This is a genomic window from Amycolatopsis albidoflavus (genome assembly GCF_039525725.1).
GTDB classification, from domain to species: Bacteria; Actinomycetota; Actinomycetes; order Mycobacteriales; family Pseudonocardiaceae; genus Amycolatopsis; species Amycolatopsis albidoflava.
In genome coordinates this window covers 845598-889050 of sequence record NZ_BAAAHV010000022.1, presented here as the reverse complement: position 1 = coordinate 889050, position 43453 = coordinate 845598, and the positions used below count along the sequence as shown (strand labels likewise).

The following is a 43453-nucleotide window of genomic DNA, read 5'->3' as shown; positions in this document are numbered from 1 at the left end:
ACCGTCAATCCCACCTGACCAGCACCAACAGGATGAAAAATCCCCATTGGGGCGCAAGCCCCCCACCCCCCACCAAACCGCAGCCACTGCACCCAAATCGAGGCACCCACACCTCCCCCGCCCCCGATACGAAGCCAAAAACACGGCGCGGGGGTGCTTGTCAAGGCATCTTTCCCGCCTTGACAAGCACCCCCGCGCCGTAGTCACACTCAAGCTTCGGGGTGCCCCCACCGCACAAGCCGACCCGAAACGAAACCGCAGCCTAAAGACGCTCAAGAACAGTCACGTTAGCCTGCCCACCACCCTCACACATCACCTGCAACCCGTACCGCCCACCAGTCCGCTCCAGTTCATGCAACAGGGTAGTCATCAACCGAGCCCCAGTAGCCCCAATCGGATGCCCCAAAGCAATCCCGCCGCCATTAACATTGACCTTCTCATGCGGCACACCAATCTCCTGCATCCATGCCAGCACGACCGGAGCAAAGGCTTCATTGCACTCGAACAGATCAATGTCATCCACGGACAGCCCAGTCTTCTCCAACGCCCGCTGAGTAGCCGGAATAGGCGCAGTCAACATCCACACCGGATCCGCCCCATACACGCTGATGTGATGCACCCGAGCCCGAGGCGTCAACCCATGCTCCGACACCGCCCGCTCGGAGGCGATCAGCAAAGCCCCAGCCCCATCACTGATCTGCGACGCCACCGCAGCAGTAAGCGGACTACCCTCCTCAAGAGGCTTAAGCCCAGCCATCTTCTCCAGAGAAGTATCCCGACGCGGACCTTCATCCACCGAGAACTCGCCAACCGGCGAAATCTCCCGCGAGAACCGGCCAGCATCGATAGCCGCCAACGCCCGCCGGTGACTCTCGAACGCGAACTCCTCCAAAGAGGACCGAGAAAGCCCCCACTTCTCAGCAATCATCCGCGCAGAACGAAACTGCGAAACCTCTTGATCCCCATACCGAGCCACCCACCCAGGCGACTCCGCGAACGGCGTACTGAACCCGAACTGCTGTCCCACCACCATCGCCGAAGAAATCGGAATAGCAGACATATTCTGCACTCCCCCGGCAACAATCAAATCAGCAGTCCCAGACATCACCCCCTGCGCCGCGAAATGCACCGCCTGCTGACTGGACCCGCACTGCCGATCGATAGTCACCCCAGGCACATGATCCGGCAACCCAGCCACCAGCCAAGCAGTCCGAGCAACATCCCCAGCCTGCGACCCAATCGTGTCGCAACACCCGAACACGACGTCGTCAACAGCCCCAGGATCAACCCCAGTCCGCTGCACCAGCGCGCGAATCGCATGCGCGCCCAAGTCAGCGGAATGCATCCCCGCGAGCGAACCGCCACGACGGCCGACCGGAGTGCGAACCGCGTCCACCACATATGCCTCAGGCACGAAATCCTCCAGCCGGATCAGGGATGCTGACTGCTCACCGAGACAACTTCCCCAGTGAGATAAGACGAATAGGCACTAGCGAGAAACACCATCACATTGGCGACTTCCCAAGGCTCAGCAGCCCGCCCGAACGCCTCGCGCCCCTTCAGTTCGGTCAACAGCTCGGCACTGGTGACCTTCTCCAGGAACGGATGCATCGCCAGGCTGGGCGACACCGCGTTGACCCGAATCCCCGAAGGGGCCAAGTCCATCGCCGCAGACCGGGTCAACGCCATCACCCCAGCCTTGGCCGCCGCGTAATGCGCCTGCCCCTCCTGCGCCCGCCAGCCGATCACCGAAGCGTTGTTGACGATCACCCCCCGAGTACCGCGAGCGATCATCCGCCGGGAAGCCGCCCGAATACAGCGGAAAGTCCCGGTCAAAGTCACGTCGAGCACCAACGACCACTGCTCGTCGGTCATCTCGGTGATCGAAGCCGTGCCGCCAAGACCCGCGTTGTTGACCATGACCTCAACCCCGCCGAACGGCTCAGCGGCATCGAGCAGAGCAGCGACCTGCTCCTCCTTGGTCACATCGCACACCACCGAAACAACCCGCTCGGCACCGAACTCCGCCCCCAGTTTGGAAGCCGACTCGCCAAGCCGCCGCTCATGCGTATCCCCGATGACGACCGCCCGCGCACCCTCCTCGAGGCACCGCCGGGCAACAGCCGCCCCGATCCCCGCACCGGCAGCCGCGGTCACCACGACCACGCGCTCAGCGAGCAACCCATGCCCCGGCACGTAATCCGGCGCTGGCTGTTCCGGTTTAACACTCACGGTCGCGGCTCCTTGGGCAAGCCAAGCACCCGCTCGGCAATGATGTTTCGCTGAATTTCGTCCGAACCGCCGTAAATCGTGTCGGCCCGGCTGAACAAGAAAAGCGTCTGCTGAGCATCGAGATCGTAAGCACCGGCGGCGGTCAACGCAGAACCTCCGCGGACCTCCATCGCCAGTTCGCCTAACTCCCGATGCCACCGAGCCCACAACAGCTTCGACACCGAAGCCTCCGGCCCCTGCGACCCGGCCTCATACGCACTGAGCGTCCGCAGCGCGTGCACGCGCAACACCTCGAGGCCCACAGCAGCCTGCGCCAACCGATCCCGCACAACCGGATCGTCATAACGCCCATTCGACTTGGCGGTAGCCACAATCCCCGCCAATTCCCGGGCAAAACCGACCTGCTGTCCGATAGTCGACACCCCGCGCTCGAACCCGAGCGTCGCCATTGCGACCCGCCACCCGTCTCCGGGCGCGCCCACCACCAGGGACTCCGATGTCCGAGCCCCGTCGAAGAAGACCTCGTTGAACTCGCTGGTTCCGGTCAACTGCCGGATCGGCCGCACCTCGACCCCGGGCTGATCCATCGGCACCAGCAGATACGACAACCCAGCGTGCCGCCGGGACCCAGCCTCGGTCCGCACCACCGCGAAGCACCACTGCGCGTGCTGAGCGAGCGACGTCCAGATCTTCTGCCCGTCGATCACCCACTCGCCGCCGTCCAGCCGCGCCCGCGTGCGCACCCCGGCCAGGTCAGACCCCGCCCCAGGCTCGGAATAGCCCTGACACCAGAGCTCAGTAACCCCGACGATCCCCGGCAGGAACCGCCGCCGCTGCTCGTCCGTACCGTGCGCGATCAATGTCGGCCCGAGCAGTTCCTCGCCAAGGTGGTTGACCCGCGCGGGCGCGTCCGACCGGGCGTACTCCTCGTGGAAGATCACCTGCTGCAACAGGCTCAGCCCGCGCCCGCCGTACTCGACCGGCCAGCCGAGGCACGTCCAGCCGTGCGCCGCCAGGTGCTGGTTCCACGCCTGCCGCTCCTCCGGCGCCTCGTGCTCACGCCCGGATCCGCCGAGGCCCTTCAACGCGGCGAAGTCGCCGGTGAGGTGGTCGCCGAGCCACGCGCGCACGTCGGCGCGGAACTGCTCGTCCTCGGGGGTGTAGCGAAGATCCACCCGTCCTCCTGGTCCGCCGGTGTCCGGTCCCGCCACGCTACCAAACCAAGCACTTGTTTGGTAGCATCGCCGCCGAACCGAGAAGGAGTGATGCGCGTTGAGCGGAACCGAAGAAAGCACCGACGAGCAGGTCGTGACGTACGAGGTGCGCGGTCCGGTCGCGGTCGTCACGCTGAACCGGCCGCAGTACCGCAACGCCCAGAACTCGAAGATGACCTACGCGCTGGACGCCGCGTTCACCAAGGCCGTGGACGACCCGGACGTCAAGGCGATCGTGCTGGCGGGCAACGGCAAGCACTTCTGCGCCGGGCACGACATCGGCACCCCCGGGCGCGACATCGACCAGAGTTTCGAGCGCAAAGCGGTCATCTGGTGGGACCACACCGACCGGGCGGGCGTCGATTCGCGCTTCGCCCGCGAGTCGGAGGTCTACCTCGGCATGTGCCGGCGCTGGCGGGAGATCCCGAAGCCGGTGATCGCGATGGTGCAGGGCGCGTGCATCGCGGGCGGCCTGATGCTCGCGTGGTCGTGCGACTTCATCGTGGCCTCCGACGACGCGTTCTTCTCCGACCCGGTCGTGCGGATGGGCATCCCGGGCGTCGAGTACTTCGCGCACCCGTGGGTGATGAACCCGCGCGCGGCGAAGGAGTTCCTCTACACCGGCGACCGGTTCGGCGCGGACCGCGCGCAGGCGCTCGGCATGGTCAACCACGTCGTGCCGCGCGCCGAGCTCGAAGAGGCGACATTCGCGATCGCCGAGCGGATCGCGCAGATGCCGCAGCTCGGCCTGGCGCTCACGAAGAAGGCCGTCAACCAGGCCGAGGACCTGATGGGCATGCGGTCCGGAATGGACTCGGTGTTCGGCCTGCACCATGCTGCGCACGCGCACAACGCCGAACTGGACACCGATTCGCTCGCCGGGCTCGACGCGCGGTCGATGGCGAAGGCCAACAAGAAAGCCGCGGGAGAGTCATGAGCCCGGAATTCACCGCCGCGGAAGAGGAGTTCCGTGCGGAGGCGCGCGGCTGGCTAAAGGAAAACAGCCCCGGCCCGCTGCCGTCGATGGACACCGAAGACGGCGCCCGCGCGCACCGCGAGTGGGAAGCGAAGCTGGCCGAGGGCCGGTGGTCGGTGGTCACCTGGCCGGCCGAGTACGGCGGCCGCGACGCGACGCTGACCGAGTGGGTGCTGTTCGAGGAGGAGTACTACCTCAGCGGCGCGCCGACCCGGATCGCGCAGAACGGCATCTCGCTGCTGGCCCCGATCATCTTCGAGCACGGCACCGACGACCAGCGCCAGCGGCACCTGCCACTGACCGCCAACGGCACCCGGATCTGGGCCCAGGCCTGGTCCGAGCCGGAGGCGGGCAGCGACCTCGCCGGGATCCGCAGCACCGCCGTCCGCGACGACGAACGCGGCGGCTGGGTCCTGAATGGGCAGAAGATCTGGAGCTCCCGCGCCCCGTTCGCGGACTGGGGTTTCGGCCTGTTCCGCTCCGATCCCGAAGCCGAACGGCACCGCGGCCTCACGTACTTCCTGTTCCCGCTCGATTCCGACGGCGTCACCGTCCGGCCGATCGCGCAACTCGACGGCGACTGCGGCTTCGCCGAGATCTTCTTCGACGACGTCTTCGTGCCTGATCAGGACGTCCTCGGCGGAGTCGGCGACGGCTGGCGCGTCGCGATGAGCACCGCGGGCAACGAACGCGGCCTGTCGCTGCGTTCGCCGGGCCGGTTCCTCGCGGCGGCGGACCGGCTGCTCGACCTCTGGGCCGAGCGCGGCGCCGAAGCCCCGCACCTGCGCGACCCGGTGGCCGACGCCTGGATCAAGGCCGAGTCCTACCGGCTCTACACCTGGGACACCGTCGACCACGTCCAGAACGGCGGCGACGTCGGCGCGGCGGGCAGCGTCAACAAGCTCTTCTGGACCGGGCTCGACCTCGGCATCCAGGAAACAGCGCTGGACCTGCTCGGCCCGGACCAGGAGCTGCTCGGCCCCGGAGCGACGGCGGGCGGGCGCTGGATGGAGGACTACCTGTTCGCCCTCGGCGGCCCGATCTACGCCGGCACCAACGAAATCCAGCGCAACATCGTCGCGGAACGGCTGCTCGGCCTCCCCCGCGGCGACCGCAGGAAGGCACAAGCATGAAGTTCCGGCTGTCCGCCGAACAGCGCGCGTTCGCCGAAGCGCTGGACGCCCTGCTGGGCGCGGCCGACGTCCCCGGCGTCAACCGGTCCTGGGCGGCCAAGCGGCCGGAATCCGGGCTGAAGCTGTGGAAGCAGCTGGCCGAACTGGGCGTCACCGCGCTCGGCGTGCCCGAGGAACCCGGCGGCGTCGGCGGGACCCCGGTCGATCTGGTCGTGGCCTTCGAACGCCTCGGGTATCACGGCGTGCCGGGTCCGGTGATCGAGTCCATCGCCGCCGCGCCCGCGCTGCTCACGGACGCTTCGTTGCTGTCCTCCCTGGCCTCCGGGGACGCGGTGGTGACCTTCGCGAGCGCGCCGGACACTCCGTACGCGCTGGATGCTGACGTCGCTACCGACGTGTTCGTGGTCGGCGATTCGCTGGCACGGGCGGAAATCGGCCGCTCGCTGCAGTCGGTTGATCCGTCTCGGCACTTGTTCGAGGTGACCGCCGGTGCCGAGATTCAGCCGCTCGCCCCGGAGAAGCGCGCAGAGGCACTCGATCTCGCCAGCCTCGCCTGCGCGGCGGAACTGCTGGGCTGCGGCGAGCGAATGCTGGCCGACACCGTGGCATATCTCGGCCAACGACGCCAGTTCGGCCGCGTGATCGGCGAGTACCAAGCGCTCAAGCACGCCGCCGCAGACGTCCGCGTGGCGCTCGATTTCGCCCGTCCCCTGCTGCTCGGCGCGGCCCGCGAGCCCAGTGCCCGGGCGATCTCGGCGGCGAAGGTCGCGACGTCGGACGCGGCCCAGCTCGCCGCGCGCACCGGACTGCAACTGCACGGCGCGATCGGCTACACGCTCGAATGCGACCTGAGCCTGTGGCTGCTGCGCGTCCGGGCGCTCGTGGGCTGCTGGGGCACGCCGTCCGTGCACCGCGCGCGGGTGCTGGAGAGCCTGATGAGGGGCCGCTGATGCACTTCGCGCTGACCGATGAGCAGCGGGAACTCGCCGCCGCCGTCCGCGGGCTGGTCCAGCGACGAGCCGCGAAGACCGATCTGCGGGCGGCGATCGACTCGCCGGCCGGATACGACACCGAGCTGTGGTCCGCGCTGTGCGAGCAGATCGGCGTCGCCGCGCTGGCCATCCCCGAGGAGTACGGCGGGGCCGGGTTCAGCCTGTTCGAAACGCATGTGGTGCTGGAGGAGCTGGGCGCGAGCCTGACGCCGTCGCCGCTGCTGGGATCCGGAGTGCTTGCCGCGCAAGCATTACTGGCCGCCGACGCACCGGCGCTGCTCCCCGAGATCGCGGCCGGTGAGGTCGTCGCGCTGGCCTGGGCGGATCGTGCCGGACGGCATCGAACCGACGGTTCGGACGTGGTCGCTTCGGACGGAACCCTCAACGGCACCGCGACGTTGGTGCTGGACGGCGCGCAGGCGTCGCACCTGCTGGTGGTCGCGATGGCCGACGGACGCCCCGCACTGTTCCAAACCTCCGCGACGGCTGAGGCAACCCCAGCCGTCGACCAAACACTGAGGTTCGCCCAGGTCGAATTCCGCGACACCCCGGCGACGTTGCTCGCGGAGGACTTCACCGAAGCACTCCCCCGGCTGCACGCCATCGCCGCGATCGCTTGCACCGCACTGCAAGTCGGCGGCGCACAGTCCTGTTTGGACCGAACCGTCGCGCACCTCAAGGAACGCGAGCAGTTCGGCCGTCCGCTCGGTTCGTTCCAAGCGTTGAAACACCGGGTCGCCGACATGCTGGTCCAGGTCGAAACCGCGCGCTCGATCTCGTGGGCGGCCGGGTTCGCGGCCAGCAACGGCGACGACGTCGTCCAGCAGGCGGCGTACGCGAAATCCTGGTGCAGCGAAGCATTCACCGCGGTAGCGGCCGAAACCGTCCAGCTACACGGCGGAATCGCGATCACCTGGGAGCACGACGCGCAGCTGTACTTCAAACGAGCGCACGCGCTGGCGCACCTCTTCGGCGACGCTCGCGAACACCGGGCGCGACTCCGGAGCGGCGCATGATCCACCACGTCGGAATCACCGTGCACGACCTCGCCGCGTCGACCGAGTTCTACCGCGATCTGCTCGGCGGCAGCGTCGAAGGCCCGTTCGAGCGCAGCGGTCCGCGGATCGACGAAGTCACCGGATATCCCGGTGTGATCGTGCGCCAGAGCTTCGTGTCGGCCGACGACGGCGACACGGTGGTCGAGCTGCTGCAGTACGAAAACGGGTCGCCGACGCGGATCGACCCGGACCACGGGCAAGCGGGTGCCGCGCACGTCGCGATCACCGTCGACGACCTGGACGCGACGCTGGCGCGGCTGCGCGAACGCGGCGTCGCGGCGGTGTCCGAGCCGATCGTCACGAGCCATCCGATGGCGGGCTGCCGCGCGGTGTACGTGCTCGATCCGGACCGGGTCCGCGTCGAACTGGTGCAACTGCCCGCCTGAGCAAGGAAAAACAGCGTTTATCAGAGGCTGGAGGAACGAATGGGCGGCAAGTCCATGACCCTGGACGGCGTCACCGAGTACGTCCGATCCGGGATGACCGTCGGGATCGGCGGCTGGGGGTCGCGGCGCAAGCCGATGGCGATGGTGCGCGAACTGCTGCGCAGCGACGTCGAGGACCTCACGCTGGTCACCTTCGGCGGGCCCGAGGTCGGGCTGCTGTGCGCGGCGGGCAAGGTGCGCCGGGTGATCTACGGGTTCGTCACGCTCGACACGATCCCGCTCGACCCGCATTTCCGCGCCGCGCGCGAGGGCGGCCGGGTCGAGATCACGGAGTACGACGAGGGCATGTTCGTCGCCTCGCTGCGGGCCGGCGCCAACCGGCTGTCGTTCCTGCCGACGCGCTCCGGGCTCGAGAGCGACGTGCTGCTGATGAACCCGGAGCTGAAGACCGTCGCGTCGCCGTATGACGATGACGTCTACATCGCAGTGCCCGCGGTGCGCCCGGACGTCTCGTTGCTGCACCTCAACCGCAGCGACACCCTCGGCAACGGCCAGTTCCTCGGCCCGGATCCGTACTTCGACGACCTCTTCGCGATGGCGTCGGACAAAACGCTGCTGAGCGTCGAGAAGATCGTGGACACCGAGGACCTCACCGCGACCGAGCGGTCGACGTCGCTGCTGATCAGCCGGATGTTCGTCAACGGCGTGATCGAGGCCCCGAACGGCGCGCACTTCACCTCGTGCGACCCGGATTACGGCCGCGACGAGGCGTTCCAGCGGCATTACGCGCAGTCCGCGCAGGACGAGGTCTCGTGGAAGCAGTTCCGGGAGACCTTCCTGACCGGCGACGAGGCCAGCTACCACGAAGCAGTGCGCGCCTTCCACCGCGCGACCGAGAAGGAGTCCGCATGAGTGCCCCCGCAACCCGCGCCGAGGTCTGCATCGCCGCGTGCTCCGACGCGTGGCGCGGCTCCGGCGAGGTGCTGGCCCACGCGGTCGGCACGGTCCCGGCGATCAGCGCGCGGCTGGCGCGGCTCACCCACTCCCCCGAACTGGTGCTGTCCGACGGCGAATGCCACTTCATGGCCGACCCGCCGCCGCTGGGCAAAACCGCCGCGGCCGGCGGCACCGTCGAGGCCTGGGCGCCGTTCGGCCGGATCTTCGACATCCTCAACACCGGGCGGCGGCATTCGATGATGGGCGCGAGCCAGATCGACCGGTTCGGCAACCAGAACATCTCGCTGATCGGCGACTGGCGGAAGCCGAAACGCCAGCTCATCGGCATGCGCGGCGCGCCGGGCAACACGGTCAACCACCGCACCGACTACTGGGTCAGCCGGCATTCGAGCCGGGTGTTCGTGGACCGGGTCGACATCGTGTCCGGCGTCGGCAACGACCGGGCCCGCGCGCACGCTTCGACGGCGCTGCGGTTCCACGACCTCGGCGTGGTGGTGACCGACCTGGCGGTGCTCGACTACGACGAGGACGGACGGCTGAAGGTGCGTTCGCTGCACCCGGGCGTCACCGAGGACGAGGTCCGCGAGAACACCGGCTTCGAGCTGGACTTCAGCGGGGCCGGAGTGTCCCGGGAGCCGGACGAGCACGAGCTGGACTTGATCCGCACCGTGCTCGATCCGAAGGGCGCCCGGGACCGGGAGGTCAAGGTGTCCCGGCCCTGAACCGCTCAGCCGGCGAGCAACCCGCCGTACAGCATCGCGAGGTACTGCTCCGCCACGACGTCGTGGCGGAGCTTTCCGCGCGGGTTGTACCAGCGGACCGACGACCAGACGGTGTCCCGGATGAACCGGTACACCAGGCTCACCTCGAGGTCGTCGCGGAATTCGCCGGTCTCGCGGCCCGCCTGGAGCACGCTGAGCCACAGTTTTTCGATCTTCAGCGACGTCTTCCCGACGAATTCGAAATCGGCGAGGCTGCCGACGACGGCCGATTCGTTCTGGTAGAGCGCCACCGCGAACGGCCGCTCGTGAATGGTCGCGAAGGCGGTGTACACCAGCGCGTCGAACTGCTCGCGCGGCGTACCGTCCTTCCCGGCGATCTCGGTGAACGCGGCCAGCAGGTCGTCCATGAACTCCTTGAGGATTTCGCGGAGCATGTCCTCTTTGGACGCGAAATGGTGGTACAGGCTCCCGGAAAGGATGCCCGCCTCGTCGGCGATGTCGCGGACGGTGGTCTGGGAGTAGCCCCGGGTCGCGAACAGCTGCGCGGCGATGCCCAGCAGCTCTCCGCGCCGGGTGCCGCCGTTTTTCGCCGGAGCCCGGCCGGTTCGCGGAGTCATCGCATGGATCCCTTCCTGCCCGCTGCTTTCCCCTATGCTACCGAACAAGCACTTGTTCAGTGAGGAGACCCGCGTGTCGACACCTCGCACGATTCCCGCGCTGCTCGACGAAGCCGCCCGCCGCCACGGCGACGCACCCGCTGTGGTCGACGGTACGACACAGCTGTCCTGGACCGGATTGCGGGAGCGGGTACGCACCGTTTCCCGCGCGCTGGCCGCGGTCGGCGTCCAATCCGGCGACCGGGTCGCGGTGTGGTCGCCGAACCGCGTCGAGTTCATTCTGACGTTCCTGGGCGCGCAGTGCCTCGGCGCGGCGCTGGTGCCGATCAACACGCGGTATCGCGGCGAAGAAGCCCGGGTGGTGCTGGAGCGGTCCGGTGCTTCGGTGCTGGTGCTGTGCAACGGGTTTCTCGGCAACGACTACCTCGGGATGCTGACCGAGGCCGCTGCCGGTTCGGGTTCCTCGGGCGCGGTACCTGGACTTCCGCAGCTGCACACCGTGATCGATCTCGGATCGGACGGCGTTGCTTTGCCGTGGAACGAATTCCTCGTTGGCGCGGAGTCAGTTTCGGCCGTCGACGAATCGTCGGTGACGCCTTCCACGGTGGCGGACATTCTGTACACCTCGGGCACGACGGGGGTGCCGAAGGGCGTGATGAGCACGCACGCGCAGACGATCGGCGTCGCGGACGTCTGGGCGAAGGGCGCGTCGCTCACCCCGGCGGACAATTACGCGATCGTGAATCCGTTCTTTCACTCCTTCGGCTACAAAGCCGGGGTGGTCGCGGCGATCACCCCGGGCACGACCATCTACCCGGTGCTGACCTTCGACCCGGTCGCGTTGATGGAACTGGTCCAGCGAGTGGGCATCTCAGTGCTGCCCGGTGCGCCGACCATCTTCACCACGCTGATCAACCACCCTCGGCGTGGCGAATTCGACCTGTCGTCGCTGCGCTTCGCGATCGCCGGCGCGGCTTCGGTGCCGGAGAACCTGTTCTCGGACATGCTGGAAATCCTCGGCTTCGAGCAGGTCGCACAGGCGTACGGGCTCACCGAATGCGTCGTGGCGACCCAGTCGCGGCCGAACGAGGACCCGCTGCACGTCGCGCACACGACCGGTCCCGCGGTGCCCGGGCTGGAGATCCGCGCGGTCGACGGCGACGGCAAGGACGTGCCGGTCGACGCCGACGGCGAAATCCTCATCCGCGGCGAGTTCGTGATGCTCGGCTACTTCGACGACCCGGACGCGACCGCGGCGGCGATCGACGCCGACGGCTGGCTGCACACCGGCGACGTCGGGCAACTGGACGAGCACGGCTGCGTCAAGATCACCGGGCGGCTCAAGGACATGTTCACCGTCGGCGGGTTCAACGTGTACCCAGCCGAGGTGGAGAACGTGCTGAGCACGCACCCGGACGTCGTCGAGGCCGCGGTGATCGGCGTGGACGACGAGCGGATGGGCTCGGTGGGCCGCGCTTACGTGACGCTGTGGTCGGGGGTCGAACTGGACTCGGCGGCGCTGCGGGAGTACTGCCGGGAGCGGCTGGCGAACTTCAAGGTGCCGCGCGAGTTCGTGGCGATCAAGGAACTGCCGAGGAATGCCAGCGGGAAGATCGTGAAGCGGGAACTGGCCTGACGCTCTCCGCAGTGGTTCACCGGGGGCTCAGCGAAGCGGACTCAGCCGTCGTGGCGCGGAAAGTCCGGCCAAGCTCAGGCCCCCGGCCCACGTAATGCCGAAAGACATAGAACAACGGCTCCCACGCCGCGACGCGAATATGCCGGAGATCCGGTTCCGCCAGCGCCGGATGGACGTGCACCCGGAGCACCTCAACCTCGACGATCCCGACAGCGGGATCCCCGGGATGGCGCGCGGCAGTCACCCGGCATTCGACCTGGAGCGGGCACTCCGCGACCCGGTCGACCGCGACGAGGTCAGCCGGGACCGGAGTGAGTCGGGCGGCACCGAATTTGTCCCGCTCGGTCCGGAACTGGCCCGCCTTGTGCTCCGGAACGACGGGAGCGCCGGTCAGCCCGGCCAAGCGTTCGACGGCGGGCCACAGGTCGGCGCTCGGATAGTTCAGCACGCAGTCCGGCCGCTCGCGCAGGTTGGAGAAGGTGTGGCCGGTGCTGCCGAAGCCGAGCACGGCGGTGCGGCCGAGCACCCAGGCCGACGACATCGGGGCCAGGTTGGTCGTCCCGTCGGCGTTCGCGCTGGACAGCAGCACGACGGGGGTGCCGGGGTAAAGCACCGGCGGGTCGATCACGACGGAATCCATGACCGCATCCTGGCGGCGGGACGGTTCGGTGCGCGCCGAACCGTCCCGCGTCCGGCGGTCAGGCGAGCCGCTCCAGCACCATCGCCATGCCCTGTCCGCCCGCCGCGCACATCGTCTCCAGGCCGAAGGTCGCGTCCCGCTCCTGGAGGCCGTGCAGCAGCGTCGTCGCCATCCGCGCGCCGGTCGAGCCGAACGGGTGGCCCAGCGCGATCGCCCCGCCGTGCACGTTGACGCGGTCGAGGTCCAGGCCCAGCTGGTCGACGCACGGCAGCACCTGCGCGGCGAAGGCTTCGTTCATCTCGACCAGGTCGATGTCCTTAACGGACAGTCCGGCCCGGCCTAGTGCCTGCTGGCTCGCCTCGACCGGGCCGAGACCCATGATCTCCGGGCTCAACGCGGACACCCCGGTGGCGACGATCCGCGCCAGCGGCTGGATGCCCAGCTCGCGCGCCCGGACATCGCTCATCACGACGAGCGCGGCCGCACCGTCGTTGAGCGGACAGCAGTTCGCCGCAGTGACCGTCCCATCCGGACGGAACACCGGCTTGAGCTGAGATACCTTCTCCAGCGTCACGCCCGCCCGCGGACCGTCGTCAGTGGACACCACGGTGCCGTCCGGCAAGGTCACCGGCGTGATGTCCTTCTGCCAGAACTCCCCCGCCGCTTCGGCGAGATTCTGGCTGCGCACGGCGAACGCGTCCTGGTCCTTTCGCGACACTCCACAATGGTCAGCGACATTCTCCGCGGTCTCGCCCATCGCGATGTAGACGTCCGGCAGCGCGCCGTCCTTTCGAGGGTCCGTCCACTGCAGACCACCGCCCGCACGCTTCTCGGTCACCGCCATCGCGTCGGCGTACAACGGGTTCTTCGTGTCCGGCATGCCGTCGGCTTTGCCTTGGGAGAACCGCGAAACGCACTCGACCCCCGCGGACACGAACACGTCGCCCTCGCCGGCGCGGATAGCGTGCATCGCCATCCGCGTGGTCTGCAGCGAGGACGCGCAGTACCGGTGCACAGTCGTGCCGGGCACCGTGTCGAGACCGAGCCGCAGCGCGACCATCCGGCCCAGGTTGTACGCCTGTTCCCCGGCCGGTTGCGCGCAGCCGAGCATCAGGTCGTCGATCTGGCCGACCTCCGGGACCGCCGCCAGTGCGGCTTCGACCATCTGCGCGGCGAGGTCGTCCGGCCGCAGGTCCTTGAGCGAGCCCTTGTACGCCCGCCCGATCGGCGAGCGGGCGGCGGAGACGATCACGGCTTCGGGCACAGCAAGGTCCTCCTCAGGCGTTCGGGGTGTGCTGGAGGAAAGCGGGCCATTCGCCGCCTCCGTCCACATTGAGCACCGCTCCGCTGACATGGCTCGCGAGCGGTGAAGCAAGCAGCAAACAGGCTTGGCCGACCTCGGCCGGCGACGCGAACTGTCCACGCGGGATCGTCCGGGCAACCGCGTCGCGCTGCGCCGGATCGCCGTAGTGGTCCTCCGAACCCGGCGTCTCGACCAATCCGCAGCTGACCGCGTTGACCCGCACCCGCGGCGCCCACTCCACGGCCAAACTGGTCGTAAGACTTTCCAGCGCCGCCTTCGCCGCGCCGTAGATCGCGGTGCCCGGGCTGGGCCGCCGCGCCGAGATCGACGTGACGTTCACCGCCGAAGCGCCGGGCGTCTCGCGCAGGAGCGGATGCGCCGCGTGGAGCACGTACGCCGCCGCGAGGAAGTTGAGATCGTTGATCTTGCGGTGGAATCGCGGCGAGGCCTCGGCGAACTGCGCGAACGGCGCGCCGCCCGCGTTGTTGACGACGACGTCGAGCCGGCCGTGCCGCTCGCCGATCTCCTCCAGCCACTTCTGGACCTGCTCCGGCTCTCGCACGTCGACCTGGCTGAACCGCGGCTGCCGGCCGTCGACCTCGCGCAGCTTCTCGGGTTCGGTGCGCCCGCAGATCTCGACCTCGGCCCCCGCTTCGAGGAACGTCGCCACGATGCCGTCGCCGACTCCGCGCGCTCCGCCGGTGACGAGGACGACGCGATCGGTCAGGTCGAAGCTGACAGGCATGCTGCTCCTTCTCGCCGGGAGCGCTCAGCCTACCAAACAAATGCTAGGTTGAGGACGAGGAGGTTTTCCATGCCACAGGAAGCAATCCGGCGAGTCAGCATCGTCACCGGGGGCGCGCTGGGGATCGGCGGGGCGACCAGCCGCCGCCTCGCCGCGCGCGGAGACCTGGTCGTGCTGAACGACCTCGATCCCACTGCCGCCGCCGACACGCGTGCCGCGATCGAGGCGGCCGGCGGGGTGTGCGAAACGGTCATCGGAGACATCGTCGCGGACGAGGTGGTCGAGGCTGTCGCCGCTGCCGCTCTGCGGTTGGGCGACGGCCGGATCGACGTCCTGGTCAACAATGTCGGCGATTTCCGTCCCGCTTCCCGGGATTTCCTGCACAGCACACCAGAACAGTGGACGCGGTTGCATGAACTGAACCTGCTGCACGTCTTCAAGCTCACCCACCGGGTGCTGCCGCAGTTGATCTCGCAGGGCTCAGGCGTGATCGTGAACAACTCGACGGTGGAAGCCTTTCGCGGAATTCCCGGACATGCGGTGTATTCCGCTTACAACGCCGGGGTTTCGGCGTTCACGAAGAGCCTGGCCGTCGAGGTAGGCCGGTATGGCGTCCGAGTAAACGCGATCGCGCCGGATCTCGCGGACAGCCAGCAGACTCCGGCGGCGGCGATGCTGCGCGACAACGATCCGTCGAAGATCGAGACGTGGGTGCCGCTGGGGCGGTTCGGGCACGTGGACGAATACGCGAAGGTGATCGAATTTCTGACCACGGACGCGGCTTCTTACGTCACCGGCCACACGATTCCGGTGGACGGCGGGACGCTCGCGGCTTCGGGATGGTATTTGCGGAGCAATCGGAAGGGGTTCACGAACTTCCCGAGGGAAACGTGAGACGGGGGGGCTCGTGAGTGCTTATTCCGGTTAGAACCGGCAGCGCCACTCACAAGCCCCCACTCTCAGCCAGGCGCGATGGCCCGCTCAACACTTTCGCGGAGCAAAGCCCGGCGCTGCTCGTGCAGTTCCGGAGCTTCCTGGTCGCTGGCGGCGTAGACGTTGCTGACCGGCGACCAGGCCATCGACATCGCGATCACCATGGCCATCAGGTCGAACGGGTCTCCCTCCCGGACGATGCCCGCGGCTTGCGCTTCGGCGATGGCGCGCAGTTTGGCGTCGTCGAGGCGATTGCTGTCGTCGACGAGGTGCCCGGTTGGACGCCGCTCCAGGCGCTCCCAGGTGGCCAGCCGGATGAGGTCGGGGCGACGGAGATACTCGTCGTAGAGGCGGACCGCCCAGCCGGCGAGGTCGGTCGCGTCGATCGGCACGACGGTCATGATCCGCTCCAGCGAGGCGGCGAAAATGGCGTCGAACAGCCCCTCCTTGTTGCCGAAGTAGCCGTAGAGCTGCGCCTTGTTGGTGCGGGCGGCGGCCACGATGCGTTCGACCCGGGCTCCGGCGATCCCGTGCTCGGCGAACTCCTGGGTCGCCGCGTCCAGGATGCGCTGCCGAGTGGCGGCTCCGCGCGAGGTCAGGGGCTTGTCGGCCATGCCGGGCACAATAACAACAGACCAGTCTGTTTGCTGAATCGGCCTGCACCCGCTACCGTGACAATAGACCGAACAGTCTGTTTGTTGAGGGGCGAGCATGCGGAGCACTCTGGGCTGGCAATCCGACCGCGCCGGGTTGCGGCGGACCGTCCTGCGGCGTCGAGAACTGCGGGCCGACGACGTCGCCGTTCGCGTGGATTACTGCGGTGTCTGCCACACCGATCTCCACGCCGTCCACACCCACACCGACGAAGCGCTTTTGGTGCCCGGCCACGAGTTCACCGGCGTGGTCACCGAGATCGGGCACGCGGTCACCCGGTTCGCGCTCGGCGACCAGGTCGCGGTCGGCAACATCGTCGATTCCTGCGGCGCGTGCGCGATGTGCGAGGCAGGACAGGAAAACTTCTGCTACGAGTTCCCGACGCTGACCTACGGCGGCACCGACCGCCGCGACGGAACCACCACGCTGGGCGCCTTCTCCCGCGAGTACGTCGTCCGCGACGAGTTCGCCTACCCGCTCCCCGCCGGACTCGACCCGGCGGCCGCCGCTCCCCTGCTGTGCGCGGGAATCACCGTCTGGGAACCGCTGCGCGCTCTCGGCATCGGGCCCGGCAGCCGGGTCGCCGTGGCCGGGCTCGGCGGACTCGGGCACCTCGCGGTCAAACTCGCCGTCGCGCTCGGGGCTGACACCACGGTCATCAGCCGCTCAGCCGACAAGGCCGACGACGCCCGGCGACTGGGTGCCCGCGATCTGATCGTCTCCGCGGACGAACGCCAGATGGCCGCGGCCCGGGACCGGTTCGACGTCGTCATCGACACCATCGCCGTCCCGCACGACGTTGCTGCCTACCTCAAGCTCGTCGCCCTCGACGGAACCCTGAGCCACGTCGGGCACCTCGGCTCGGTCACCGTGCAGGCCACCGATCTGTTGGTAGGACGCAAGAAACTGAGCTCCGCGGGCAGCGGCGGGCGTCCCGCGACCGCCGCCATGCTGGAGTTCTGCGCCCGGCACGGCATCACCGCGGACATCGAACTCCTCCCGTCCGCCCGCGTCAACGAAGCCCTCGACCGGCTGGAACGCAACGACGTCCGGTACCGGTTCGTGCTGGACCTGTCGGATCTGGCGCAGAGCCACTGACGGTGCGGTCAGCCCACGTAACCCGCGGGCTGACCCCACTCCGCACCCCGAGTCGTAGTCCGGTCCACCAGCACACACCGCGTCCCGGTGAAGTTCGTCGGCATGCATTTGTTGCAGTGAATGCACAACGACGGCGTCTCCGGCTCGGCCGCGATCCGGTTCACCAAATCCGGCTCGCGCAGCAAAGCACGGCCCATCGCGACGTACTGGAATCCCTCCCGCATCGCCAAATCCATCGACGCGCGGTCGGTGATCCCGCCGAGCAGCACCATCGGCAGCTTCACCGCGGCCCGGATCTGCCGTGCGTCCTCGAGCAGAAAGGCGTCGCGGTAAGGGTATTCGCGGATGAAGTGCTTCCCGACCGCCTGCACGCCGAGCTTCAACGGTTGCGGCATCACGGCGGCGAACTCGCGGACCGGTGCGTCGCCCTTGAAGAGATACATCGGGTTGAGCAGCGAGGAACCGGCAGTCATTTCGAGAGCGTCGCAGGTGCCGTCGGCTTCGAGCCATTGCGTCACCGGGATCGCCTCGTCGAGCCAAAAGCCGCCGGGCGCGCCGTCGTCCATGTTCATTTTCACGATCACCGCGATCCGGTCGCCGACGGCGTCGCGTACCGCGCGCATCGTGTCGCGCGCGAGCCGGGCGCGGTTTTCCAGCGAGCCACCGTATTCGTCGGTGCGGTGGTTGAGTTTCGGGCTCAGGAAAGAACTGATCAGATAGTTGTGTCCTAAGTGGACTTCGATGGCGTCGAACCCGCATTCGATGGCGCGCAGGGCGGCTTCGGCGTGCGCGCGTTTGACGCGTTCGATGCCGGCGTGGTCGATTTCCTGGGCGAAACTGAGCGTCGTCTTGTGGAAATAGCGGCTCGGCGCGAGCGCGGGAAGCCCGTTGCCCTTCGGATTCGCGACCGGCCCGCCGTGCCCGATCTGCGCCGAGATCGCCGCGCCCTCGGCGTGCACCGCGTCGGTGAGCACGCGCAGTCCCGGCAGGGCTTCGTCGGCCCAGTAGATCTGATGCCGGTCGGTGCGGCCTTCCTTGGCGACCGCGCAATAGGCGACCGTCGTCATCCCGACGCCGCCCTTCGCGTAGCCGACGTGGAAATCGACCAGATCCCGCGTGACCCGGCCGTGGTGGCTGAGGCCCTCGTAGGTAGCCGCCTTGACGACGCGGTTGCGCAACTGCACCGGCCCGAGCCGCGCGGGAGCGAGCGGGTCGGGCGGGGTGGGGGTCGTGGAAGTCACCTTGTCACGGTAGGAAACGGAGGGGACGGGCTGCTCTCGCGATCTCGGTGACCGGGAGGCTTGGCACCCGGCGGCGCGGTAACGCCACGGCTGGGCTCGACGATTCCCGTGCGTCTATCCGCTGCTTAGCCTGAGGAGAAACAACTGTGCCCGAACTCAAGCCCCGTCCTCGCTATCACGCGAACGCATTTACGAGTCCCGACGCAGTCGCCGCGCGGCTCAAAGCAGCGTCCGAGACGGACGGGCCGACGGACTACGCCAACAGGATCAACCTGGAAATCCTCGGCCAGCTCGCAGCTATCCGGCGGCACGCGTTGATCGTGACCACCGTGGTCGTGATGTGGGCGATCCTGACCTTGATCGGGGTCCTGGTCATCATGTCCAACCTGTCGAGCAGCGGATCGGCCATCGTCCGCAACTGACGAACGGTCAGTTGGCCCAGGGTGCCGCTTCCTCCAACTGCGCCGCCAACGACAACAGCAACCCCTCCTGCCCCAGATCCGCGGCGAACTGCACCCCCAGCGGCAGTCCGTCGTCGTCCTTGCCGAGCGGGAGCGAGATCGCCGGCATGCCGGTCACGTTGAAAACACTGGTCCACGCCGAATACGCGCCCGCATGCTCGTAGATCGACGCGGGATCCGTCGTGTCCAGCAGGCCCAGCGGCGGAGTCGGGAGCGGCAAGGTCGGCGTGAGCAGCACGTCATAGGAGGTGAAGACCTGGCCGACTTCCCACCCGATCTCCTGCGCCCGGCGCAGTGCGCGGTGGAGCTGGTTAGCAGTCAAACCCCGGTAGTGGTCGAGCAGCAGTTCGGTGAACGGCTCGACGTCGCCCGGCTGGAGTTCTCGGCCCAAAGCGGCCAGTTGGTCTTCGACGATCACCACCAGATCCGCGCCCATCAGCAGCCCGCCGGTCGTGCGGACGTCCGGGAAGTCAAACGGCGCAACGGTTTCCTCGACGTGATGGCCGAGTTCCTCGCACAGTTTCGCCGTCTGCCGAACGGCGGCCACGCAGGCGGGGTGCGGGTCGACGCCGGTTCGGGCCTGGGTGGCCAGGCCGATGCGGAGACTGCCGGGGGCACGGCGGGTCGCGTCGAGGAAAGTGCCAGTCGGGGTCGGGGCGGCGAAGGCTTCACCTGGGAGTGGTCCGGCGATCGCGTCCAGCAGGGCCGCGCTGTCACGGACCGTCGTGGTGACCGCGTGGGCGACGGAGACCGGGGCGGCGAGCGTGCCTGCGTCGGGGGCGCCGGTGGTACGGCCGCGGCTGGGTTTCAGGCCGACCAGACCGCACATGGCCGACGGGATGCGGATCGAACCGCCGCCGTCGGTGGCGTGGGCGGCGGGGACCAGGCCCGCAGCGACGGCGGCCGCGGAACCGCCGCTGGAGCCGCCGGGCGAGCGGGACAGGTCGTGCGGGTTGTGCGTGGGGCCGTGCAACTGCGGCTCGGTGCTTGCGTTGAGGCCGAATTCGGGGGTGTTGGTGGTGCCTAGGATGACCAAACCGGCGCGTTTGTACCGGCGGATCAGTTCACTGTCCACTGTGGACACCGTTGGGGCGAATAGCGCGCTTCCCTGGGTGGCGGGGAGACCGGCGACTTCGGTGCCGAGATCCTTGACCAGGAACGGGACTCCGGTGAGCGGGCCGTCCGGGAGGCCGGCGTCGATTTCCGCGAGCGCGGCCTCGAAGCGGCGGCCGACGACGGCGTTGAGCCGCGGATTCGCCTCCTCGATGCGGGCGATCGCCTGTTCGGCGGCCTCCCGGGCGGACAGGTCGCCCCGGCGGATGGCGGCGGCGGTGTCGAGGGCAGAAAGCACAGCGATGTCTCCTCAGAAGGGCTCAGCCGAAGAAAGCTTGACCGCCGTCGAGCGGCACGGTGGCGCCGGTCAGATAGCGCAGATCGGAACCGACCAGCGCGACGACAGCGCGGCCGATGTCCTCCTCGCATTCCCCGATCCGGCCCATCGGAATGGTCGCGACGAATTCGGCGGCCTCTTCGGGATTGTGTTCGGTCCACCATTTCAAGCCCGGCGACAACGCGTGCGGCGCGATCGCGTTGACCCGGATTCCGTCACGCGCCCACTCCACGGCGGCGGTGCGCGACAGCGAGCGCAACGCTTGTTTCGCTGCGGCGTAAGCACCATAGGTGGTGGGATCCCAGCGCACCATCGCTGAGGTGACCAGGTTGACGATCGAACCGTCGCCCGTCGCCTTCAAATGCGGGTGGGCGGCTTTCATGAACGCGAACGCGGCAAACGGTCCAGTCGAGAAACCGCGAGTGAAATCCTCGTCGCTCATCTTCAGCAACGGCCCGAAAGCGCCGGAGTACGCGTTGTTGACCAGAATGTCCAGTCGGCCGAATCGCGAAACGACCTCGTCGACGACGCCGGGAATCGACGCCGTGTCCGCGACATCGCACTCGAACGCTTCCGCAGCGGCACCCCGCTCCCGCAAGAGGCGGCAGGTCTCGTCCAGCTTGCCGCGCGTACGCCCGAGTACCGCGACCGACGCCCCCTCCCCCGCCAGCGCCAGCGCGATTCCTTGCCCGACGCCTTGTCCGGCGCCGGTCACCAGGGCCACCCGGCCCGCGAGCGTGTTCATCGGCCTCCTTCGTCCTGGGCGACTGGTCGCGCGACGTGTTTCGCCACGAAAATCCCGTCCGCGGAAACGCAGACCTGACCGTCGGCGAGAATTTCGCCGGTCGTGTGGATCCGGCGGCCCTCGCTGGATTGCTGCCGCGCGCGAATCGTCAGCTCCTCGAACAGCGGGGTCGTCCGGTGGTAGCGGACGCTGAGCGTGCCGGTCATCCCGTCCGGACCGGGACCCCAGCTGTTGGCGACGCCGAGTGCGTGATCCAGCAGCAGTGCGGAAATCCCGCCGTGCACGCAGCCGGGCGGGCCCTGGTAAGGCAGGCCGAGCGTCACCGTTCCGGTCACCGAACCGTCCGGCAGGCCGTGCAGGTGCAAGGGCGGGGCGAGCGCGTTTTCGGGGCCGGTGACGGGATCGTGCCGCGGTCGCCCGGCCCACATGCCGACGAATCGCTCCTGCCGCTCCGGCGCGTGCTCTTCGAGCTGGGCGGCGATCCGGTTGAGGTCGCGGGCGAGGTCCGTCATCGGCGCGGCGCTGTCCGCGCCGGCGTGCAGGAGTGCGTTGACGACCCGGCGGGCCGCCGCGACGGCAGCGTCGATGCCGTCGTCATTCGGGACGGGCGACAGCGGGACGCTTTCGGCGTAAGTCGTCATCAGTAGTGCGCCGCCGGGCGGAGGGTCGCCTCGGCACCGCCGTCGACGTAGACGACCTGGCCGGTGATGTGCGTCGTCGCGGCGTCGGCGAAGTACGCCAGAACTCGCGCGACGTCTTCCGCGGCCGCGTAACCGTGCAGCGGCATCGGAACTGCCTTGTCCATCACGGCTTTCATCTGCGGGTTGGCGAAAAGCTCGTCAGTCATCGGCGTCAGGACCACGCCGGGTGCGACCACGTTGACCGCGATTCCCGCGTCGGCCCAGCCTGCCGAGACGGACGTCCGGCGCGCCCATTGCGCGACCGCGGACTTCGACGACGGGTACAGCTGGACCGCCCGGTTGTCCGCGATCGCCTCGCGGGCGGCGGTCAGTGCAGCTTGCTCGTCGCCGCGCAGGCAGGCCTCGACCACTGCGGGGTCGTTCGGCTGGGTCCCGGAGATCGAGCCGACCAGGACGACGCGCGGCGCTTCGGATTTCGCGAGCAACGGCTGAAGGGCTTCGATGAAACTGGTGCAGCCGAAGTAGTTCACCGTGACCATCGCTTCGCCGGGGTTCGACGTCCCGGCGCAGGTGATCACCGCGTCGACGTGCCCAGTGCGCTTGCCGACCTCCTCGGCCGCAGCGGTGCGGCCGTGCGGGGTCGAAAGGTCCGCGTCGATGTCGCTGCCCGACAGGTCCACGCCGACGACTTGGTCGCCGCGCTCGGCGAGGAGGCTGCTGAGCGCCGCACCGATCCCCGAACTCGCTCCGGTGATGACGACGGTGCGCGGCATGACGGCCTCCTGCGGTGGGGTTCCGGGAACGGCCGCGACGCTACGGGGACTCCGCTCCGCGCGGCGGGCTCATCCCGGTCACCGGGAGAAGCCGGTCAGCGGCCCAGTTCGGCCAGCAGCAACCGGCACGCCAGCACCGTGTCCGCCTCTGCTTCCTCCGCCGTGATGTGCCCGTTCAGCTGCGAGGTCAGCACGCCGTACCACGTCTGTTCGATCAACCGGACCAAGCGGCGGTCGTGCTCGTTGGCCTCCGCCACCCCCGCGACGCGCAGGATCAGGTCGGCGAACTCGACCGTCGCGGCCATGTTCGGCGACTCCCCCGAGACCGTCGCGTTGTTCGACTGCAGCATCGCCTGGGCGAGCCGCGGGCGTTCCAGCAGGCGGCGGGCGGCGTCGACCAGCACGCGCGCGACTGCCTCGGCCGGTTCCTGACCGGGTACGACCGGGACGCTGTTGCGGTCCAGCTGCTCGACCTGGCTGTGCAGCAGCGCGGTGAACAGGATCGTCTTCGACGGGAAGTACCGGTAGAGCGTGGCGATGGCGACGCCGGCGTCGCGGGCGACGTCGAGCATCTGGATCCGGTCGAGGCCGTGCTCGGCGCCGTGGTCCGCGGCCGCTCGCAGGATCCGCCGGTAGCGCTCCTGCTGCGCGGGCGAACTCGGCGTGGCCGGCGCCCGGTTTTCGGCGACTCTCGGCACCTCGGCTCCTCCGCTCGTGATCAGGCCATTCTCGCGCACGATCCTCCCATCGGGCGCCTCCGCTACCGGTGAGTGGGATGACCGCGCCCCGGCGCGCCGGCGATGCGGTTGGCTCGCCGGGTCGCGACGACTTGGAGGACTCATGGCTTTCGACGACCAGTTCGACGTGGTAGTAGTCGGGTCCGGCGCGGGCGCGCTGACCGGCGCGTACCTCGCCGCCCGGGCGGGACTGCGCACCGCGGTGGTCGAGGGCGCCGGCCGGCTCGGCGGGACGTCGGCGTACTCCGGCGCGGCCTGCTGGCTGCCGGGCACGCAGGTCCAGGAGCGGTTCGGCGTCGCGGATTCCACCGCCGCCGCGCGCGAGTACCTGCGCGCGTTGCTCGGCGAGGACCGGACCGGGCGGCAGGAGGCGTTTCTGGCGAAGGCGCCGGAGCTGGTCGCCGCGCTGGAGACGGACCCGGCGCTCGAGTTCGAATGGCGGGCGTTCCCGGATTACTTCGACCGTCCGGGCCGCGTCCCCGGCGGACGCTCGTTCGTGCCGGTCGACCTGCCGCTGTCCGAGCTGGGAGAACGCGCGGAGCTGGTGCGTCCGCCGGTGGACCGCGACCGCGCCGGGCGCGGGCACCGGGACGCGCCGTTAGACGGCGGACGCGCGCTGATCGGACGGCTGCTGCTGGCCTTCGACGCGACCGGCAACGGCGCTGTGTTCACCGGGACGCCGGTCGACGAGCTGGTGGTCGAGGACGGCCGGGTGGTCGGCGTCGGCGTCGGCGTCGGCTCGCGGCGGATCGGGGCGACTCACGGCGTGCTCATCGGCGCGGGCGGGTTCGAGCGGAACGCGGACCTGCGGGAACAGTCCGGGGTGCCGGGATCGGCGGCCTGGTCGATGGCCCCCGCGGAAACGAACCGCGGCCAGGTCCTGGAGGCGGCGATCGCACTCGGCGCGGCCGTCGACCTGATGGACGAGGGCTGGTGGTGCCCGGGAATCGCGATGCCGGACGGCGGCGCGTCGTTCACGCTCGGCTTCCGCGGCGGGATCGTCGTCGACCGCGACGGGCGGCGGTATGCGAACGAGTCGCTGCCCTATGACCAGATGGGCCGTGAGATGGCAGCGGACCCCGCACGGCGGGTCCCGTCGCACATCGTGTTCGACAGCCGCGAGGGCGGTCGGTTGCCCGCCATCGCGTTGCCGGGCGGTCCGCCGGACGAGCACCTGGCGGCTGGTACGTGGGTGGAGGCGGAGACGCTCGCGGAACTGGCGAAACTGATCGACGCGCCGGAGCTGCCGGAGACGGTGGCCCGGTTCAACTCGTTCGCAGAAGCCGGGCATGACGCTGATTTCGGCCGCGGTGAGGATGAATACGCGCGGCATTTCGCTAATCCGGTGTTGGTGCCGGTGGACCAGCCGCCGTTCCGCGCCGCGCGGTTGGTGTTGTCGGATCTGGGCACAAAGGGCGGGTTGGTGACCGATCCGGACGCGCGGGTGCTGCGTGACGACGGTTCGGCGGTGGAAGGTCTTTACGCGGTCGGCAATTCGGCGGCGTCGATGACCGGGGGTTACTACCCGGGTCCGGGAATTCCGTTGGGCACGGCGATGGCTTTTGCCGCCCGGGCGGTCGACGATCTGGTGGCACGGGCCGGAAAATGACCTGCGCTCCGCCCCGGTGCCGGTTACCGTCGCCGGGGTGGAGGACTACTTCGGGGAAAGTGTCGCTGCCAGGTACGACGAATCGTCGGCCGAAATGTTCTCACCGGAGGCGGTGAACCCAGCGGTCGACGTCCTGGCCGGGCTTGCCGGAGACGGTCGCGCGCTGGAGCTCGGCATCGGCACCGGACGGATCGCGTTGCCGCTCGCCGCGCGGGGTGTGCCGGTCTCGGGGATCGACCTGTCGTCGGCGATGGCTGCGCGATTGCGCGCCAAACCGGGCGGTGACGCGATCGAAGTGGCGATCGGCGACTTCGCGACGACCCGGGTCGACGGAACCTTCTCGGTGGCATACCTGGTGTACAACACCATCGGCAACCTGACCTCGCAGGACGCGCAGGTGGCCTGTTTCCGCAACGCCGCGGCGCATCTCGAGCCAGGCGGGTGCTTCGTGATCGAGGTCGGGGTGCCGGACCTGCGGAAGCTGCCGCCCGGGCAGACCGTCGTTCCGTTCGATCTGAGCGCGACGCATTGGGGATTCGATCTCTACGACGTCTCCACGCAGTCGATGAGTTCGTACCACGCGCGGGTGGCCGACGGCCGCGGCGAGTTCCGGGCGATTCCGTTCCGGTATGTGTGGCCCGCCGAACTGGACCTGATGGCGCGGCTGGCGGGGCTGCGGCTGCGGTCGCGGTGGGAAAGCTGGGACGGGAAGCCGTTCGCGCACGAGAGCGAGCAGCACATCTCGATCTGGGAAAAAGCCGCGTGAGCTTCCACTCCGGTCGGCAACCCGCGCCAGGGACCTAAGGCACCGCTACGGATCCGTCGGCCCGGGTCGACGGGCTCGGCTCTGGCCGGGGTGTTGTCGTACGTGAGGGGAACCCTGAGGGAATCAGAGTCCCTCAGGGTTCCCCTCACGTACTCGCAGAACGGTCGAGCAGGGCAGCCGCACAGCTCTCGGGGCGGTTCAGGGGTACCGCGGCCCGGGGTCGTGCGTGGCTATGCCGGTTAGAACCGGCATAGCCACGCACGAGCTACCCCTTCGGCGGGGTGAACGCGGCCAACTGCTCCGACCCGGACCAGTCGTGCCCCCAGTAACTGTCCCGGGTGATCTCCTCCGCGGTGTAGAACCGCTCGTCCACCAGCATTCCCTCGGTCCCGTACTCCAAGTCCCAGCCGCCAGGCGCGCGGACGTAGAACGACACCATCTTGTCGTTCGTGTGCCGGCCCAGCGTCGACGACACCGAGAAGCCGCGCTTGCCGACCTCGTCCAGGGCGCGGCCGACGGCGTCCAGGGAATCGACCTCGACCATCAGGTGCACCAGGCCCGGCGGTTCGCCGTGCGGGGCCGGGCAGATCGCCAGGCTGTGGTGGCGCTCGTTGACGCCCATGAACCGCACCCGGCGCGGTTTCTGGTCCGGGGCCGCGCCGCTCATCGAGACCGCGCCGCGCGGGAGGAAGCCCAGCACCTCGGTGTAGAACGTCTCGACCTCGGCGAAGTTCGTCGTCGGCAGCACGACGTGGCCCATGCCCTGCGCGCCGGTCACGAACTGCTGCGTCCACTTCGTCCGCACCGGGTCGTGGTCAAGGACCGGGCCGAAGAAGACCTCGACCGGGGTGCCGGACGGGTCGTCGAAGGTGATCGCCGAATCGACGCGGCGTTCCCGGCATTGCTGCTCAGACAACACTTTCACCGCGGTTCCGGACGCTTCAACCGCACGCCCGACCGCGGCCAGCGCGAATTGGTCGCGCACCTCCCAGCCGACCGCGAGCACCCGGTCGTCGTCGCCGGGCAGCACGATCAGCCGCGCCTCGCGTTCGTCCATCCGCAGGTACAGGCCGTCGGGAACCGGGCCGGACGTTTCGGCGAAGCCGAGCGCCTCCACGGTCAGCTCCCGCCAGCGCGGCAGGTCCCGGCTCTGGACCCGGAGGTATCCGAGCCCTCGGATGTCGGTCATAGCGAAACTCCTTGCGGGATAAGAGAGTTCAGATCATCGAGAGCATCGGGCCGGGCGGCGGCTCGACGTCGAGGTCGGTCAGCGCGGACGCGTGGAACACCGAGCCGGGCACGTGGATCGCGTGCGCGAGGCCCATGTGGCCGTCGCGCCAGAAGCGCTGGATCGGGTTGTCCATCCGCAGCCCGTTGCCGCCGCTGCGGGCGACCACCTCGTCCATCGCGCGCACCGCCCGCCACGCCGCAGCGACCTGGGTGCGGCGCGACGCGGCTCGGTCGGCGAGCGTTACCGGCTCCCCGGCCGCCGCCTTGTCGTAGAACCGGGAAACGTTGTCCAGCATGGCAATCCGCGACGCTTTGATCTCCTCGGCAGCGGCGCTGATCGCGAACAGCACATACGGATCATCCTTCACCCGAGTGCCAGTGATTTGCACGCGCGTGCGTTGATAGGTCAGATGCGCGGCCAGCGCACCCTCGGCGATGCCGATCACCGCAGAGGTGATGCCGAGAGGGAAAATCGTCGTGAACGGGACGCCGTACGTCGGGTTGGCGCGGCCGGATTCGCGCAGCGCGCTGCCGTCGGTCATCCGGCTGAACGGGACCGCTCGGTATTCCGGAATGAACGCGTCCTTGACGACGATGTCCTTGCTGCCGGTGCCGCGCAGGCCGACGACGTCCCAGGTGTCCTCCACGATTTCGTAGTCCGCACGAGGCAGGATCACGTGGTAATTCCGGGGCGGCTGCACGACATTGCCGTCCGCGTCGCCGAGGAAGCCGCCGAGGAAAATCCAGTCGCAGTGGTCGGTTCCGGACGAGAACTGCCACCGTCCATTGAAGACATAACCGCCGTCGACCGGCTTCAGCACACCCATCGGCGCATAGGGCGAAGCGATCCAGGTGTCGTCGTCAGCGCCCCAGATCTCCTCTTGCACGCGACGGTCGCAGAGCGCCATTTCCCACGGGTGCACGCCGACGATCCCGGCGACCCAGCCGGTCGACCCGTCGAGCGACGCCAGCCGCATCACCGTTTCCGCGAATTCGCGCGGATGGGCTTCCGCGCCGCCGTAATCGGCGGGCTGGAGCATTTTGATCGCGCCGGTTTCCCGGAGTACTTTGGCCGCTTCGTCGGCGAGCCGGCCGAGCCGCTCGTTTTCCGGTCCGAGCGCGGCGATCTCGTCCGCGCGGTGTTCGATCGCGGCAAGAGCGGGATGGGTCATGGCGCTTCCCTTTCTCCGGTCCGATTGCGATGCGGCCCCGGCTTCCCCGAGCCTCCCAGCGGAGCGCCCGAGCGCGCGGACCCGCTCCCGGTCAACGGGATCAGGGGCGCGGCACCCGGCTTCGCACCACCTTGCCGGTCACGTTGCGCGGCAACGGTTCCGTCCCGATCCGCCACCGCGACGGGACCTTGAAATACGCCAGCCGCTCCGCCGCGAACGCCCGCAACTCCTCCTCGCCGACCGACGCCGACACAACCACCACCGCGGCCACTTCCTGGCCAAGGTCAACGTGCGGCACGCCCAACACGATGCATTCCCGCACCGCCGGGTGTTCGGCCAGCACGTTCTCGACCTCGGCCGGATAAACGTTCTCCCCGCCGTGCAAGATCAAATCCGACCGGCGCGCGGTGAGCCGCAGCTGGCCGCCGGAAAGAACCCCGATGTCCCCCGTGTGCAGCCATCGCTCGCCGTCGATAGCGGCGGCTGTGGCTTCGGGATCTTCCCAATAACCGAGCATCGTGAACGGGCTGCGCACACAGATCTCCCCCGCGCTGCCGTCGGGCACCAACTCGCCGAAAGCGTCCCGGATCTCGAGCTCCACCGTCGCGATCGGATGTCCGACAGTACCCGGCGAGGCGGCGAGATCAGCCGATGTGGCAACGGAAATCGCTGTGGATGATTCCGTCAGGCCGTAGCTGTCCACCAATCCGTGTTCCGCCACCGGAAGCTCCGCGCGCAGCCGTTGCTGGAAAGCCGGAGAGGAAGGCGCAGCACCGAGAGTAAAAGCGGTCAGCGAGGAAAGGTCGTATCGGTCAAGATTGCCGTGTTCCAGCAGACGGTGCGCCATGGTCGGCACGACGCCCCAGTTCGTCACGCGCTCAGCCTCGACCAGCCGCAACACTCGCTCCGCGTCGAAACCGCCCTGGTGCAACACCACCGCGCTGCCGTCGGCCAGCCGAGGCACGATCAGGTTGTGCAGTCCGGCGATGTGGAACAACGGCACGCCGAGCAGATAACGCCGCGCGGACGGATTCGTCGGGTCGCCGAGCACGCGGGCGACTTCGCTGTTCAAGCGGTGAAACTCGATCACCGACGTCAGGTTCCGGTGCGTGTGCACCGCGCCTTTCGGCCGTCCGGTGGTGCCGCTGGTGTAGAGAATGACCGCCGGATCGTCCTCATCGACCGCGCAGGAAGGCAGCAGTGCATCCGAGCGGCGCGCTAGCCGAGGAATGTCCTCCTCGACGGTCAGCACCGGAACGCCGTCCAGCAACGCGGCCCGCTTCGCGTCGGCGACCACCAGAGACGGTCGCGTGTGGCCGAGCGCGTATTCCAGTTCCGGCCGCGACCACCACGCGTTGTAGCCGACCGCGATCGCGCCCAGTGACACCGTCGCCCAGAACGCGACCACCCACTCCGGACTGTTCGCCGCCGCGATCGCGACCCGGTCGCCCTTGCCGATCCCGTACTCCTCGCGGAGCGCGCAAGCCACCGACGCCACCTGCCGGACATGGTCGGCGAAGGTGATCCGGCGGTCGGCTGTCACCAGATACTCGTGTTCGCCGTGCCGCGCCGAGCCGGCCAGCACCTCCCCCAGCGACCGTGCGCGATGCGTGAACACCGTCATCGGCACGCCGAGCACAGTCTCCGTGCGCAGCTCACAAGGCCCACCGGGCGCGGTCAGCGCCTGCCGAGGATCAGCGGAGAGGCTCATCAAAGGTCTCCCTCCTCGCGCACCGGTGCGGCGTGATTGTGCCTGCTCACCACCGTAAGCGCCGGGCCGATTCCAGTGACCGGGACCGGCTCAGAGGAACGCTGGCTCGCCGTACGCGCCCTGTCGCAGCAGTCCGGGCGACTCGGCCCGGCCGTCGAGAACCCGGTTGGTGCGCCGGGTGACCTTCCATCCTTCCTCGGTGCGGGCGAGCGCCCAATGGTTCGCCGTCGCGCGCCGGACGACAAAGCGGTCGTCCTGATGCACCACCATCAGCGAGTGACAGACCGCGATCGCCGTGTCGCCGTCGACGGTCACGTGCGGCGGGCCGACGAAATGCGCGCAACCGCCGGAAATCCAGCCTTGATGGGCGCTCGACCGGACCATCCGGGCCAGTTGCTCGCGGCCTTCGAGGTAGATCTCATCGACGTCGTACACGCCGTCCTCGGTCCACAGCGCGGCGACGTCCTCGGCCGCGCCGGCGTCCGCCAGCGGGCCGTACGCGGCGATCAGCCTGCTGATCTCGCGTTCGTCCTCCAGCCGCGCGAGCCGCGCCTCCAACTGGGCGATCCGGTCCACTTCAGACCTCGCTTCCTAGCTCGGCGAGCGCTTCGAGCTGCTCGCGGTAATGGTCGGCCGATTTGGCGGCGATCCGCGCGCTGACTGTCGTCGCCCCGGCTTCGAGCACCCGGGCCAGCCGATCCCGGCAGGCGGCCGTACCCGGGTCCAGCGGCCTTCCGGGCGACAGCACGACCTGGAAGCCGTCTGGCAGCTCAACGGTGTCGAGCATCCGGCGCAGCTCCTCCAGCGACAGCCCGAACGGGACCCAGCCGTCGGCCAGTTCCACCGCCCGCCGGAGCGAGCGCTTGGTTCGGCCGCCGATCCACAGCGGGACTTTCGCCTGCACGGCATGCGGTTCGACGATCATCCCGGCGAAGTCGTAGTGCGGTCCGTGATACTCCGGCAACCGCCGCGACAACGCCGCCCGCAGCGCCCGCAGCGCGTCGTCGGCCCGCTCGCCGCGGTGCTCGAACGGCGCGCCCAGCAGGTCGAACTCCTCCCGCAGCGACCCGACGCCCAGGCCGAGCACGAGCCGTCCGCCGCTGACCGTGTCGAGGGTTCCGTAGCGCTTCGCGATCTCCAGCGGGTGGTGATACCCCAGCACGAGCACCTGCGTGACCAACCGGATCCGGCTGGTGCGAGCGGCGAGGAAACCGAAGGTCGCGAGCGGATCCCAGTACGTCGAGCCGCGCTGTTCCGCGACCGCGACCGGCACCGCGACGTGCTCGCTGCAGGTCAGGTGGTCGAAGCCGAGTCGGTCCGCGGTCTCCGCGATCCGCGCCAGGTCTTCGATGCCCGCGGTGTCCTCCCAGGCGTTCGGGTCCCCCGGCAGCCGGGTCACCACGGGGCTCACGAGGCCGATGTCCATGCCGCCATGCCTACCGGCCGCCGGGCCGGCGCGAGCGGATTCTCCCGCTGATCGGGAGCCGTGCCGCAGTCGTGACCCGCCGCGTGTTGACGCTCCGGGAGGCCGCCGTGTTACCTTCAAAACTAGAAATGATTTCAATTCGTCCGCGAGGAGCACAGCATGACGGTTGTCGCGATCGAAACGGACTCCCTCGGCACGGATGTCGCACAGAACCGCGCCTTGCCGCCGTCGATGGTCGAGCGGATGACGCTGATCCTCGATGCCTTCGACGCGCCGAGCACGCGGCTCACCCTCGAGCAGGTCGCGCGCACGACCCACCTCCCCCGTTCGACCGCGCACCGCATCCTCGACCAGCTCGTGCGGCTGCAGTGGCTGTCGCATTCGTCGTTCGGGTACGCGCTCGGCGCGCGGGCGCTGAACCTCGGCGGCACCGGCGGCAACCACCTCGAACTGCGCGAGGCGACCGCGGCCGTGCTGCACGAACTGCAGTTGCGCACCGGGATGGTCGCGCACCTGGCGATCCTCGACGGCGCGGACGTCCGGTATCTCGACAAGGTCGGCGGCCGGTTCGCCGCGGTCGTCCCGTCGCGCGTCGGCGGCCGCGCGCCCGCGCAGTGCACCGCGCTCGGCAAGGCGATGCTCGCGTGGCTGCCCGCCGAACAGGTCGAGGACCGCGTCCTGCCGACGCTCGGCCGCCAGACCAGCCGGACGATCTGCGACATGGTGACGCTGCATCGCGAACTCGGCCGGATCCGCGACCGCAACGGTCTCGCTTTCGAACGCGGCGAGTGCTTCTCCGATATCTCCTGTGTCGCCGCCGCCATCCGCGGCCCGGAAGGGCCGGAAGCCGCGATCTCTCTGGTCGGCGACGCGCAGACCGCACTGGAGCGCGTCGCGCCGTTGGTCGTGGTCGCCGCGCGGCAGGTCACTCAGGAGCTGTACCCGATGGTCCGGCTGCGCACGGCCGAGCCTGCTTGGAACTGATCGTCCACAAAGGACTCTCAGTCACCGAGACAGCACTAGCTTGCGCACCGCCCGCCATTCTACGTTCAGCCTCGCAGAATCGGGGCACTGGAAGGAGATCCGACGATGACCACAGTGGAGCCGGCACCGGACGAGGTCCGCGTGATCGAGGCCGGCGCGGCGCCCACGCGGTTCGCCCGCGGGTGGCACTGTCTCGGTCTGGCCGAGAGCTTCGCCGACGGCAAGCCGCATCCGATCACCGCGTTCGGCCAGAAGCTCGTGGTGTTCGCCGGCGAGGACGGCAAGCTCAACGTGCTCGACGCGTACTGCCGCCACATGGGCGGCGATCTGTCGCAGGGCACGGTCAAGGGCAACGAGGTCGCCTGCCCGTTCCACGATTGGCGCTGGGGCGGCGACGGCCGGTGCAAGCAGATTCCTTACAGCCGCCGGGTTCCGTTGCGGGCGCGCACCGCGGCGTGGACGACGCTGGTGCAGGACAAGATGTTGTTCGTCTGGAACGACCCGGAGGGCAATCCGCCGCCGCCTGACGTTGTCATCCCGCGCATCGAGGGCGCCACGCGCGACGACTGGACCGACTGGACCTGGTACGAAACGCACGTCGACACAAACTGCCGCGAGGTCGTCGACAATGTTGTGGACATGGCGCACTTCTTCTACGTGCACTTCGCTTTTCCCACGTACTTCAAGAACATCTTCGAGGGACACGTCGCCACGCAACTGCAGCGCGGGTCTTCGCGGGAGGACGTGCGTCCGCCCGCCAAGGACGGTCAGCCGAAGGCACTGGGCAACACCTCCGTCGCCGCTTACTACGGGCCGTCTTTCATGATCGACGAGCTGACTTATCACTACGAGGGCATGGACATCGACGCCGTGCTCATCAACTGCCACTACCCGGTCAGCGCCAACTCGTTCAAGCTGCAGTACGGGATCATCGTCAAGCGCACGGACAAGCTTTCCGGGCCTGAGGCCGAGGCGACCGCGCGCAAGATGGGCGACTTCATCCGGATCGGCTTCGAACAGGACGTGCAGATCTGGAAGAACAAGACCCGGATCGAGAATCCGCTGCTGTGCGAGGAGGACGGTCCGGTTTATCAGCTGCGGCGCTGGTACGAACAGTTCTATGTGGACGTCGCGGACGTCACGCCGGAGATGACCGAGCGGTTCGAGTTCGAATTGGACACCGCGAAGCCGAATGCCGCCTGGCGCGCGGAGGTCGAGGAGAACCTCAGCCGCCGGACCAGCGAGCACGTCTGATGGCGATCCGCGCCGACAACCGGCTGCTGGACGAGCCGATGCGCCCGGTCCAATGCGGAACGTGCGAGGCTTGGCTGAAGGTGCGCAAGAGCAGTTGGCATCAGACGAGCATTCAGTGGGATGCCAACGCTTCCGCGCGGTGCGCCGAACGGTCGGCTTGTGCGGAGGACTTGTTCCGCGGGTGTGGTGCGCTGCGGGATTCGATTGACCGGGCGGTCGCGGACGGGGGAATTCCGGTGGCTGGAGAATGAGCATGGCCGAGAAGTACGGGCCGTGGGCGGTGATCGCAGGTGGTTCGGAAGGCGTTGGCGCGTCGTTCGCGCATCAACTCGCCGAGGCCGGGATCAATCTGGTGCTGATCGCGCGCAAGCCTGAACCGTTGGCGGAAACCGCGGCGGCGGTGCGGGCGCGCGGCGTGGAAGTGCTTACCGTGCAAGTGGATCTGCTCGATCCGGAAGCGCTCTCGGCGATCCGGGAAGTGACGGACGGGCTCGAGGTTGGGCTGCTGATCTTCAACGCGGGCGCAAACAGCTACGGACACGAGTTCGTGACTGGGGATCTGTCCCGCGTGCGCGGAGTGATTGACCTGAACATCACCGCGCAGCTCGCGTTGACCCATCACTTCGGCGCGTTGATGGCATCGCGCGGGCGCGGCGGGATCATGCTGGTGGGCTCGCTGGCCGGGTATCTCGGGCAGGCGGAGATCAGCGTGTATTCCGCGGTTAAGGCGTTCAGCCGGGTGTTCGCCGAGGGGCTGTGGCTGGAGATGCGCGAGCGCGGCGTGGACGTGCTGGAGCTGGTGCTCGGCGTCACCCGGACTCCGGCGATGGAACGGGCCGGCCTGGCGTTCGACCTGCCGGGACTGAATGTGGCCGAGCCGGACGACGTCGCGCGCGAAGGGCTGGCGCATCTCGCGGACGGGCCGGTGTGGGTGGCTGGCGGAAACCTCGCCGCGGCGGAAAAACGAAGCGAGTTCCCGCGCGCCGAGCTGGCACTGGCCGCCCACGAGGCGACGCGAAAGCTGCTCCCGGCGCGATAGCCAGCGTTCCGTGAAGGGCTCCTTGAGGGAATCTGATTCCCTCAAGGAGCCCTTCACGTACCTGCCAAGAACCCGCTCACCGCGGTGTGGAAGCCGGTCGGATCTTCTACCCACGGCAGATGACCAGCCACCAGTTGCACGCGCGACACCACCGGCAACGCCCGTTCCAGCGAATCCACACTCCGCCGCGGGCGGATGTCCGCTGTTCCGTCCACGATCAGCGTCGGCACCTTCAGCGTTTCGCACTGTCCACTCAGGTCTGGCGAACGCTCGCGATTCAGAGCAGCGTTGCACTCGAAATTCACGCCGAACCACGGGTCAGCCATGGCTTCGGCGTGCTCCAGCGCGCGCTCCCGGTCGGCGAAGTCCGCTGACCACTGCAGGACGCAGTACTCCCGGTCTTCCTCCGCGGTACGGTCCCGGTCCCGCAGCGACTCCCAGCGCGCCAAGTGCTCGCCGAGTGCGTCGCGGAGGTTGTGCTGGTAGGCCGCGTGCCAAGTCGAGTCGGCGTCGATTCCGGTGCCGGAGACGTAGACCAGCTTCGTCACGCGCTCCGGATGCGCCAGCGTGTAGCGCAACGCCAGCTGCGCGCCCCAAGAATGGCCGAGCAGCGCGACGCGGTCCCAGCCGAAATGGGCTCGGACCGCGTCGAGATCGGCCACTGTCTTCTCGACTGAGTACGGTCCCCGACGCTGCGACCGGCCGCATCCGCGCTGGTCCCAACGACAGACCGTCGCGGCTCCCGCCAGGGAAACCGCGACGTCCGCCATCATGTCCCACAGCCCGGGCCACCGTGGCAGAAGACGACTGGTTCGCCGTCGCCCGTCCGCTCCGCCCAAAGCCGGAGACCGTCGCCAGTCCGCACCGCGTGATCCACGCGACGCAGTATGACCGCTTTCAGGCCTGCGCGACCGTCACCCGAGCGCTCGTGTCGTTCTCCTCGACCATCCCGCCCTGCGCGGGTTTGCGGCCGTGCTTCATCAGCAGGATGATCGCCACCCCGACGACGCCGACGACGCCCGCCCACAGGTAGGACTGGGTGAACGCGGCGTCACCGTAGATCACCGCGTGCGATTGGGGCAGCGTCATCCGGACGTGCTCGGCCATGATCGCGCCGGTCACCGTCACCGCGGCCGACGACGCCAGCATCGCGATCACGCCGGCGATGCAGTTGCCCGCGCCGCCGAGCCGCTCGGGCAGCGCGTCCTGCAGGAGGTTCGCGTTGGAGGAATGCAGGAAGCCGACCGCGAACCCGGCGACGAAGCTGGTGATCGCGACCTGCCACTGCACGGTGAACATCCGCGAGCCGAGGAACATCACCACCAGGAAGCACAGGCTGGACGCGAGCAGCACCTGGCGCGCGCCGATCCGCTTCGACAGGTAGCCGCCGAGCGGGCCGACGACCATGCCCACCACGCCGAGCGGGAACGTCCACAGTGCCAGCTGCAACGCCGAAAGCCCGACGCCGTAGGTGTTTCCGGGAATGTGCGGCGTTTCGAACATGGTCGGGCTGAGGATGCCGTGCGCGTTCATCATGTACGACACCAGCCCGACCGCGACCACCGTCGGCAGGAATTTGCGGCCGACCAGCACCCGCAGGTCGATCAGCGGTTCCTTGGCCTTCAGTTCGCGCAGCACGAACGCGGCCAGCAGCAGCACGCCGATGCCGAACGCGCCGACCGTGGTCGTCGAACCCCAGCCCCACTTGCCGCCCTTGCCGACCGCGACGAGCAGAACGCCCAGGCTCGCCCCGAGCAGAATGGCGCCGAGAATGTCGAACGACGATTTGACCCGCACCTTGCTTTCCGGCACCAGCCACGCGTGCAGCGGAAGCAGGACGCCGACGTAAATGACCATGAACCAGAACACGCTGCGGAAGCCGAAATTGTCGATCAGCCATCCGGCGAGAAACGGGCCGGCGACCGCGCCCATGCCGATTCCGGTGACCACCGAGCCGAGCGCGACCGGCACGTAGGACCGCGGGATGACGTCGCGGACGAGTGCGTAGGAAATGTTCACGATGCCGACCAGGCTGCCCTGCAGCAGGCGGCCGATCAGGAGCAGCGCGAACACGTCGGTGGTCGCGCACACGACGCTGCCGAGCAGGAAGATCGCGCCCATCACCAGGATGATCCGCTTCTTGCCGTAGCGGTCGGCCGCCTTGCCCGCGAGCGGGAGCACGACCGCGCCGGCGAGCGTGACCACCGAGGCCGCCTGCGCCACGTCGAGGGTCCGGAAATGCGCGGCCATCCCGGGCAGCGCCGGATACACCATGAGGATTTCGAACGTGGCTATTTCGGAGAGCAGAATGATCAGCGCGCAGACCGCGATGATCCGCCCGCGGGAAACAGGTCCGTTCGCCGGATTCAGGTCGAGTGCCATGCCGGTCCCTTTCCAGAAGTGATCAGGGGAATCCCCGCCGGAATACGAGGTCCCGCGCTGATGAGGCCGGAATCGACGCGAGCGTAATCACGGCCTCCCGGCGGTCCCGGCGCGATCCCGCTCACCGGGAGTCTTCTCAGATGTGCGAACCGCCGTCCACGCGGATCTCCGCGCCGGTCAGGTATCCGGCGTCGGCGGACGCGGCGAAAGCGATCGTCGCGGCGATCTGGTCCGGTTCCGCCACGCCCATCGGCGAGCGGATCCGGCGGTAGTACGAGATGTCGAGACCGACCAGGACGTCCTCGCCGACCAGCGGTGTCGCGACGGTGCCGGGCGACACGACGACCACCCGGACGCCGCGGCCGATCACCTCCGCCGCCAGGCTCAGCGAGAACCCGAGCACGGCGGCTTTACTGGCGGAATACGCAGTCATGTAAGGATTTCCGTGCGTGGCAGAGCTGGAGGACACGTTCACAATCACGCCGCGGCCGTCGGGCAGATGCGGCAACGCTTCCCGGCAGCACAGCGCGGTGCCGATCAGGTTCACGTCGTAGAGCCGTCGGAGGTCCGCGACCGTCAGCTCCGCGATCGGGGTGGTGCGGTGTATTCCGGCGACATTGACGACCACGTCGAGACCGTCGAGTTCGGCCGCCGCGGCACGAACCGCAGCCGAAATCTCGGTCTCATCGGAAACATCGGCCTGATGCAGGCGGATCCGTTCGGTTTCCGGCAGCCCGGAATGGTCGACGTCGACGGAGAAGACCGTGGCGCCTTCGGCCGCGAGCCGGAGTGCGGCGGCTCGGCCGATCCCCGAGCCACCACCGGTGAGCAGGACTTTCGCGTTCTCGAATCGGTGCACCTGTCGCAGGCTGCCACCGGCGCCGCGCCCGGCGCGGCGGCGATCCCGCTCACCGGACTCGATCAAGCCTCGTACGTCACCTTGACCTCGTCCGTCCGCGGCCTGGCCTGACAAGCCAGAATCAACCCGTCCGCGAGGTCCTGCGGGTCGAGGACTTCGTTGCGTGCCAGGTCCACTTCGCCGCTCACCAGCACACAGGCGCAGGCGCTGCAGGCACCTTCCCGGCACGAGAACGGCGCGTCCAACCCTGCTGCCAGGAGGACGTCGAGCAACGCGTTCTCTCGTGGCCAGCGCAACGTCCGTATCTCGCCGTCGAGTTCGACTTCCACCGTGCTCGCCGGACCGGACTCGTCCACCGCCACCGAGGCGAACGGGTCGCCAGTGAGCGAGGTGAACCGTTCCACGGTAACGCTTTCCACACCCAGTCCATTAAGGACCGTCGAAGCCAGATCCATGAACGGGCCGGGTCCACAGAGGAACGCAGCTCGCTCCCGATGCGGCGCGGTCAATGCCCGAAGCCCGGCTTCGGTCGGCAACCCCTGTACCGATTCCAGCCAGTGCAGCACGGTCAGCCGGTCCGGGTATTCCTTGGTCAGCCGCAACAGCTCGTCCCGGAAAATCACCGACTGCTCGTCGCGGTTCGCGTAGACCAGCGTCACCCGGCCGGAACCGGCCCGCAGACAGGACTTCAGGATCGACATCACCGGTGTGATCCCGCTGCCCGCGGCGAGCAGCAGCACGTCGGCGTCGAGCGACCGCGGGGTGAACGTGCCGGACGGCCGCAGCACGTCCAGCACAGTCCCCTCGACCGCGTTGTCCACCAACCAATTCGATCCGTATCCGCCTGCTGTGCGCTTCACCGTGATTCTCGGCGGCTCCTCGCAGTGCGGGGAACTGCACAGCGAATAGCAGCGCGCGACACTGTCCTCAGTGGACGGAATACGGACAGTGAGGAATTGTCCAGGCAGATAGTCGAAACTGCCGTCGATCGGTTCCAGTACCAGCGAATGCGCGTCGGCGGTCTCGCGGACCACCTCGGTCACCCGCACGCGCATCGCGCTCATGCCGAGCGCGCGGCGTGCTGCGCCGCGAGATAGCCGAAGACGATCGACGGCCCGATCGTCGCGCCCGGACCAGCGTATTCGTTGCCCATCACCGCGGCGGTCGTGTTGCCGGTGGCGTACAGCCCGTCGATCGCCGAGCCGTCGTCGCGCAGGACGCGACTGTTCTCGTCGCACACCAGGCCGCCCTTGGTGCCGAGATCGCCGACCTCGATCCGGAACGCGTAGTACGGCCCCTTCTCGATCACGTCGAGACACGGATTCGGCAGTGTCGGGTCGCCGTAGTACCGATCGTAGGCGGACTCGCCGCGACCGAAATCGCCGTCCACTCCGGCACGGGCAAAACCGTTGAACCGCTGCACGGTTTCCGCCAAGGTGTCAGCCGGAACACCGATCTTCTCGGCAAGACCAGCCAACGTCTCGGCCCGGTGCGCGATTCCCGCCGCGTAATACGGCTCCGGAATCGGCGCACCCGGCAGGATCTGCGCGAACGGATACCGCGCGCGAGCCTTGGCGTCCATCACGAACCAAGCGGGCACGTGTCCGCCCTCGAGTTGCGCGTGCACGAAGGTGACATACGGCGCGGACTCGTTGGTGAACCGCGTGCCCTCGGCCGACACGATGACCGAACGCGGGATCGACCGTTCGGACACGAGCGGCACGACCGCGCCGGACGGGTGTCGCACCGACGGCATCCACCACGCGTCGTCCATCAGGTCCGTAGCCGCGCCGACGCCCAGCCCGGCCTCGATGCCGTCGCCGACGTTCTCCCGCGCGCCACCGCTGTAGTCATCCCAGGCAGCTTCCGGAAGATAGCGTTTCCGAAGGTCAGCACGGTGCTCGAAGCCGCCGGTCGCCAGCAGCACGCCATGGCGGGCGCGGATCCGCTTTTGCCCGCCGTCGTGCTCGGCGACGATCCCGGTCACCCGGCCGTCCTCGACCACCAGCTCGGTCATCGGCGACCGCAGCCACAGCGGGACCCCGGCGTCCTTCAACGCCATCCGCAACCGCGCGACCAGCGCACGGCCGCCGGTGGCCATGTGCCGGCGCCGCACCACGTTGGACGACACCCGCCAAGCCGCGATCACCGACGCCCACCGGCCGCGCCAGGTGCGCTTGACCATCGCCAGATCGTGGTAATCCTTCGCGGTGACCCACAAGCCGAGCGGCCCCTTCATCGTGTTCGGCCGCTGGTGCCGCTCGTCCTCGCCGAGGTGCCGGGTGTCGAACGGCTTCGCCTCGACAGACCGGCCCAGCGGGCGGCCGCCGTCGAGCTCCGGGTGGTAGTCGGCGTAGCCCTTCACCCAGAAGAACCGCAGCCATTTGCTGCGCTCCAGCAGTTCCATCGCCGCCGGGCCATGGTCGACATACGCGTCGAGCCGTTTCGAATCCACCCGGCCTTCGGTGAGCAGGTCGAGGTAACGGCGGATCGACGCCCGGCTGTCGTCGTGCCCGGCCGCCCGCAGCGCCGGATTGTTCGGGATCCAGATGCCGCCGCCGGAAATCCCGGTGGAGCCGCCGTACATCGCGCCCTTCTCGACGACCAGCACGTCCAGCCCGGCCGCCGCGGCGGTCAGCGCGGCGGTCATCCCGCCCCCGCCCGATCCCACTACGACGAAGTCGTACTCCGCGTCCCAGGCCGTCATTCGCCGTCCTTCCGGAGCAGGAACGCGAGAACGGCGCTTTCCCACGCGTCTTTCTGCTCGATCATCGTCCAATGTCCGCAATTCGGAAGAATGTGGAGTTCCGCGTGCGGAATGGTGCGCATCGGGATCAACGCCATGTCGAGCGGGCTGACCCGGTCGTCCCGGCCCCAGGTGATCAGGGTGCGGGCGCGGATCTTGCGCAATTCAGCCCACAGCGGGGTGACGTCGAAGGCCGCGGCCGCCTGCGCCCGCAGCACGCCTTTGCCGTACATTTTCTTGGCACTGGCCAAGGAATCCGCGGCAGTCGCGAGCCGCCACCGCTCCTTGATCAGTTCTTCGGTGATCAGGCCGCGATCGAAAACCATCGAATTCAGCCACTGCACGAGCCGTTCCCGCGTCGGGTCCTCGACGAATTCGGTCAGCAGGTTGATCCCCTCGCCCGGAGCCGGGCTGAAGATGTTCGTGCCCATCCCGCCGACGGTCACCAGCCGACGGACCCGCTCCGGATGCGCGATCGCGGTGCGGGTGGCGACGAATCCGCCCATCGAGTTGCCGACGAGGTCGGCGGCGGCGATGCCGAGCCCGTCGAGCAGGTCGAGCACCGCGCGTTCGGCGGCGGGCATCGGCGGTTCCGCGACCGGGTCGCTCACGCCGAATCCGGGGAATTCCAGGATCAGGCACCGGAAATGCGCGGCGAACGACGGCAGATTCGCCCGGAAGTTCTGCCATCCGGTGACGCCGGGCCCGGATCCGTGCAGCAGCACGACCGGCGGGCCGTCGCCTGCTTCGTGGTAGCGCAGCACGCCCCGGTCGGTGCGGAGTTCGCGCAGCGTCGCGTCGTGGCTCAGTTCCGGCATGGCTGACCTCTTGCTCGTGGGTGCGGATGCCGCCGAAGCTAGCCAGCCGCCGCACGCGCGCGGGTCTCCAGTCCCGGTCACCGAGAGAGCTCGTCTCCGGGCGCACCGGCAGCTCTTACCGTCGAACCCATGCAAGCTACCGAAGCACCGACCCCGCTGGAAATGCGCCGCGCGCTGAGCCGGTTCGCCAGCGGAGTCACCGTGGTGACCGGCGTCGACGGCGGCGAGGCGGTGGGATTCACCTGCCAGTCCTTCACGTCGGTATCGCTGGAACCGCCGCTGGTGCTGTTCTGCGCCGACCGCGACGGCCGGGCGTGGCCGCGAATCCGAACCGCCGGGCGGTTTTGCGCGAACGTGCTGTCCGAACCGCAAGCCGACCTCTGCAGTCGCTTCGGATCCCGTCGAGGCCGTCGCTTCGAAGGGCTGAATTGGGAGCTTTCCCGGTGGGGAACACCGGAATTGCCTGATGTTCTGCTGCGCGTGCACGCCGACATCGAGACCGTGCACCGCGCGGGCGACCACGACGTCGTCCTCGGCCGAGTGCTCGCGCTGGACCCGGGCACTGACGAGCGGCCGATGATTTTCTACCGCGGCGATTTCGGCGTCGAAGGCCGTCCGGACGAGGTGCCAGGCTATCTCTGGGGCTGGAGCGACCGCTGAACCTCTTCTTCCAGCGCACGCACCATCGCCACCGCCGCCGGCCCCGGCTGCTCCCCCGTCACCGCCCACAGACAGCGCCGCAGCCCGCCGCACTCGTCGCGCACCGGGATCCACCGGACGTCGGCGGGCAGCGAATCCGCCGCGAATCCGGGTACCAGCGAAATTCCCAGCCCCGCCGCGACCAGGCCTAACCGCGTCGGCCACGCGCGCACCGCGAACGCGATCATCGGCCCGGCGATTCCCGGCCAGGTCCCGAATTCCGGCGAACTGCCCGCGCCGACGATCCACTGCTGCTCGGCCAATTCGTCCGGTTCGACCCAGCTGCGCCCGGCGAACGGATGCGCTTCCGCGACCGCCACCCCGTACCCGATTCCGCTGCGCAATTCGGTGCGGCGCAAGCTGTCGAAGTCGTATTCCGGCACGCCGTCGCCGGTCACGAGCACCGCGACCTCGAGCCGTCCGCGCCGCAGCGACTGCAGCTGCGCCGGGGTCGAGGACTCGGCGAGCTGCACCTCCACGCCCGGATGCGCGCGCAGCAGCCGGGAAACCGCGCGCGGCAGCAAAACCGCCGACGCGGCGGGAAATCCGCCCACCGAGATCCGCCCGGCGAGCCGGTCGCGCAGCCCGGCCAGTTCTTTTCCGGCCGCGCTCACACTGTCCAAAACCCGACCGGCGTGCCGGATCAGCACTTCTCCCGCTGTCGTAGGACGAATTCCGCGGGCGTGCCGTTCGAACAATGCGGTTCCAGTGGCGCGTTCGCTCGCCGCGATCTGCCGTGACACCGCCGATTGCGTGTAGCCGAGCCGGTGCGCGGCAGCACTGAACGACCCGGTGCGGGCCACCTCCACCACGACCCGGAGGCCGGTGAGCGTCAGATCAGCCATTCCGCCAACCATATCCGAAACGCGCCGCCCCGGACGTCCACAGTAGACGCCACCGCGGTTCCCTCCCCTTGGCCACGGCGCACAATCCCGGCTCGACCCGAGCGGGCCGGGATTTTCGCGCCCCGAAGGACACCGAGCGTGCCCCAATTACCCAGCCGCAGGTGCCGCCGAACGCCCGAATCGCGGTTGCGGCGAACAGTCGAACTCGCCGCGAACCGCTCCGGGCGCGAAACGCCGGCGCGGGAAGGGGCGATGTCATTGCCAGGAGTGGCGAAAAGAATCTCGAGCGTGACCGTCGGCCGACGGTCTACTGTGGAATGCCCGCACACACCCGCTGTTCACCGGGTGGCCGTCGCCGCTTAACCGCTGACGGTAACTTTCCGGCGGCGCGCCCGCGATGTCCATTCTGACTGCGACGGCTTGTCACCGGACGGCCGTCCGAGCCGGACTGAGGTTGCGACACATGAAAAGCGCTCGAAGTCCACGTCGGACTCCCCGGTTCCAGCTGATCGGCGGCCCGGGAAATGCGACGAGATGGCGGCTCCTCGGCACGAACAACGCGTCGCTGGGGCTGGGCACCGTCGACTACCGCAACGGGGAAGAATGCGTCGCGGCCATCCAATGGCTGT

At 68.6% G+C, this 43453-nt stretch carries 45 protein-coding genes (1 of these 45 running past the window's edge); 19 read left to right on the top strand and 26 right to left on the bottom strand.

The window, feature by feature from the left end; translation table 11 throughout:
* Positions 1 to 262 precede the first annotated feature (262 nt).
* From ABD156_RS37225 to ABD156_RS37215, 3 genes are read right to left on the bottom strand one after another with little or no spacing between them, the layout of a single operon-like run.
* Positions 263 to 1414, bottom strand: a complete 1152-nt coding sequence (locus ABD156_RS37225; RefSeq protein WP_344285259.1) for an acetyl-CoA C-acetyltransferase — start codon at positions 1412 to 1414, stop codon at positions 263 to 265.
* Positions 1415 to 1431: 17 nt separating this feature from the next.
* On the bottom strand, positions 1432 to 2232 hold the full coding sequence (locus ABD156_RS37220) for an SDR family oxidoreductase (RefSeq protein WP_344285256.1): 801 nt from the start codon (positions 2230 to 2232) through the stop codon (positions 1432 to 1434).
* Positions 2229 to 3407 carry an acyl-CoA dehydrogenase family protein gene (locus ABD156_RS37215; protein ID WP_344285253.1) on the bottom strand — a complete coding sequence of 393 codons (1179 nt, stop codon included), beginning with the start codon at positions 3405 to 3407 and terminating at the stop codon, positions 2229 to 2231. The genes ABD156_RS37220 and ABD156_RS37215 overlap by 4 nt, the downstream gene beginning before the upstream one ends.
* Before the next feature lie 97 nt (positions 3408 to 3504).
* Here ABD156_RS37215 and ABD156_RS37210 point away from each other — a divergent pair, with 97 nt between their 5' ends.
* Genes ABD156_RS37210 through ABD156_RS37180 form a run of 7 tightly spaced genes read left to right on the top strand, consistent with a single transcriptional unit; the run spans position 3505 to position 9670 of the window.
* Entirely contained in the window at positions 3505 to 4383 is an 879-nt protein-coding gene (locus ABD156_RS37210; protein ID WP_037812239.1) for an enoyl-CoA hydratase, read from the top strand.
* On the top strand, positions 4380 to 5555 hold the full coding sequence (locus ABD156_RS37205; protein WP_344285246.1) for an acyl-CoA dehydrogenase family protein: 1176 nt from the start codon (positions 4380 to 4382) through the stop codon (positions 5553 to 5555). Before ABD156_RS37210 ends, ABD156_RS37205 begins: the two co-directional genes overlap by 4 nt.
* Positions 5552 to 6505 (top strand): acyl-CoA dehydrogenase family protein, encoded by a 954-nt coding sequence (locus ABD156_RS37200; RefSeq protein WP_344285243.1) that lies wholly within the window; start codon positions 5552 to 5554, stop codon positions 6503 to 6505. Before ABD156_RS37205 ends, ABD156_RS37200 begins: the two co-directional genes overlap by 4 nt.
* The gene (locus tag ABD156_RS37195; RefSeq protein ID WP_344285240.1) at positions 6505 to 7563 is read left to right on the top strand and encodes an acyl-CoA dehydrogenase family protein; all 1059 of its coding nucleotides are present in this window, start codon (positions 6505 to 6507) and stop codon (positions 7561 to 7563) included. The genes ABD156_RS37200 and ABD156_RS37195 overlap by 1 nt, the downstream gene beginning before the upstream one ends.
* The gene (locus ABD156_RS37190) at positions 7560 to 7991 is read left to right on the top strand and encodes a VOC family protein (RefSeq protein ID WP_344285237.1); all 432 of its coding nucleotides are present in this window, start codon (positions 7560 to 7562) and stop codon (positions 7989 to 7991) included. The genes ABD156_RS37195 and ABD156_RS37190 overlap by 4 nt, the downstream gene beginning before the upstream one ends.
* Before the next feature lie 39 nt (positions 7992 to 8030).
* Entirely contained in the window at positions 8031 to 8903 is an 873-nt protein-coding gene (locus tag ABD156_RS37185; protein ID WP_344285234.1) for a CoA transferase subunit A, read from the top strand.
* Positions 8900 to 9670, top strand: coding sequence for a CoA-transferase subunit beta (locus tag ABD156_RS37180; RefSeq protein ID WP_344285231.1), 771 nt, complete (start codon positions 8900 to 8902; stop codon positions 9668 to 9670). The genes ABD156_RS37185 and ABD156_RS37180 overlap by 4 nt, the downstream gene beginning before the upstream one ends.
* Positions 9671 to 9675: 5 nt before the next feature.
* Here the strand turns inward: ABD156_RS37180 and ABD156_RS37175 are convergent, their stop codons facing one another.
* Positions 9676 to 10287 (bottom strand): TetR/AcrR family transcriptional regulator, encoded by a 612-nt coding sequence (locus ABD156_RS37175; RefSeq protein WP_116202412.1) that lies wholly within the window; start codon positions 10285 to 10287, stop codon positions 9676 to 9678.
* A gap of 73 nt (positions 10288 to 10360) precedes the next feature.
* On the opposite strand from ABD156_RS37175, the gene ABD156_RS37170 reads away from it, so the two are divergent.
* Positions 10361 to 11923: an AMP-binding protein gene (locus ABD156_RS37170; RefSeq protein ID WP_344285226.1), complete on the top strand. Its 1563-nt coding sequence runs from the start codon at positions 10361 to 10363 to the stop codon at positions 11921 to 11923.
* A 16-nt stretch (positions 11924 to 11939) separates the two neighbouring features.
* Here the strand turns inward: ABD156_RS37170 and ABD156_RS37165 are convergent, their stop codons facing one another.
* From ABD156_RS37165 to ABD156_RS37155, 3 genes are read right to left on the bottom strand one after another with little or no spacing between them, the layout of a single operon-like run.
* Complete coding sequence (locus ABD156_RS37165) at positions 11940 to 12563, bottom strand: flavin reductase family protein (RefSeq protein WP_344285223.1); 624 nt, start codon at positions 12561 to 12563, stop codon at positions 11940 to 11942.
* A gap of 58 nt (positions 12564 to 12621) precedes the next feature.
* Positions 12622 to 13827, bottom strand: a complete 1206-nt coding sequence (locus ABD156_RS37160) for an acetyl-CoA C-acetyltransferase (protein ID WP_344285220.1) — start codon at positions 13825 to 13827, stop codon at positions 12622 to 12624.
* A gap of 13 nt (positions 13828 to 13840) precedes the next feature.
* Entirely contained in the window at positions 13841 to 14611 is a 771-nt protein-coding gene (locus ABD156_RS37155; RefSeq protein WP_344285218.1) for an SDR family oxidoreductase, read from the bottom strand.
* Positions 14612 to 14680: 69 nt separating this feature from the next.
* Between ABD156_RS37155 and ABD156_RS37150 the strand changes: the two genes are divergently transcribed.
* Entirely contained in the window at positions 14681 to 15505 is an 825-nt protein-coding gene (locus ABD156_RS37150; protein WP_344285215.1) for an SDR family NAD(P)-dependent oxidoreductase, read from the top strand.
* A 65-nt stretch (positions 15506 to 15570) separates the two neighbouring features.
* On the opposite strand, the gene ABD156_RS37145 is transcribed toward ABD156_RS37150, so the two are convergent.
* Complete coding sequence (locus tag ABD156_RS37145; RefSeq protein ID WP_344285212.1) at positions 15571 to 16158, bottom strand: TetR/AcrR family transcriptional regulator; 588 nt, start codon at positions 16156 to 16158, stop codon at positions 15571 to 15573.
* Between the two features lie 97 nt (positions 16159 to 16255).
* Between ABD156_RS37145 and ABD156_RS37140 the strand changes: the two genes are divergently transcribed.
* Entirely contained in the window at positions 16256 to 17296 is a 1041-nt protein-coding gene (locus ABD156_RS37140) for an NAD(P)-dependent alcohol dehydrogenase (protein ID WP_344285208.1), read from the top strand.
* 8 nt (positions 17297 to 17304) lie between these two features.
* Here ABD156_RS37140 and ABD156_RS37135 read toward each other — a convergent pair whose 3' ends face one another.
* A complete protein-coding gene (locus ABD156_RS37135; RefSeq protein WP_344285205.1) occupies positions 17305 to 18537 on the bottom strand; it encodes an NADH:flavin oxidoreductase in 1233 nt (410 codons plus the stop codon).
* Between the two features lie 146 nt (positions 18538 to 18683).
* On the opposite strand from ABD156_RS37135, the gene ABD156_RS37130 reads away from it, so the two are divergent.
* Positions 18684 to 18959: a hypothetical protein gene (locus ABD156_RS37130; RefSeq protein ID WP_344285202.1), complete on the top strand. Its 276-nt coding sequence runs from the start codon at positions 18684 to 18686 to the stop codon at positions 18957 to 18959.
* A 7-nt stretch (positions 18960 to 18966) separates the two neighbouring features.
* Here ABD156_RS37130 and ABD156_RS37125 read toward each other — a convergent pair whose 3' ends face one another.
* The 5 genes from ABD156_RS37125 to ABD156_RS37105 form a co-directional block, all read right to left on the bottom strand.
* Complete coding sequence (locus ABD156_RS37125) at positions 18967 to 20349, bottom strand: amidase (RefSeq protein WP_344285200.1); 1383 nt, start codon at positions 20347 to 20349, stop codon at positions 18967 to 18969.
* A 22-nt stretch (positions 20350 to 20371) separates the two neighbouring features.
* On the bottom strand, positions 20372 to 21133 hold the full coding sequence (locus ABD156_RS37120; RefSeq protein ID WP_344285197.1) for an SDR family NAD(P)-dependent oxidoreductase: 762 nt from the start codon (positions 21131 to 21133) through the stop codon (positions 20372 to 20374).
* Positions 21130 to 21774, bottom strand: a complete 645-nt coding sequence (locus ABD156_RS37115) for a PaaI family thioesterase (protein WP_344285194.1) — start codon at positions 21772 to 21774, stop codon at positions 21130 to 21132. Before ABD156_RS37115 ends, ABD156_RS37120 begins: the two co-directional genes overlap by 4 nt.
* Positions 21774 to 22547, bottom strand: a complete 774-nt coding sequence (locus ABD156_RS37110) for an SDR family oxidoreductase (RefSeq protein WP_344285191.1) — start codon at positions 22545 to 22547, stop codon at positions 21774 to 21776. The genes ABD156_RS37115 and ABD156_RS37110 overlap by 1 nt, the downstream gene beginning before the upstream one ends.
* A 95-nt stretch (positions 22548 to 22642) precedes the next feature.
* The gene (locus tag ABD156_RS37105; protein ID WP_344285188.1) at positions 22643 to 23245 is read right to left on the bottom strand and encodes a TetR/AcrR family transcriptional regulator; all 603 of its coding nucleotides are present in this window, start codon (positions 23243 to 23245) and stop codon (positions 22643 to 22645) included.
* A gap of 142 nt (positions 23246 to 23387) precedes the next feature.
* Between ABD156_RS37105 and ABD156_RS37100 the strand changes: the two genes are divergently transcribed.
* Positions 23388 to 24893 carry an FAD-binding protein gene (locus tag ABD156_RS37100; RefSeq protein WP_344285185.1) on the top strand — a complete coding sequence of 502 codons (1506 nt, stop codon included), beginning with the start codon at positions 23388 to 23390 and terminating at the stop codon, positions 24891 to 24893.
* A gap of 94 nt (positions 24894 to 24987) precedes the next feature.
* Positions 24988 to 25659 (top strand): class I SAM-dependent DNA methyltransferase, encoded by a 672-nt coding sequence (locus tag ABD156_RS37095; protein WP_377927943.1) that lies wholly within the window; start codon positions 24988 to 24990, stop codon positions 25657 to 25659.
* 265 nt (positions 25660 to 25924) lie between these two features.
* On the opposite strand, the gene ABD156_RS37090 is transcribed toward ABD156_RS37095, so the two are convergent.
* The 5 genes from ABD156_RS37090 to ABD156_RS37070 form a co-directional block, all read right to left on the bottom strand.
* Entirely contained in the window at positions 25925 to 26848 is a 924-nt protein-coding gene (locus ABD156_RS37090) for a VOC family protein (protein ID WP_344285179.1), read from the bottom strand.
* A 28-nt stretch (positions 26849 to 26876) separates the two neighbouring features.
* Positions 26877 to 28061, bottom strand: a complete 1185-nt coding sequence (locus tag ABD156_RS37085) for an acyl-CoA dehydrogenase family protein (RefSeq protein ID WP_344285176.1) — start codon at positions 28059 to 28061, stop codon at positions 26877 to 26879.
* A gap of 100 nt (positions 28062 to 28161) precedes the next feature.
* Complete coding sequence (casG, locus tag ABD156_RS37080; protein ID WP_344285173.1) at positions 28162 to 29772, bottom strand: steroid-24-oyl-CoA synthetase; 1611 nt, start codon at positions 29770 to 29772, stop codon at positions 28162 to 28164.
* 90 nt (positions 29773 to 29862) lie between these two features.
* On the bottom strand, positions 29863 to 30348 hold the full coding sequence (locus ABD156_RS37075; RefSeq protein WP_344285171.1) for a nuclear transport factor 2 family protein: 486 nt from the start codon (positions 30346 to 30348) through the stop codon (positions 29863 to 29865).
* A gap of 1 nt (position 30349) precedes the next feature.
* Complete coding sequence (locus ABD156_RS37070; RefSeq protein ID WP_344285168.1) at positions 30350 to 31198, bottom strand: LLM class F420-dependent oxidoreductase; 849 nt, start codon at positions 31196 to 31198, stop codon at positions 30350 to 30352.
* Positions 31199 to 31357: 159 nt separating this feature from the next.
* Between ABD156_RS37070 and ABD156_RS37065 the strand changes: the two genes are divergently transcribed.
* The 4 genes from ABD156_RS37065 (at position 31358) to ABD156_RS37050 (ending at position 34475) form a co-directional block, all read left to right on the top strand.
* Complete coding sequence (locus ABD156_RS37065) at positions 31358 to 32182, top strand: IclR family transcriptional regulator (protein WP_344285165.1); 825 nt, start codon at positions 31358 to 31360, stop codon at positions 32180 to 32182.
* 105 nt (positions 32183 to 32287) lie between these two features.
* Positions 32288 to 33436, top strand: coding sequence for a 3-ketosteroid-9-alpha-monooxygenase, oxygenase component (locus tag ABD156_RS37060; RefSeq protein WP_344285162.1), 1149 nt, complete (start codon positions 32288 to 32290; stop codon positions 33434 to 33436).
* Positions 33436 to 33687: a ferredoxin gene (locus ABD156_RS37055; protein WP_344285159.1), complete on the top strand. Its 252-nt coding sequence runs from the start codon at positions 33436 to 33438 to the stop codon at positions 33685 to 33687. The genes ABD156_RS37060 and ABD156_RS37055 overlap by 1 nt, the downstream gene beginning before the upstream one ends.
* A gap of 2 nt (positions 33688 to 33689) precedes the next feature.
* Positions 33690 to 34475, top strand: coding sequence for an SDR family NAD(P)-dependent oxidoreductase (locus ABD156_RS37050; protein ID WP_344285156.1), 786 nt, complete (start codon positions 33690 to 33692; stop codon positions 34473 to 34475).
* A gap of 53 nt (positions 34476 to 34528) precedes the next feature.
* Here the strand turns inward: ABD156_RS37050 and ABD156_RS37045 are convergent, their stop codons facing one another.
* The 6 genes from ABD156_RS37045 to ABD156_RS37020 form a co-directional block, all read right to left on the bottom strand.
* Complete coding sequence (locus ABD156_RS37045; RefSeq protein ID WP_344285370.1) at positions 34529 to 35245, bottom strand: alpha/beta fold hydrolase; 717 nt, start codon at positions 35243 to 35245, stop codon at positions 34529 to 34531.
* A gap of 127 nt (positions 35246 to 35372) precedes the next feature.
* Entirely contained in the window at positions 35373 to 36857 is a 1485-nt protein-coding gene (locus ABD156_RS37040; protein WP_344285153.1) for an MFS transporter, read from the bottom strand.
* Positions 36858 to 36993: 136 nt separating this feature from the next.
* Positions 36994 to 37716: an SDR family NAD(P)-dependent oxidoreductase gene (locus tag ABD156_RS37035; protein WP_344285150.1), complete on the bottom strand. Its 723-nt coding sequence runs from the start codon at positions 37714 to 37716 to the stop codon at positions 36994 to 36996.
* A gap of 62 nt (positions 37717 to 37778) precedes the next feature.
* A complete protein-coding gene (locus tag ABD156_RS37030; protein WP_344285147.1) occupies positions 37779 to 38780 on the bottom strand; it encodes a 2Fe-2S iron-sulfur cluster-binding protein in 1002 nt (333 codons plus the stop codon).
* Entirely contained in the window at positions 38777 to 40423 is a 1647-nt protein-coding gene (locus tag ABD156_RS37025) for an FAD-binding protein (protein WP_344285144.1), read from the bottom strand. The genes ABD156_RS37030 and ABD156_RS37025 overlap by 4 nt, the downstream gene beginning before the upstream one ends.
* On the bottom strand, positions 40420 to 41280 hold the full coding sequence (locus ABD156_RS37020) for an alpha/beta fold hydrolase (protein WP_344285141.1): 861 nt from the start codon (positions 41278 to 41280) through the stop codon (positions 40420 to 40422). Before ABD156_RS37020 ends, ABD156_RS37025 begins: the two co-directional genes overlap by 4 nt.
* Before the next feature lie 129 nt (positions 41281 to 41409).
* Between ABD156_RS37020 and ABD156_RS37015 the strand changes: the two genes are divergently transcribed.
* Complete coding sequence (locus ABD156_RS37015) at positions 41410 to 41940, top strand: flavin reductase family protein (protein WP_344285138.1); 531 nt, start codon at positions 41410 to 41412, stop codon at positions 41938 to 41940.
* On the opposite strand, the gene ABD156_RS37010 is transcribed toward ABD156_RS37015, so the two are convergent.
* A complete protein-coding gene (locus ABD156_RS37010; protein WP_344285135.1) occupies positions 41913 to 42824 on the bottom strand; it encodes a LysR family transcriptional regulator in 912 nt (303 codons plus the stop codon). The genes ABD156_RS37015 and ABD156_RS37010 overlap by 28 nt on opposite strands.
* A 463-nt stretch (positions 42825 to 43287) precedes the next feature.
* On the opposite strand from ABD156_RS37010, the gene ABD156_RS37005 reads away from it, so the two are divergent.
* Positions 43288 to 43453, top strand: the start of a protein-coding gene (locus ABD156_RS37005; RefSeq protein ID WP_344285132.1) for a YegP family protein. Its footprint extends 233 nt past the window's final position; 166 of the gene's 399 nt are visible here — the first part of the coding sequence; the start codon lies at positions 43288 to 43290; its stop codon lies off the right edge, out of view.

Bases quoted from the DNA above. Each gene is read 5' to 3' on its own strand.
- ABD156_RS37205 (WP_344285246.1), top strand. From the start codon at position 4,380: ATGAGCCCGGAATTCACCGCCGCGGAAGAGGAGTTCCGTGCGGAGGCG.
- ABD156_RS37200 (WP_344285243.1), top strand. From the start codon at position 5,552: ATGAAGTTCCGGCTGTCCGCCGAACAGCGCGCGTTCGCCGAAGCGCTG.
- ABD156_RS37195 (WP_344285240.1), top strand. From the start codon at position 6,505: ATGCACTTCGCGCTGACCGATGAGCAGCGGGAACTCGCCGCCGCCGTC.
- ABD156_RS37190 (WP_344285237.1), top strand. From the start codon at position 7,560: ATGATCCACCACGTCGGAATCACCGTGCACGACCTCGCCGCGTCGACC.
- ABD156_RS37185 (WP_344285234.1), top strand. From the start codon at position 8,031: ATGGGCGGCAAGTCCATGACCCTGGACGGCGTCACCGAGTACGTCCGA.
- ABD156_RS37180 (WP_344285231.1), top strand. From the start codon at position 8,900: ATGAGTGCCCCCGCAACCCGCGCCGAGGTCTGCATCGCCGCGTGCTCC.
- ABD156_RS37175 (WP_116202412.1), bottom strand. From the start codon at position 10,287: ATGACTCCGCGAACCGGCCGGGCTCCGGCGAAAAACGGCGGCACCCGG.
- ABD156_RS37165 (WP_344285223.1), bottom strand. From the start codon at position 12,563: ATGGATTCCGTCGTGATCGACCCGCCGGTGCTTTACCCCGGCACCCCC.
- ABD156_RS37155 (WP_344285218.1), bottom strand. From the start codon at position 14,611: ATGCCTGTCAGCTTCGACCTGACCGATCGCGTCGTCCTCGTCACCGGC.
- ABD156_RS37150 (WP_344285215.1), top strand. From the start codon at position 14,681: ATGCCACAGGAAGCAATCCGGCGAGTCAGCATCGTCACCGGGGGCGCG.
- ABD156_RS37145 (WP_344285212.1), bottom strand. From the start codon at position 16,158: ATGGCCGACAAGCCCCTGACCTCGCGCGGAGCCGCCACTCGGCAGCGC.
- ABD156_RS37140 (WP_344285208.1), top strand. From the start codon at position 16,256: ATGCGGAGCACTCTGGGCTGGCAATCCGACCGCGCCGGGTTGCGGCGG.
- ABD156_RS37120 (WP_344285197.1), bottom strand. From the start codon at position 21,133: ATGAACACGCTCGCGGGCCGGGTGGCCCTGGTGACCGGCGCCGGACAA.
- ABD156_RS37115 (WP_344285194.1), bottom strand. From the start codon at position 21,774: ATGACGACTTACGCCGAAAGCGTCCCGCTGTCGCCCGTCCCGAATGAC.
- ABD156_RS37110 (WP_344285191.1), bottom strand. From the start codon at position 22,547: ATGCCGCGCACCGTCGTCATCACCGGAGCGAGTTCGGGGATCGGTGCG.
- ABD156_RS37100 (WP_344285185.1), top strand. From the start codon at position 23,388: ATGGCTTTCGACGACCAGTTCGACGTGGTAGTAGTCGGGTCCGGCGCG.
- ABD156_RS37095 (WP_377927943.1), top strand. From the start codon at position 24,988: ATGTTCTCACCGGAGGCGGTGAACCCAGCGGTCGACGTCCTGGCCGGG.
- ABD156_RS37090 (WP_344285179.1), bottom strand. From the start codon at position 26,848: ATGACCGACATCCGAGGGCTCGGATACCTCCGGGTCCAGAGCCGGGAC.
- ABD156_RS37085 (WP_344285176.1), bottom strand. From the start codon at position 28,061: ATGACCCATCCCGCTCTTGCCGCGATCGAACACCGCGCGGACGAGATC.
- casG (WP_344285173.1), bottom strand. From the start codon at position 29,772: ATGAGCCTCTCCGCTGATCCTCGGCAGGCGCTGACCGCGCCCGGTGGG.
- ABD156_RS37070 (WP_344285168.1), bottom strand. From the start codon at position 31,198: ATGGACATCGGCCTCGTGAGCCCCGTGGTGACCCGGCTGCCGGGGGAC.
- ABD156_RS37065 (WP_344285165.1), top strand. From the start codon at position 31,358: ATGACGGTTGTCGCGATCGAAACGGACTCCCTCGGCACGGATGTCGCA.
- ABD156_RS37060 (WP_344285162.1), top strand. From the start codon at position 32,288: ATGACCACAGTGGAGCCGGCACCGGACGAGGTCCGCGTGATCGAGGCC.
- ABD156_RS37055 (WP_344285159.1), top strand. From the start codon at position 33,436: ATGGCGATCCGCGCCGACAACCGGCTGCTGGACGAGCCGATGCGCCCG.
- ABD156_RS37050 (WP_344285156.1), top strand. From the start codon at position 33,690: ATGGCCGAGAAGTACGGGCCGTGGGCGGTGATCGCAGGTGGTTCGGAA.
- ABD156_RS37045 (WP_344285370.1), bottom strand. From the start codon at position 35,245: ATGGCGGACGTCGCGGTTTCCCTGGCGGGAGCCGCGACGGTCTGTCGT.
- ABD156_RS37040 (WP_344285153.1), bottom strand. From the start codon at position 36,857: ATGGCACTCGACCTGAATCCGGCGAACGGACCTGTTTCCCGCGGGCGG.
- ABD156_RS37030 (WP_344285147.1), bottom strand. From the start codon at position 38,780: ATGAGCGCGATGCGCGTGCGGGTGACCGAGGTGGTCCGCGAGACCGCC.
- ABD156_RS37025 (WP_344285144.1), bottom strand. From the start codon at position 40,423: ATGACGGCCTGGGACGCGGAGTACGACTTCGTCGTAGTGGGATCGGGC.
- ABD156_RS37020 (WP_344285141.1), bottom strand. From the start codon at position 41,280: ATGCCGGAACTGAGCCACGACGCGACGCTGCGCGAACTCCGCACCGAC.
- ABD156_RS37015 (WP_344285138.1), top strand. From the start codon at position 41,410: ATGCAAGCTACCGAAGCACCGACCCCGCTGGAAATGCGCCGCGCGCTG.
- ABD156_RS37010 (WP_344285135.1), bottom strand. From the start codon at position 42,824: ATGGCTGATCTGACGCTCACCGGCCTCCGGGTCGTGGTGGAGGTGGCC.